55 protein-coding genes (2 of these 55 cut by a window edge) are annotated in these 56397 nt (G+C 71.5%); 21 read left to right on the top strand and 34 right to left on the bottom strand.

The genetic code is table 11. The features are described from left to right. The 8 genes from FXO23_RS08925 to FXO23_RS08895 form a co-directional block, all read right to left on the bottom strand. Positions 1 to 873, bottom strand: the 5' portion of a protein-coding gene (locus tag FXO23_RS08925) for an MAB_1171c family putative transporter (RefSeq protein ID WP_158882774.1). Its footprint begins 252 nt before the window's first position; 873 of the gene's 1125 nt are visible here — the first part of the coding sequence; the start codon lies at positions 871 to 873; its stop codon lies off the left edge, out of view. A gap of 197 nt (positions 874 to 1070) precedes the next feature. Next, positions 1071 to 1418 carry a DUF3817 domain-containing protein gene (locus FXO23_RS08920; protein WP_158882772.1) on the bottom strand — a complete coding sequence of 116 codons (348 nt, stop codon included), beginning with the start codon at positions 1416 to 1418 and terminating at the stop codon, positions 1071 to 1073. A 16-nt stretch (positions 1419 to 1434) separates the two neighbouring features. After that, positions 1435 to 1851 (bottom strand): hypothetical protein, encoded by a 417-nt coding sequence (locus FXO23_RS08915; RefSeq protein WP_425484852.1) that lies wholly within the window; start codon positions 1849 to 1851, stop codon positions 1435 to 1437. Positions 1852 to 1880: 29 nt separating this feature from the next. Continuing rightward, positions 1881 to 2789, bottom strand: a complete 909-nt coding sequence (locus FXO23_RS08910; RefSeq protein ID WP_179956723.1) for a lytic transglycosylase domain-containing protein — start codon at positions 2787 to 2789, stop codon at positions 1881 to 1883. Positions 2790 to 2937: 148 nt separating this feature from the next. Further along, on the bottom strand, positions 2938 to 3420 hold the full coding sequence (locus FXO23_RS08905) for a helix-turn-helix transcriptional regulator (protein WP_158882770.1): 483 nt from the start codon (positions 3418 to 3420) through the stop codon (positions 2938 to 2940). A gap of 323 nt (positions 3421 to 3743) precedes the next feature. Then, the gene (locus FXO23_RS50715) at positions 3744 to 3911 is read right to left on the bottom strand and encodes a hypothetical protein (protein WP_179956722.1); all 168 of its coding nucleotides are present in this window, start codon (positions 3909 to 3911) and stop codon (positions 3744 to 3746) included. A 233-nt stretch (positions 3912 to 4144) separates the two neighbouring features. Then, positions 4145 to 5287 (bottom strand): CaiB/BaiF CoA transferase family protein, encoded by a 1143-nt coding sequence (locus tag FXO23_RS08900; protein ID WP_158882768.1) that lies wholly within the window; start codon positions 5285 to 5287, stop codon positions 4145 to 4147. A 49-nt stretch (positions 5288 to 5336) separates the two neighbouring features. Beyond that, positions 5337 to 6485, bottom strand: coding sequence for an acyl-CoA dehydrogenase family protein (locus FXO23_RS08895; protein WP_158882766.1), 1149 nt, complete (start codon positions 6483 to 6485; stop codon positions 5337 to 5339). 119 nt (positions 6486 to 6604) lie between these two features. Between FXO23_RS08895 and FXO23_RS08890 the strand changes: the two genes are divergently transcribed. Next, positions 6605 to 7234: a TetR/AcrR family transcriptional regulator gene (locus tag FXO23_RS08890; protein ID WP_158882764.1), complete on the top strand. Its 630-nt coding sequence runs from the start codon at positions 6605 to 6607 to the stop codon at positions 7232 to 7234. Between the two features lie 108 nt (positions 7235 to 7342). On the opposite strand, the gene FXO23_RS08885 is transcribed toward FXO23_RS08890, so the two are convergent. Next, the gene (locus FXO23_RS08885; protein WP_158882762.1) at positions 7343 to 7747 is read right to left on the bottom strand and encodes a VOC family protein; all 405 of its coding nucleotides are present in this window, start codon (positions 7745 to 7747) and stop codon (positions 7343 to 7345) included. Between the two features lie 143 nt (positions 7748 to 7890). Here FXO23_RS08885 and FXO23_RS08880 point away from each other — a divergent pair, with 143 nt between their 5' ends. Then, positions 7891 to 9507 (top strand): succinic semialdehyde dehydrogenase, encoded by a 1617-nt coding sequence (locus tag FXO23_RS08880; RefSeq protein WP_158882760.1) that lies wholly within the window; start codon positions 7891 to 7893, stop codon positions 9505 to 9507. A gap of 61 nt (positions 9508 to 9568) precedes the next feature. On the opposite strand, the gene FXO23_RS08875 is transcribed toward FXO23_RS08880, so the two are convergent. The 4 genes from FXO23_RS08875 to FXO23_RS08860 form a co-directional block, all read right to left on the bottom strand. After that, positions 9569 to 12601 carry a helix-turn-helix transcriptional regulator gene (locus FXO23_RS08875; protein WP_158882758.1) on the bottom strand — a complete coding sequence of 1011 codons (3033 nt, stop codon included), beginning with the start codon at positions 12599 to 12601 and terminating at the stop codon, positions 9569 to 9571. A 56-nt stretch (positions 12602 to 12657) separates the two neighbouring features. Then, entirely contained in the window at positions 12658 to 12861 is a 204-nt protein-coding gene (locus FXO23_RS08870) for a hypothetical protein (protein ID WP_158882756.1), read from the bottom strand. A 160-nt stretch (positions 12862 to 13021) separates the two neighbouring features. After that, on the bottom strand, positions 13022 to 13219 hold the full coding sequence (locus FXO23_RS08865; RefSeq protein ID WP_158882754.1) for a DUF397 domain-containing protein: 198 nt from the start codon (positions 13217 to 13219) through the stop codon (positions 13022 to 13024). 16 nt (positions 13220 to 13235) lie between these two features. Continuing rightward, complete coding sequence (locus FXO23_RS08860) at positions 13236 to 14105, bottom strand: helix-turn-helix domain-containing protein (protein WP_158882752.1); 870 nt, start codon at positions 14103 to 14105, stop codon at positions 13236 to 13238. 207 nt (positions 14106 to 14312) lie between these two features. On the opposite strand from FXO23_RS08860, the gene FXO23_RS08855 reads away from it, so the two are divergent. Then, positions 14313 to 14675 (top strand): hypothetical protein, encoded by a 363-nt coding sequence (locus FXO23_RS08855; protein ID WP_158882750.1) that lies wholly within the window; start codon positions 14313 to 14315, stop codon positions 14673 to 14675. Positions 14676 to 14747: 72 nt separating this feature from the next. Here FXO23_RS08855 and dacB read toward each other — a convergent pair whose 3' ends face one another. The 10 genes from dacB to FXO23_RS08805 form a co-directional block, all read right to left on the bottom strand. Beyond that, positions 14748 to 16286: a D-alanyl-D-alanine carboxypeptidase/D-alanyl-D-alanine endopeptidase gene (dacB, locus tag FXO23_RS08850; RefSeq protein WP_158882748.1), complete on the bottom strand. Its 1539-nt coding sequence runs from the start codon at positions 16284 to 16286 to the stop codon at positions 14748 to 14750. Positions 16287 to 16398: 112 nt separating this feature from the next. Beyond that, positions 16399 to 17313, bottom strand: coding sequence for an acyl-CoA thioesterase II (gene tesB / locus FXO23_RS08845; protein WP_158882746.1), 915 nt, complete (start codon positions 17311 to 17313; stop codon positions 16399 to 16401). A gap of 36 nt (positions 17314 to 17349) precedes the next feature. Beyond that, a complete protein-coding gene (pyk, locus tag FXO23_RS08840) occupies positions 17350 to 18774 on the bottom strand; it encodes a pyruvate kinase (RefSeq protein WP_158882745.1) in 1425 nt (474 codons plus the stop codon). 85 nt (positions 18775 to 18859) lie between these two features. Next, the gene (locus tag FXO23_RS08835) at positions 18860 to 19546 is read right to left on the bottom strand and encodes an ABC transporter ATP-binding protein (protein ID WP_158882743.1); all 687 of its coding nucleotides are present in this window, start codon (positions 19544 to 19546) and stop codon (positions 18860 to 18862) included. After that, on the bottom strand, positions 19543 to 20295 hold the full coding sequence (locus tag FXO23_RS08830; protein ID WP_158882741.1) for an ABC transporter ATP-binding protein: 753 nt from the start codon (positions 20293 to 20295) through the stop codon (positions 19543 to 19545). The genes FXO23_RS08835 and FXO23_RS08830 overlap by 4 nt, the downstream gene beginning before the upstream one ends. Continuing rightward, positions 20292 to 22223 (bottom strand): ABC transporter permease, encoded by a 1932-nt coding sequence (locus tag FXO23_RS08825; RefSeq protein ID WP_158882739.1) that lies wholly within the window; start codon positions 22221 to 22223, stop codon positions 20292 to 20294. The genes FXO23_RS08830 and FXO23_RS08825 overlap by 4 nt, the downstream gene beginning before the upstream one ends. Then, positions 22220 to 23419 (bottom strand): ABC transporter substrate-binding protein, encoded by a 1200-nt coding sequence (locus FXO23_RS08820; RefSeq protein ID WP_158882737.1) that lies wholly within the window; start codon positions 23417 to 23419, stop codon positions 22220 to 22222. Before FXO23_RS08820 ends, FXO23_RS08825 begins: the two co-directional genes overlap by 4 nt. A gap of 65 nt (positions 23420 to 23484) precedes the next feature. After that, positions 23485 to 24924, bottom strand: a complete 1440-nt coding sequence (locus FXO23_RS08815; protein WP_158882735.1) for a serine hydrolase domain-containing protein — start codon at positions 24922 to 24924, stop codon at positions 23485 to 23487. Between the two features lie 93 nt (positions 24925 to 25017). Next, complete coding sequence (locus tag FXO23_RS08810; RefSeq protein ID WP_179956721.1) at positions 25018 to 26205, bottom strand: serine hydrolase domain-containing protein; 1188 nt, start codon at positions 26203 to 26205, stop codon at positions 25018 to 25020. 30 nt (positions 26206 to 26235) lie between these two features. Next, the gene (locus FXO23_RS08805) at positions 26236 to 27834 is read right to left on the bottom strand and encodes an AMP-binding protein (protein WP_218951932.1); all 1599 of its coding nucleotides are present in this window, start codon (positions 27832 to 27834) and stop codon (positions 26236 to 26238) included. A 152-nt stretch (positions 27835 to 27986) separates the two neighbouring features. On the opposite strand from FXO23_RS08805, the gene FXO23_RS08800 reads away from it, so the two are divergent. Genes FXO23_RS08800 through FXO23_RS08770 form a run of 7 tightly spaced genes read left to right on the top strand, consistent with a single transcriptional unit; the run spans position 27987 to position 34669 of the window. Next, positions 27987 to 28817, top strand: a complete 831-nt coding sequence (locus FXO23_RS08800) for an SDR family NAD(P)-dependent oxidoreductase (RefSeq protein WP_158882733.1) — start codon at positions 27987 to 27989, stop codon at positions 28815 to 28817. Further along, positions 28814 to 30190, top strand: coding sequence for an OB-fold domain-containing protein (locus FXO23_RS08795; protein ID WP_158882731.1), 1377 nt, complete (start codon positions 28814 to 28816; stop codon positions 30188 to 30190). Before FXO23_RS08800 ends, FXO23_RS08795 begins: the two co-directional genes overlap by 4 nt. Further along, a complete protein-coding gene (locus FXO23_RS08790) occupies positions 30190 to 31377 on the top strand; it encodes an acetyl-CoA acetyltransferase (protein WP_158882729.1) in 1188 nt (395 codons plus the stop codon). The genes FXO23_RS08795 and FXO23_RS08790 overlap by 1 nt, the downstream gene beginning before the upstream one ends. After that, on the top strand, positions 31374 to 32267 hold the full coding sequence (locus FXO23_RS08785) for an SDR family NAD(P)-dependent oxidoreductase (protein WP_158882727.1): 894 nt from the start codon (positions 31374 to 31376) through the stop codon (positions 32265 to 32267). The genes FXO23_RS08790 and FXO23_RS08785 overlap by 4 nt, the downstream gene beginning before the upstream one ends. A 10-nt stretch (positions 32268 to 32277) precedes the next feature. Then, positions 32278 to 33252 carry an amidohydrolase family protein gene (locus FXO23_RS08780; protein ID WP_158882725.1) on the top strand — a complete coding sequence of 325 codons (975 nt, stop codon included), beginning with the start codon at positions 32278 to 32280 and terminating at the stop codon, positions 33250 to 33252. 26 nt (positions 33253 to 33278) lie between these two features. Then, positions 33279 to 33896 carry a TetR/AcrR family transcriptional regulator gene (locus FXO23_RS08775; protein ID WP_158882723.1) on the top strand — a complete coding sequence of 206 codons (618 nt, stop codon included), beginning with the start codon at positions 33279 to 33281 and terminating at the stop codon, positions 33894 to 33896. Next, positions 33893 to 34669, top strand: a complete 777-nt coding sequence (locus tag FXO23_RS08770; RefSeq protein ID WP_218951931.1) for an enoyl-CoA hydratase/isomerase family protein — start codon at positions 33893 to 33895, stop codon at positions 34667 to 34669. Before FXO23_RS08775 ends, FXO23_RS08770 begins: the two co-directional genes overlap by 4 nt. A 223-nt stretch (positions 34670 to 34892) precedes the next feature. Here FXO23_RS08770 and FXO23_RS08765 read toward each other — a convergent pair whose 3' ends face one another. Further along, on the bottom strand, positions 34893 to 35483 hold the full coding sequence (locus FXO23_RS08765) for a MerR family transcriptional regulator (protein ID WP_158882721.1): 591 nt from the start codon (positions 35481 to 35483) through the stop codon (positions 34893 to 34895). A gap of 408 nt (positions 35484 to 35891) precedes the next feature. Here FXO23_RS08765 and FXO23_RS08760 point away from each other — a divergent pair, with 408 nt between their 5' ends. Continuing rightward, on the top strand, positions 35892 to 36230 hold the full coding sequence (locus tag FXO23_RS08760; protein ID WP_158882719.1) for a hypothetical protein: 339 nt from the start codon (positions 35892 to 35894) through the stop codon (positions 36228 to 36230). Positions 36231 to 36291: 61 nt separating this feature from the next. Here FXO23_RS08760 and FXO23_RS08755 read toward each other — a convergent pair whose 3' ends face one another. From FXO23_RS08755 to FXO23_RS08740, 4 genes are read right to left on the bottom strand one after another with little or no spacing between them, the layout of a single operon-like run. After that, positions 36292 to 37503 (bottom strand): ABC transporter permease, encoded by a 1212-nt coding sequence (locus FXO23_RS08755; protein WP_246257051.1) that lies wholly within the window; start codon positions 37501 to 37503, stop codon positions 36292 to 36294. Further along, complete coding sequence (locus tag FXO23_RS08750) at positions 37500 to 38168, bottom strand: ABC transporter ATP-binding protein (RefSeq protein ID WP_158882717.1); 669 nt, start codon at positions 38166 to 38168, stop codon at positions 37500 to 37502. The genes FXO23_RS08755 and FXO23_RS08750 overlap by 4 nt, the downstream gene beginning before the upstream one ends. Beyond that, positions 38165 to 39238: a peptidoglycan-binding domain-containing protein gene (locus FXO23_RS08745; protein ID WP_158882715.1), complete on the bottom strand. Its 1074-nt coding sequence runs from the start codon at positions 39236 to 39238 to the stop codon at positions 38165 to 38167. The genes FXO23_RS08750 and FXO23_RS08745 overlap by 4 nt, the downstream gene beginning before the upstream one ends. Then, a complete protein-coding gene (locus tag FXO23_RS08740; protein WP_158882713.1) occupies positions 39235 to 39756 on the bottom strand; it encodes a hypothetical protein in 522 nt (173 codons plus the stop codon). Before FXO23_RS08740 ends, FXO23_RS08745 begins: the two co-directional genes overlap by 4 nt. A gap of 126 nt (positions 39757 to 39882) precedes the next feature. Between FXO23_RS08740 and FXO23_RS08735 the strand changes: the two genes are divergently transcribed. From FXO23_RS08735 to FXO23_RS08690, 10 genes are all read left to right on the top strand, one after another. Further along, positions 39883 to 40542, top strand: a complete 660-nt coding sequence (locus FXO23_RS08735; RefSeq protein ID WP_158882711.1) for a response regulator transcription factor — start codon at positions 39883 to 39885, stop codon at positions 40540 to 40542. A gap of 59 nt (positions 40543 to 40601) precedes the next feature. Then, positions 40602 to 41708, top strand: a complete 1107-nt coding sequence (locus FXO23_RS08730; protein WP_179956717.1) for a sensor histidine kinase — start codon at positions 40602 to 40604, stop codon at positions 41706 to 41708. Positions 41709 to 41987: 279 nt separating this feature from the next. Continuing rightward, positions 41988 to 42884: a response regulator gene (locus tag FXO23_RS08725; RefSeq protein ID WP_343034462.1), complete on the top strand. Its 897-nt coding sequence runs from the start codon at positions 41988 to 41990 to the stop codon at positions 42882 to 42884. A 122-nt stretch (positions 42885 to 43006) separates the two neighbouring features. Beyond that, positions 43007 to 44311 carry a beta-ketoacyl-[acyl-carrier-protein] synthase family protein gene (locus FXO23_RS08720; protein WP_218951930.1) on the top strand — a complete coding sequence of 435 codons (1305 nt, stop codon included), beginning with the start codon at positions 43007 to 43009 and terminating at the stop codon, positions 44309 to 44311. Further along, a complete protein-coding gene (locus tag FXO23_RS08715) occupies positions 44308 to 45996 on the top strand; it encodes a CoA-transferase (protein WP_218951929.1) in 1689 nt (562 codons plus the stop codon). Before FXO23_RS08720 ends, FXO23_RS08715 begins: the two co-directional genes overlap by 4 nt. A 12-nt stretch (positions 45997 to 46008) precedes the next feature. Next, positions 46009 to 46974, top strand: coding sequence for a ketoacyl-ACP synthase III (locus tag FXO23_RS08710; RefSeq protein ID WP_158882705.1), 966 nt, complete (start codon positions 46009 to 46011; stop codon positions 46972 to 46974). A gap of 11 nt (positions 46975 to 46985) precedes the next feature. Then, positions 46986 to 47969, top strand: a complete 984-nt coding sequence (locus FXO23_RS08705) for a ketoacyl-ACP synthase III (protein ID WP_218951928.1) — start codon at positions 46986 to 46988, stop codon at positions 47967 to 47969. A gap of 9 nt (positions 47970 to 47978) precedes the next feature. Beyond that, positions 47979 to 48755: an SDR family NAD(P)-dependent oxidoreductase gene (locus tag FXO23_RS08700; protein ID WP_158882701.1), complete on the top strand. Its 777-nt coding sequence runs from the start codon at positions 47979 to 47981 to the stop codon at positions 48753 to 48755. Between the two features lie 97 nt (positions 48756 to 48852). Further along, entirely contained in the window at positions 48853 to 49449 is a 597-nt protein-coding gene (locus FXO23_RS08695; protein WP_158882699.1) for a hypothetical protein, read from the top strand. A gap of 56 nt (positions 49450 to 49505) precedes the next feature. Next, positions 49506 to 50213: a fibronectin type III domain-containing protein gene (locus tag FXO23_RS08690; RefSeq protein WP_246257049.1), complete on the top strand. Its 708-nt coding sequence runs from the start codon at positions 49506 to 49508 to the stop codon at positions 50211 to 50213. On the opposite strand, the gene FXO23_RS08685 is transcribed toward FXO23_RS08690, so the two are convergent. The 6 genes in view from FXO23_RS08685 to FXO23_RS08660 are tightly spaced (at most 13 nt apart) and all read right to left on the bottom strand, a layout consistent with a single transcriptional unit that may run on beyond the window. Continuing rightward, positions 50107 to 50763 (bottom strand): sigma-70 family RNA polymerase sigma factor, encoded by a 657-nt coding sequence (locus tag FXO23_RS08685; RefSeq protein WP_158882697.1) that lies wholly within the window; start codon positions 50761 to 50763, stop codon positions 50107 to 50109. The two genes, FXO23_RS08690 and FXO23_RS08685, sit on opposite strands and share 107 nt — an antisense overlap. Next, positions 50756 to 51715 carry an amidohydrolase family protein gene (locus FXO23_RS08680; RefSeq protein WP_158882695.1) on the bottom strand — a complete coding sequence of 320 codons (960 nt, stop codon included), beginning with the start codon at positions 51713 to 51715 and terminating at the stop codon, positions 50756 to 50758. The genes FXO23_RS08685 and FXO23_RS08680 overlap by 8 nt, the downstream gene beginning before the upstream one ends. Positions 51716 to 51728: 13 nt before the next feature. Beyond that, complete coding sequence (locus FXO23_RS08675; RefSeq protein WP_158882693.1) at positions 51729 to 52532, bottom strand: enoyl-CoA hydratase/isomerase family protein; 804 nt, start codon at positions 52530 to 52532, stop codon at positions 51729 to 51731. After that, the gene (locus tag FXO23_RS08670; protein WP_158882691.1) at positions 52529 to 54184 is read right to left on the bottom strand and encodes an AMP-binding protein; all 1656 of its coding nucleotides are present in this window, start codon (positions 54182 to 54184) and stop codon (positions 52529 to 52531) included. The genes FXO23_RS08675 and FXO23_RS08670 overlap by 4 nt, the downstream gene beginning before the upstream one ends. After that, positions 54177 to 54950: an SDR family NAD(P)-dependent oxidoreductase gene (locus FXO23_RS08665; RefSeq protein ID WP_158882689.1), complete on the bottom strand. Its 774-nt coding sequence runs from the start codon at positions 54948 to 54950 to the stop codon at positions 54177 to 54179. The genes FXO23_RS08670 and FXO23_RS08665 overlap by 8 nt, the downstream gene beginning before the upstream one ends. Before the next feature lie 13 nt (positions 54951 to 54963). After that, positions 54964 to 56397, bottom strand: the 3' portion of a protein-coding gene (locus FXO23_RS08660; protein WP_158882687.1) for an SDR family NAD(P)-dependent oxidoreductase. 75 nt of this gene lie beyond the right edge of the window; the window shows 1434 of its 1509 coding nt (coding positions 76-1509); the start codon falls outside the window, past its right edge; the stop codon is at positions 54964 to 54966.

Raw genomic sequence — 56397 nt, 5'->3', positions numbered from 1 at the left:
GTCCCGGATTTCGATGACGATCCGGTACAGCGAGAGTCGCAGCGCCGTCGAGGACAGCAGCAGCGCCCGTCGCCGGGATATGGCCCGGGTCAGCGTGACATGGGGCACCGCTTCGGTGAGCTCGGACCAGATCGGCCACAGGCGCCAGAAGGACCGCAGGTCACGCAGCCGGCTGAGGGCCGCGAACACCAGCGGGATCGAGGTGGCCGCCGCGTACAGCAGGCCGCCGCAGCCGATCACGAGCGGGATGAGCGCGGGAACGAGCGCGAACCGGGCGAACAGGTGAATCGTGTAGCTGATCCAGAACGCTCCGAACAAGGCCGCCCCGATACCGAAGAGGCTGAGCGCGATCCGCAGGGACCGGCTCTCGCCTCGCCTGCTGTAGAGCAGGCACACGGTCATGCAGACCAGGTTCGCGCTGATGTTGGTGACCCCCGCCACCAGCCAGTAGGCGGGAGAAGGCGCCGGATAACCCGACGCGGGAATCTGGTGATGCAGGTGCTCCGGCGCCGTGATGTCGAGGATCGTCATGGTCACCAGAACCGCCGCCACCGTGCCGTACAGCAATCCCGCCCGCCGCCGGAACCCCACCGCGGTCATCGCGAAATCCACTATCGCGGCCGAAGCGACCACGCCGAACAGGTTGCCGGCCAGTGGCACCAGGTGGTTTTGCCCGAACAGGTCGAACAGGGCGGTCACCAGCACCTTGCTGCGGATGGTCATCGCGCTGGCGGCCATCGCGACCGCCACCCAGAGCCCGCGCTGGGCGGGTACCCGGATCGCGGCCGGTGCTCGGATCAGGGTTACGGTCCACATGCAGACGATCGCGACCGTCTGCAGCTCGAGGCCGACATTCGTCAGCTCGTCAAACATGCCGTCCGGCGCATACCGGTGCGCCGGAAAGCGCGCGCTGTCCGAGACCCGTTCAAACGCACGAGCGTCCCCCTCGTAGCAAGCCCCGCTTACCCGAAGAGCCTAAGGCGTCGACCAGCGGCGGCGACAGCGTTGCCGCCTCGGATATCACCAGATTGTTCGTGAACGGGACGGGCGGTTCGCACCGCCCTCACCCGTCAGAGCTTCTGCCCAGCCCGCACTCGCTGGGTGACCCAGCGCTCGACGACGAAGGACACGAACGGCACGCAACCGGCGAGCAGGACCAGCACGGTCTTCTTGATCGCGAAGCGCGCCTTGATCGCCAGGTCGATGGTGACCACGAGGTAGATCATGTAGAGCACGCCGTGGATGGGCGAGTAGATCGCCGACGGCTCCGGATTGTCGAAGCCGTACCGCAGCACCATCACGAAGCACAGCCCGAGCAGGCCGACGCCGGTCACATACGCGGCCACGCGGAAGCGCAGCAGCTGTCCGCTCAGGGCGGCGGCACCGGTCGATGCCGCGTCCTCGGTTCGGGTGCTCATGCTGGTTCGGGCCTTTCTAGCGGTTCTTCTGATCCCGAGCGTGCAGCTCGGCGAGATAGCGGTTGTACGCGGCGAGCTCGGCGTCCTCGTCGTCCAGGCCGTCCGGCTCGCTCGGGCGCACCGGACGGGGCTGATCCGGCCGGGGCGCCGGGACGTCGACGGGCGCGTGGCCCCATTCGGTCCGCGCGCTCGTCGTCTCCGCCTGGTCCTGGGCCTCGGCTTGGCGCCGGAGCCGGCGGATCCGCCAGAACATGAACGCGGGGAACAGCCCGAACAGCGGCCACTGCAGCACGTAACCGAGGTTCTGGAAGGTGCCGCTGGCCGATTCGAACCGTTCCCACTGCCACCAGGCCAGCCCGCAGCAGGCGAGCAGGCTCACCAGGCACACGAGGAAAATCGCGACCCGCTGGGGCATCTCGGACCGAACTGGCACGGTTCGACGCTAGCACTCGCTGGTCGGCCTCAGCCTCGGCCCTTCGCCGTCTGGGCGCCCTTGGCGTAGCCGTCGGCCAGGCCGAAAACCTTCTGCGCGTATTCGACCGAGTTGTTGTAGGACATGATCCCGGCCCACCAGCCCTGGGCGCTGGCCATGTCCCGGCCGCCCACGCACAGGTAACGGGCGGCGGCGACCGCCGCGTCGTCGATCTGCTGCGGGTCGCCGAGCCCGTCACCGTTGCCGTCGGAGTTGTACTTGGCCCAGGTGCTCGGGATGAACTGCATCGGCCCGACCGCCCGGTCATGCGTCGGGTCGCCGTCGAACCGGCCGCCGTCGGTGTCCGCGATCGTCTTCACCCCGGGCGAGCCGTCCAGCGGCACGCCGATGATCGGCTTCGACGGCCGGCCGTCCGCGCCCAGCACGGCGCCGCCGTACTGGCCGTGGTTGGACTCGATCCGGCCGATCCCGGCGAGGGTGGCCCAGGAGATCTTGCACGCGGGTTGGTTCGCCCGCATCGCCAGCTCGGCGTTGCCGTAGGCCACCAGCGCGCGGGCCGGGATGCCGGTCGCCGACGCCACCTTCCCGGCCCAGTCGGCGAGGAGTTCCTGTCCCGAGCGCCCCTTGGTCTGCTGGGGTGCGGTCGGCTGCTGGTTCAGCGTCGGATCACCGGCCAGGGTCGCGTTGACCGGGGCGACCGATCCCGGCTGCACCGGGGCCGCCTGCACCTGGAGGGCGGGGATCTCGGTCGTGGTCGGGCTGGCCTCCGGCGCAGTCGCCCGCGTCACCAGCCAGATCCCGCCACCGGCCACGGCCAGCACCGCGACCACGATGACCAGCCGTCCGAGCACCGCGACACCGGCACGCCTCGAGGACGGCCCGGCGGCCGGTTCGGGCGCACCCGCGATCTCTTCCTCAACCTCACGGGTACCGCGCAAGAACCCTGCCTCCAGCCTGACCAGCTCTGTGTTCACCGCGCCCGCTTGCCCCGGGCACTAGAGAAACAACGACCGCACGCAGGCTAGCGTTACGCCGACCGGCCGGGCGAGCGCGGCACGCCACCCGTCCGGATAGCGGGCAACCGGTTCAGCTGGCGCGCTGCTGGCGGGACAGCCGGGCCACGCACCACGCGGCCGCGCTGCCCCGGCGCAGGTGCTGCAGGACGGTCATCGGCCCGAGCCGACGGCCCAGGTCCGCGGGCGTCAGCCCGGCCGCCCGGTAGTCCAGGGCGCGCTGGTCGAGCGGGCTGATCCCGGCGTCCCACCACTTCTCGGCCTCGGTGACGTCACCGATCATCTGCCACCAGCCGGCGGCGGCGGTCAGCAGGTCGAGCGGCACATCGGGCAGCCGGCGACGCATCGCGTCCAGGTAACCGGGATCGGCCGAATCGACCGACGCCCAACCGGAGGCGCCGGTGCGCGCACGCTGGCCCGGAATTCCCGGTGCCTGCCGCGGGGCATCCGCGAGCCAGGCCGACGCGATCCGGTCGATCTCCTTCTCCTCCGGTGTCTGCTCACGCTCGGCAGCCCATTGGCGGATCAGCGCGTCCACTCCGGGATCTCCGGTCATCCCTGCCTCCTCGTACCCCGATAACGAAGTTTCATGACTGATGAGCCCTAGGTGATCCAGCGATTGACCAGTGCCTCCCGGCCCGCGATGTCAGGACCGGCTGGTCACGCAATGTGAGCACCGTAGGGCGGACCCCCGCCGTTCCGCCAGCCCCTCGGGCGGATGAATTCCACGACCAGCAGGTTAATCAGCGCAATCCACCCGGATGGTGGAGCGACAGTCCCACACCTAGAGATCTGTGACGCTGTGTGACGAAAGGGCGGGTGCGCACGACTCTGCCCGGCACCGCGTCGCGACGGTGCCGGGCGAGCTTCGGCGTGGGGTCAGTTGAACAGGCTGCGAACGAACGTCACGATGGCTTCCGCGCCATCCCGGAGCCACCCCAGGACGTTGTGCACGGCGTCGGCGGACTGCGTCGGCCGGGAGATCAGGAAGAACAGGACGAGTGCGATGACACCGACGATGAGGATCTTCTTGACGTTCGGCGACATAGCTCCATCCGTTCAGCTCTGGCGGACATCCGCATGTACCGCGGATCCGGCGGCAACGCTCACACGAACCATTCCCATCCTGCCTTGGATGACCCGTGTTCCGACAGACAATCACACAATCGGGTTGTCACGATGACTGCCTGTGTTCGGTGAGCGCGCCTCCACTCTAGGAGAAGGAGGCGCTCAACTCACCTGGACACGCGAGGCGGGCGCGAAGTGACTCACCGTGTCTGTCAGGCCACCGCTCCGGCGTCCCGCAACCGGTCGATCTCGGCGGCGTCGAAACCGAACTCGGTGAGCACGGAAACCGTGTCGGCGCCCTTCTCGTGCGGCGGCTCGGGCACCGCGGGCGGGGTGCGGTCGAATCGGGGCGCCGGCGCGGGCTGCACCACCCCGCCGACCTCGACGAACGTCCCGCGGGCCGCGTTGTGCGGATGCTCGGCGGCTTCCCACGGACTGAGCACCGGGGTCAGGCAGGCGTCCGTGCCCTCGGCCCGGGCCACCAGTTCGTCGCGGGTGTGCTTGCCGATGGCTTCGGTGAGGATTTCCCGCAGTTTGGGCCATTCGTCCTTGTTGAGGTGGAACGGCACCTCCTCCGGATCGAGCCCGAGCACCTTGACCAGATCGGTGAAGAACCGCAGCTCGATCGCCCCGACGGCGACGTACTTCCCGTCCGAAGTCTGGTAGGTGTCGTAGAAAGGCGCGCCGCCGTCGAGCATGTTCTCGCCGCGCTCGCCCGCCCACAGCCCGGAGGCCCGCAGGCCGTGCAGGTGGGTGGTCAGCAGGGCCGCGCCGTCGACCATCGAGGCGTCCACCACCTGCCCCTCACCGGACGAGGTGCGCTCGTACAGCGCCGCCAGCACGCCCATGGCCAGCAGCAGCCCGCCGCCGCCGAAATCGCCGATCAGGTTCAGCGGCGGCACCGGCCGCTCCCCCGCGCGGCCGACCGGCTCCAGGGCCCCGGCGATGCCGATGTAGTTGATGTCGTGCCCGGCGGCGGGCGCCAGCGGCCCGTCCTGGCCCCAGCCGGTCATCCGGCCGTACACCAGGCGCGGGTTGCGCGCGTGCACGTCCTCCGGGCCGAGGCCCATCCGCTCGGCCACCCCGGGCCGGAAACCCTCGATCAGGACGTCGGCCTTCTCGGCGAGTTTCAGCACCAGTTCGACGCCCTCGGCGGTCTTGGTGTTCACCCCGATCGTCCGGCGGCCCCGCATGAGCGGGTCCTGGGGAAATCCGAGCACGTCCTCGCCGGGTTTGGCGCGGTCCACCCGGATCACCTCGGCGCCGAGGTCGGCGAGGATCGTGCAGGCGAACGGCGCCGGAGCCAGCCCGGCGAGCTCGATGACCTTCAGCCCGCTCAACGGCCCAGGCTTCATCGGGTCTCCTTATTGTCTGGAAGGTGCGTCTGCGTCGGCGGGTTCGGATTCACAGCGTGCGGGAGATGATCTCCTTCATGATCTCGTTGGTCCCGCCGAAGATCCGCGAGATCCGGATGTCCGCCCACGCCCGCGCGATCGGGTACTCGGTCATGTAGCCGTAGCCGCCGAACAACTGCAGGCACTCGTCGACCACCTTGTTGACCCGGTCGGTGGTCCACCACTTCGCCATCGCCGCGCCCTGCACGTCGAGTTCGCCGCGCAGGTGCCGTTCGATGCACTGGTCCAGGAACGCCCGCGACACCGCGGCCTCGGTGGCCGCCTCGGCGAGCTTGAACTTGGTGTTCTGGAAGTTGAAGATCGGCTTGCCGAACGCGGTGCGGTCCTTGGTGTAGGCGATGGTCTGGTCGATCGCCGCCTCCATCCCGGCGACCGCGGTGACCGCGATGATCAGCCGTTCCTGCGGCAACTGCTGCATGAGCTGGATGAAGCCCTGGCCCTCCTGCTCGCCGAGCAGGTTCGCCGCGGGCACCCGGACGTCGTCGAAGAACAGCTCGGCGGTGTCCTGCCCCTTCAGCCCGACCTTGTCCAGCACGCGGCCGCGGCGGAAACCGGGCGTCGAGGTTTCGACCGCGATCAGCGAAACCCCCTGCGCCCCGGCGTCCGGATCGGTCTTCACCGCGACCACCACCAGGTCCGCGTGCACGCCGTTGGTGATGAACGTCTTCGCGCCGTTGATCACGTACTCGTCGCCCTGCCGGACCGCGCGGGTCTTGATGCTCTGCAGGTCCGAACCGGTGCCCGGCTCGGTCATCGCGACCGCGCCGACGAACTCACCGCTCGCGAACTTCGGCAGCCACTCCTTCTTCTTCTCCTCCGTGGCGTAGTGCAGCAGGTAGTGCGCCACGATCCCGCTGTGCACGGAGACGCCCCAGGCGCCGTCCCCGGAGCGGGCCTGCTCCTCGTACAGCACGGCCTCGTGCGCGAAGGTGCCGCCGCCACCGCCGTACTCCTCGGGAATGGACAGCGCGAGCAGCCCCACCTCGCCGGCCTTGGTCCAGAGCGCGCGGTCCACCTGCTTCTCGTGCGCCCAGCGCTCCTGGTTCGGGGTGAGCTCCTTCTGACAGAACGTCCGGGCGAGCTCGCGGAAGTCGTCCAAATCGGCACTCCACGAGCTCTTCTGGATTTGCAGCGGCACGGTGTGACCTCCCGATCACCAAGAGCGTCTAGAAAACATTCCACGCAGGATGTAAGTTCTGCCGGGAATGTACATCCGGACTGGATTGCACGTAAAGGCCGGAGATCCGGGAGGGCACTGTGACCGAGACGACAGGGGAATCCCGCCCGCAGGCCCATCGCACCCAGGCGCAGCGGCGGGAGCAGACCCGCACCGCGCTGCTGGACGCGACGATCGACTGCCTGGTCGAGATCGGCTACGCCCGCACCTCGGTCCAGGAGATCTGCGCGCGCGCCGGGGTCTCCAAGGGCGCCGTGCAGCACCACTTCTCGGACAAGGCCGAGCTCATGGCCACCGCGGTCGAGCATCTGACCAACAAGCTGAAGGGGCAGCTCGCCGAATCGCTCACCGAACTCCCCCGCGGGGCGAAGGGCGTGCCGGTCGCCATCGATCTGCTGTGGGAGGGCTACTCCGGCACGCTGTCCACCGCGGTCACCGAACTGTGGGTCGCCGCCCGGACCGATCCGGACCTGCGCGCGGCGATCCGCCCGGTCGATCGGGCCCTGGGCCGGTCGATCCTGCAGCACGTCACCACGGTCGCGGGCGAACTGCCCCGCGAGCGGGCGGAAACCCTGTTCTGGCTGACCGTGAACCTCACGCGCGGCCTCGCGCTGGACGCCGAACTCGGCGGGGATCCGGTGCGGCGCAAGCAATTGCTCGAGGAGTGGAAGCGCATCGCGACGGTGCTCTACGCGGAGGAGGCACCGTAGGAGGCGAACGGCGGGCCGGCCCGGCCCTCACACGGGTCGGCCCGCCACTACCCGGAAAGAGGTCGTGGCGGGCGATCCGTGACGTTTACGTACGAAAACATTTCGACTTCACGCGTCATCGGGCAAAAGTTTGGCGAACGACCAGTAGTTGCCGTCCAGATCGCGGGCGCCGAACTCCCGCTGGCCATAAGGCATATCGGTCGGCTCGTACTCGATGACCGCACCGAATGCCTTGGCCCGCTTGAAGACCGCGTCGACGTCGTCGACGTAGACCATCACCAGGGAGTGCAGCGTGCCGACCTCGCGCGCGGGTTCCATCTGCCCGGGATGCGGGCGCGCGAGGTAGACCGGGGAGTCGCCCAGCTCGGCCTGCGCGACGACCGGCTCGCCGTCCGGTCCGCGCGAGACCTCACCGCGGGCCATGCCGAACGCCTCGACCAGGAAGTCCTGGCTGGCGACCACGTCGGCGCAGAACAAGAACGGGGAAACACAGGGTGTCTTCGGTGGACGCATGCGCAAAACGGTACGAGCCGCGCCGTCCCGCCGCTTGGAAAAACCTGACCGGCTAACGTGAATGGATTTCGCTTTAGTTTCCGGATTCCCGTACCGGCGGTATGCTCTACTCGTCGGTAACGAGGCCGTAGGGACGGAGAGCCATGACCAGCACGACCCCTGCCAGCTCCACAGGTCAGCACGTCAGCACGCCGACCACGGTCGGCGGCGTCGTCGGCGCTCCCTCGGCCGCCCGCGCCGCTCAACTCGTCAAGCGGGTGGCGGGTGGCAAGGATTCGGCGCCGGTCGAGATGACCGCGCCCTATACCGGCCTCACCACGGCGACCCTGCCGCAGGCGACCGACGCCGACGCCCGCGCGGTCTTCGCGAAGGCGCGGGAGATCCAGCGGGAATGGGCGGCGCGCCCGGTCGCCGAACGGCAGCGGATCCTGATCCGGCTGCACGACCTCGTGCTGGAACGGCAGGAAGAGGCCCTCGACCTGGTGCAGCTCGAGGCGGGCAAGGCCCGGATCGACGCCTTCGACGAGGTGAGCGCGACCGCCCTGGTCGCCGCGTACTACGGCAAGCACAGCGCGAAGATCCTCGCCCCGAAGCGCACCGCGGGGGTGATCCCGGTGCTCACCAAGGCCGGGGAGATCCGGCATCCCAAGGGTGTGGTGGGGATCATCTCGCCGTGGAACTACCCGCTGGCGCTGACCGCGATGGACGTCCTGCCCGCGCTGGTCGCCGGGAACACGGTGGTCCAGAAGCCGGACAACCAGACCGCGCTGTCCGCGCTGTGGCTGCACGAACTCGCCGAGGAGGCCGGCTTCCCGGCCGGGGTCTGGCAGATCGTGCTCGGGCGCGGCTCGGTGATCGGCAACGCGCTCGTCGAGGAGTCCGACTACCTGTGCTTCACCGGGTCCACGCCGACCGGTAAGGGCCTGGCCGGGCAGGTGGCGCAGCGGCTCACCAGCTACTCGCTCGAGCTGGGCGGCAAGAACCCGATGGTGGTGCTGCCCGACGCGAACGTGGCCAAGACCGCGGCGGGCGCGGTGACCGCGTGCTTCTCCTCCGCGGGCCAGCTGTGCGTGTCGGTGGAACGGATCTACGTGCACGAGAGCATCCGGGAGGAGTTCACCCGCGCGTTCGTCGCGAAGACCGAGGCGCTGCGGCTGGGCGGCACCTTGGACTACGGCGCCGACATGGGCTCGCTGACCTCGACCAGCCAGCTGGAAACCGTGTCCGCGCACGTCGAGGACGCCCGCGCGAAGGGCGCCACCGTGCTGACCGGCGGCCGGGCGCGGCCCGACCTCGGCCCGCTGTTCTACGAGCCGACCGTGCTCACCGATGTTCCCGCCGAGGCGAAGCTGTTCGCCGAGGAGACGTTCGGGCCGGTGGTCGCGATCTACGGCTACACCGACCTCGACGACGCCGTCGAACGGGCCAACGACACGCCGTTCGGGCTGAACGCGAGCGTGTGGTCGCGGGACGGCAAGGCCGGCTGGGAGGTGGCTGCCCGGTTGAAAGCAGGCACGGTCAACGTGAACGAGGGCTACGCCGCGACGTTCGGCAGCGTCGGCGTGCCGATGGGCGGGATGAAGGAATCCGGCGTCGGCCGCCGCAACGGCGCCGAGGGCCTGCTGAAGTACACCGAGGCCCAGTCGATCGCCGTGCAGCGCGGGCTCAAGCTCCGCCCGTTCCGCGGGCTGCCGCCGAAGCTGTGGGCCAAGGCCATGACCGCCAGCATGCGCGTCCTCCGCCGCCTCCCCGGCCGCTGACCCCGGCTCGCCGCTGTCATGAGGGGACCCCTCCGGACAAGAATCGTCAGGAGGGGTCCCCTCATGACACGGTCGGTTTGGTGAGGAGGCCGCGGTCGTAGGCGATGGCGACCGCTTCGGCTCGGCGGGCGGCGCCGAGTTTGGCCATGACGCGGGAAAGGTGCACGCTCACGGTCTTCTCGCTGATGTAGAGCTCGGCGCCGACCTGGCGGTTGGTGCGGCCGAGGGCGACCCGTTCCAGCACGGCGCGTTCCCGGTCGGTCAGCGGATCCGCGGTGTCGCGTTGCGGCGGCGCGGCGGCCGGTTCGAAGCCGGGCAGGTCGACCCGGGCCCGGCGGGCGACCTCGCGCACCGCGTCGCGCAGCGGCACCGCGCCGAGCCGTTCGGTCACCGCGTGCGCCTCCCGCAACCGCTCCGCGGCCAGTTCGGCGTCGCCGGAGTCGGCGAGCAGCGACTTCGCCTGCTGCCAGCGGCAGACGGCCTGCTCGTACACCGCGCCGAAGCCGAACGCGTCGATCGCCTCGCCCCAGCGCGCCGGATCACCGGGACCGCGCAGCCCGGTCGCGGCGGCTTCGGCCCGGGCCAGCCAGGCCCGGCCCTCCGGCCCGAGCGTGCCCGCGCGCGGGTGGCCGTGTTCGACACATTGGCGGACGTGCAGCAGGAGCGCTTCTCCGGCGGCGACCGCGGTGGCCGCGGTTTCCTCGTCGCTCCGGGCTCGCGCGGCCGCCGCCTGTGCCGCGGCCGCCGAGATCCCCAGCGCGCCGAGCCGGATCCCGCCGAGCAGCCAGGGCTCGAACTCCTCCAGCCACCCGACCGCCTCCTGCGCCCGGCGGACCGCGCCCGCGTGGTCGCCCCGCCAGCAGGCCAGCTCGACGCCCGCGGCTCCGGCGGCGAGCGAGATCTGGATATCGGACCGCCACTGCGGGCGCAGCGAATCGATGAGCTTCTCGGCGACGGCGAACTGGCCGCGGGCGACCACGAGCGGCGCCCAGGCGGCGGCCATCCTCGCCGCGACCGCGCTCGACACGCCCCGGCCGGTGCGCCCGGCGCCGGACGTGTCCGGCCAGTCGCCGATGAGGTAGCGCAGGAACAGGTGCCTGGCCCGGACCTCCAGGCCGTATGCGCTCCAGTTCAGCCCGGTTTCCTCGGCCTGTTTGGTGGCGCTCTCGTACAGCGCGATGGCCGGTTCCAGTTCGGCCTGGTCCTCGTAGCTCAGGGCCTGGAAGTACCGCGCCCGCAGTTCCGCGTTGAGCGCTCCGGCGTCCCGGGCCTTCTGTTCCGCCTCACGCAGGCGTTCGCGGGCCTCTTCCTTGTCCCCCGCGGAATCGGCGAGCGTGCCCAGCACGATCAGCGCGGCGGCCTCCCCGCCCTGGGTGCCCACCGCGCGGGCATCGGCCAGCGCGGTCCGCGCGCTCCAGGCCGAATCGTCCAGCCGGTCGATGGCGCGCAGGATCGAGGCCCGGGTCGCGAGCACCCAGGCCCGTGCGCCGCTGGGTTCCGCGTCGGCCACCAGCTCCCATGCGCGGCCGATCGCCTCGACCGCCTCGTCCAGGGTGCCTTCCACGGCGAGCAGGGCCTCGGCGAACCGCCGCCACGTCTTCGCCGCGCGCTCGGCGTCGATCTCGCCGGTCAGCGTCTGCACCGCGGTGCGCGCGTAGGCGATCGCGCGCTCCGGCTCCCCGGAGGTGCCCGCGAAGTACGAGGCCTCGTGCAGCAGCCGGAGTTCGTCGATGCCCTCGGGCCGCCCCTCCGGGGGCACCGCGTCCCAGATCTCCAGCGCCTGTTCGACGTGCCGGAGCGCGGCGCCCGGCGCGCCGAGCTTCTCGGCCTCCTCCATCGCCCGCAGCAGGGCGGGCAGCGCGGTGACCAGGTCGCGGCTCTGCAGGCTGTGGTAGGCGAGTTTCGCGTCATGCCCTCGCCCCTGCGGCCGGGACCGGATCCGGGCCGCGTAGGCGGCGTGCATCCGCGTCCGCTCCCCCGGCAGCAGATCGCCGTACACGGCTTCCTGCAGCAACGCGTGCCGGAACGTGTAGAACCCGCGCTCGATGATCAGCACGTGGTGCTGGACCGCCTCGCGCAGCGCCTCGTCGAGTTCGAACTCGCCCAGGCCGGAGACCTCCACCAGCGCCGCGTGCGCGACGGGCTCGCTCGCCACCGCGATCGCCCGCAGCACCCGGCGGGCGTCCGGGGACAGCGTCTCCAGCCTGGCCAGCAGCACCTCGGCGAGCCCGGCGGGCAGATCGGTGCAGTCCTTGCCCGACGCCATCAGCTCCTCGGCGAAGAACGGGTTGCCCTCGGACCGCTCGACGACGGTGGCCACCACGTCCGGCGGGACCGGTTCGTCGGCCAGCGCCTCGACGAAGGCCCGCGCGTCGGCGGGGCCGAGCGGCCGCAGTTCGAACCTGGTCACCGTGGCCAGCCGGACCAGTTCGGCGAGCAGCGCCCGCAGCGGATGCCGCCGGTGCACGTCCTCTTCGCGGTAGCTGGCCACGATCAGCAGGCGCTGCGCGCGCAGCCGCGAGACCAGGAACGACAGCAGGTTGCGCGTGGACCCGTCGGCCCAGTGCAGATCCTCCAGCAACAGCACCACGGGCCGGTGCTCGGCGATCTCGGTGAGCACCCCGAGCACCGCGTCGAACAGCTGCAGCTGGCCCAGATCGCGCTCGGTGCGGACGCGGCGCAGCGGCTCGGCGTCTGCGGAGGTGACCGGAACGTGCTCGGCGCCCGGCGGCGACGGCACCAGCTCGACCTGCGGGAGCAGGCGACCGAGCGCCGGGCGCGCCCGGACGGCCGCCGCGACCACCTCGTCGGCCGCACCGGCGAGCGGGGCCAGCGCCTCGGCGAACGGCAGGTACGGCAGCCCGCCCTCGCGGACGTCGATGCAGCGGCCGGTCAGGACCACCGCGTCGCGCTCGGTGGCGAACTCCCCCAGTTCGGTGAGCAGCCGGGTCTTGCCGACCCCGGCATCGCCGGCGAGCAGCACCGCACCGGCCTCCCCACGCTCGGCGCGTGCGAAGGCCGTGCGGAGCCGGCGCATCTCCTCGGTGCGGGCGATGAGCGGGATTCCGGAGCCAAGACGGGGCACAAGGTGCATTCTGACCTACCCCACCGACATTCCCGCCACGGATTTCGCTCCGGGCATGACCGCCCCTACCCGGCGGCGGTGCCGACCGTGGCCTGCTCGTGCTCCCCGCGGCGCTGCTCCGGTATCCGTACCTCGGTCGACCTCGACCAGGGCAACTTCCACCGGCGCTTCGGGCTGACCACCCGGCTGCCGCGCCCGGCCTTGCGCAGTTCCTCGGTGCGGTAGGCGACCTCGGCCTGAACCGCGTCGAAGATCCAGTCGTTTCGCATGATCTTTCTCCCTCTTTTCGACTCTTCCGGTGCGACACTCAGAGTCGTCCTGAGGGTGTGCCCCGGGCATCGGGAGATCACCCAAGGCTTGGACGCGATTCGACCCCTTACCCGGCCTGGCCCCTGCTCGGCCGGGTAAGGGGTCGACGGTGGAACTGGTTCAGCCGAGGTCGAGGCTGCCCGCGCCGGCGGCGCCGAGCAGCCCGCGCCAGCCCCGGGAGGAGACCCTCAGCAGGCCGCCCTCGGGGTTCTTCGAGTCGCGGACGGCCATTCCCTCGCTGGTCAGGGCGATCTCGACGCAGTCGTTGCCGCCTCCGCTATGGCTGCTCTTGCGCCACTCGAGCCTGGAACGATCCATGCTCCCCACTCCTTAGTCAGTTCTTGCTCGGTCCCGGTAAGGGCAGCCGCGCGGCGGTTTCGGCGATCAGCCCGAGCGAGTCGTCCGGACGCAGCGCGGCGGCACGCAAATGGTCGTACATCATCGAATACCGCCGGATTTCGGGGGGCATCTCCAAATACAGGCCGCTCGGGGTGTTGTCCACGTAGACGACGTCCGGATCGGCCGGTTCGGGGAAGCTCAGGATGAGGAAGGGGCCTTCCATCCCGGGGTGGGCGCCCGCGCCGAACGGCACCACCTGGATGGTCACATGGGGCAGTTTGGCGATGGCGAGGATCCGGGCGAACTGCTCGGACATCACCTCCGGACCGCCGACCATGCGGTGCAGCACCGCCTCGTCCATCACCGCCCAGTACTGCGGCGGCGACGGGTCGGTGAGCAGTTCCTGACGCGCGAGCCGCGCGTCCACCCGGCGCTGGACCTCGGTGTCGTCGGCGTCCGGCCGCATCGCGCGGAACACCGCGCGCATGTAGCGCTCGGTCTGCAGCAGCCCGGGCACCAGCAGGGCCTGGAACGCCCGCAGCGAGCTGGCGTCCGCCTCCAGCCCGACGAACGCGCCGGTGAACAGATCGTTGTAGGCGTGCCACCAGCCGCGTTTGCGGGCCTCGCGGGCGAGCTGGACCAGGGCCTCCCGCTCTTCGCCGGTGATGCCGTACAGCTCGAGCAGATCCCGGACGTCACGCGGAGTGACACCGACGTGACCGGTTTCGATACGGCTGATTTTGGACGCCGAACATTCCAGTTTCTCGCCGACCTCGTCGATGGTCAGCTCGGCGGCCTCCCGCAACCGGCGCAATTCACCGGAAAGCCTGCGCCGCCGGACGGTAGGCCCCTGACCTCGGGTCATGCTGCACCTCCGCGTCGAGCTTCGCGTCCAAGTTATGTCATATCTAACCAGTCGCTCACACACCCCGTGAGCTCTTAACGGTCGCGACTGTGACAGGCGCCCCGGTTGGTGGACTGCAATTTGCAGAATGCCGTTGTACGCTCGCAGTATGCGCCCGATTCACCGGGCGTTCGCTGGGGAAGGCAGAGGAGCGGAGGGGGACACGACGTGTTCGAGCGCGAATCCATCGTCGGCCCGCTGCAGGCCTCTGTGCATCGCAGACTGGACGATCTCACTCGATCGGTTGACACCGCGGACGAGACGATCGCCGCGAACCTGGGGTTCACCGAGATCCCGATCCTGGTCGAGGCGTTGCGCGCGGTGCTCGCCGAACACGAGCCGGACGCGCGCGGACGCTGCCCGGCCTGCCGGAGCAGGCTCTCCCGGATGCTGTTCCGCAAGCGCAGCCGCACGCCGTGCCGCGCCTACCTGGCCGTCCAGCTCCGCCTCGGCATCGGCGACGAGCCGGTCGTCCCGCCGAGCACCAGCCACCACCGGAAGAGGAAGCAGCACCTGCACTACGCGAGCTGAAGCTTCCTCGCGGAGGGGCCCGGGATTGTCCCCCGACCGATCCCGGCCCCTTCCGTGTGTTCGGCGAACCCCTCAGCAGGCTTTGAGCCAGCTGCATTCCACGTCGTCGCGCCCGGACGGAGCCAGTTTCGCGGTGACGCGCGGTTGCGGTCGGTCCGCGGCGCCCGCGTACTGGGCCAACCGGACGGCGACCGCGTCTTCCAGGGCCTTCGGGGTGCCCAGGGCCTGGTTGGTGACCATGGCGAAGACCAGTTCCTCGCCGTTCGCCGCGGTGACGTAACCGGACAGCGAACTCACCCCGGACAGCGAGCCGGTCTTGGCGTGCACCTTGCCCTCCGCCGGGGTGCCGCGCATCCGGGTGCGCAGCGTGCCGCCGACCATCCGGTCCGCATTCCCGGCCACCGGCAGCGCCGCGTAGAACCGGTCGAACCACGGTTTCGAACGCGCGGCGAGCAGCAGCGAGGCGAGCTGATCGGGTGCCACCTGGTCCATTCTGGACAGACCAGAACCATCCACAACAGACAAACGATTGGGGTCGATTCCCAATCCAGACAAGGCTTTCTCGACCGCCGCCACCCCGTCCTTCCAGTCTCCCTGCCCACCTGATCGCCGACCGGCGGCCTTCACCAGGGCCTCGGCGTGCATGTTGTTGGACAGTTTCAGGAACGGGGTCGCAAGCTCGCCGACGGGCATCGAATCGCGGCGGGCGAGCACCGCGCTTCCCGGCGGTGTCGCACCGGAACCGGTGCCGCCGAGCACCCGCACGCCGTGCCGGGCGAGCGCGTCCCGGAAGATCGCGGTGGCCAGGCCGGAGGGTTCCCAGACCGCCAGGTACTCCCGCACCGGGCTCGCCCCGGCCGGGATCGTGCCGCTCACCGTGAACGTGTTCGTCCCGTGCTCCCGGTCCACCGCGACCGCGGCGGCGCCGCCGGAGGTGGTCTTCGCGGTGTTGACCACGCGGACGTAGTCGTTCGGCGGGTCCAGCTCCACGACCGCCGGACCGCCCGGTGCACCGGGACGCACGCGCACGATGATCGAACCCGCGTCGTAGTCGGTGTCCGGCGCGATGGTCAGCGCGGAGATCTGCGCGTTGTAGTAGAACGGCTCGTCGTCCCACGCCCAGCCGGAGCCCAGGCGGACCTGGTCGAAGAAGGTGTCGTCGGCCCGGAGTTCGCCGCGCACCAGGCGCACTCCGCGCGCCGCCACCTCGGCCGCGAGCTTGTCGTAGTCGGCGGCCAGCACGGTCGGATCGCCGCCGCCACGCAGGTAGAGATCCCCGTCGAGCAGCGGACCGGCCCGGCGCCCGGTGGACTCGACCGTGGTGTGGAAGCGGTAGTCCGGTCCGAGCACGTCGAACGCCGCGGCGCCGCTGAGCAGCTTGGCGTTCGACGCGGGCTGGCGTCGGCGGTCGCTTTGCCGGGTGTAGAGCACCTCGCCGGTGCTCGCCTTGCGGACGACCAGGCCGGGATCCGCACCGGCCAGGGACGGATCGGCGAGGATCGCGTCGAGGTCCTTGCCGAGCGGGTTGCCGGCCTGTGTTGAATCGGCGCGCCCCCCGGGCACGCTGAGCAGTGCGGCGATCAGGAGCAGAACGAGTGCAGCGGCACGCATGACCCGGAATCGTATGGGATCCGGAGTCCCCCAAAGTGGCTTTCGGGGCGCTGGATGTACCCAATGCGGCGTTCGGGGCGTTGAAGGTACCGAACGCCGCATTGGGGGACGTTCACAGGACGCGCAGCAGGCCTTCTTGGACGACGGTGGCGATGAGGGTGCCGTCCTGGGCGAAGAAGCGGCCGGTGGCCAGGCCGCGGGCGCCGGAGGCGGTCGGCGACGCGCTGTCGTAGAGGAACCATTCGTCGGCCCGGAACGGCCGGTGGAACCACAGCGCGTGGTCCAGGCTCGCGCCGAGCACCTTGTCCAGATCCCAGTAGACGCCGTGGCGGGCCAGCACCGAGTCCAGCAGGGTCATATCCGAGGCGTAGGTGAGCACGCACACGTGCAGCAGCTGCAGATCCGGCAGCTTGCCGTCAGCGCGCATCCAGACCCGGTTGTGCGGGCGGCGCTCGCCGGTTTCGCGGGTGACCCAGGGCGGGTCGTTGACGTACCGGATGTCGATCGGCCGCGGGCGGTCGCGGAGCGCGGCGATGGTCTCGCCGAAGTAGCCCTCGACCCGCTCGCGCAGCGTCGGCAGGGACTCCGGCGCCGGCACGTCCGGCATCTCCTCGGACGTGTGCTCGATGCCCGGTTCCTCCTTCTGGAAGGAGGCGGACAGCGAGAAGATCGCCTTGCCGTGCTGGACCGCGACCACCCGGCGGGTGGTGAACGAGCGGCCGTCCCGGATCCGGTCGACCTCGTAGACGATCGGCACGCTCGGGTCGCCGCCGCGGATGAAGTACGCGTGCAGGGAATGGACCTTGCGTTCCGCGGGCACGGTCCGACCGGCCGCGACGAGCGCCTGGCCCGCGACCTGCCCGCCGAACACCCGGACCGGCGAATGCCGCGGGCTGACCCCGCGGAAGATGTTCTCCTCGATCTTCTCCAGGTCGAGCAGCGCGACCAGCCGGTCGAGCGTCTGCTGGCCACCGGCGGAGCTGACGGTGTCCAGCTTGTCGGCGGCGTCCCTGGCCAGTTCAGTCATGACGTGACCTTATGCCGTGAAGTACCGCGAGTACTTCTAGGCGTGGTCGTCTTCACCGAGCCGGTGGACGCGGATCAGGTTGGTGGAGCCGACCGTGCCGGGCGGCGAGCCCGCGACGATGACCACCAGGTCACCCGGCTGGTAGCGGCCCATCTCCAGCATGGCGTGGTCCACCTGCTGGATCATCTGGTCGGTCGAGCCGACCTTGGCCACCAGGCGGGTCGTGGTGCCCCAGGTCATCGCGAGCTGGCTGCGCACGCTCTCCTCCGGCGTGAACGCGAGCAGCGGCAGCCGGGTGTGCAGGCGGGCGAGCCGGCGCACGGTGTCGCCGGACTGCGTGAAGGCGACCAGCGCCTTGGCGTTCAGCCGCTCGCCGATGTCCCGGGCGGCGTAGGAGATCACGCCGCGCTTGGTCCGCGGGACGTGGCTCAGCGGCGGCACGGTCGGCGAATCGGTCTCGACGGCCTCGATGATCCGGCCCATGGTCCGCACGCTGTCGATCGGATACCGGCCGACGCTGGTCTCCCCGGACAACATGAGGGCGTCCGCGCCGTCCAGCACCGCGTTCGCGACGTCGGAGGCCTCGGCTCGGGTCGGCCGCGAGTTGTTGATCATCGAGTCGAGCATCTGGGTCGCCACGATGACCGGCTTCGCGTTCTCCCGGGCGATCTGGATGGCCCGCTTCTGCACCAGCGGGACCTGCTCCAGCGGCAGCTCCACGCCGAGGTCACCGCGGGCGACCATCACGCCGTCGAACGCGAGCACGATGGCCTCGAGGTTGTAGACGGCCTCGGGCTTCTCCAGTTTGGCGACGACCGGGAGCCGGCCCTTGCCCACCCGGTCCATCACCTGGTGCACCAGGTCGATGTCGGCGGGCGAGCGCACGAAGGACAGCGCGATGAAGTCGACTCCCAGCTCCAGCGCGAACTCGAGGTCTTCGATGTCCTTTTCGGACAGTGCGGGCACGGAAACGTCCATGCCTGGCAAAGAGACGCCCTTGTTGTTGCTGACCGGACCGCCCTCGGTGACCTCGCACACCACGTCCGAGCCCTCGACGTCCTTGACCACCAGGCCGACCTTGCCGTCGTCGACCAGCAGCCGGTCGCCGGACTTGGCGTCCTTGGCGAGGCCGGAGTACGTGGTGGACACCCGGTCGTGCGTGCCGGCCACGTCCTCCACGGTGATCCGCACGACGTCGCCGGTGCGCCATTCGACCGGCCCGCCGGCGAAGGTGCCCAGCCGGATCTTGGGGCCTTGCAGGTCGGCGAGGATGCCGACCGCGCGCCCGGACTCCGCGGCAGCGGCCCGGATCAGGTCGAAGACCTGCTTGTGGTCGCTGTGCGTGCCGTGGCTGAAGTTCATTCTCGCGACGTCCATGCCCGCGTTCACGAGTTCGCGGACCTTTTCCTCGGTCGCGGTCGCGGGGCCAAGGGTACAGACGATCTTCGCGCGTCGGCTCACATTCACACAGCTTAGACCCTTGGGCGACGCAAGTCTGTACCGATCCCGGAATCGATCCCGAAAAGTTCACCTCGTGGTTGCCTGGTCACTCTGCGCCGAGATAGCTGTCGGCCAGCAGTTCCGGCCGCTCGGCCAGGTCGGCGGCGGGCCCGCGCAACGCGGTCCCGCCCCGGCGCAGCACCAGCGCCTGGTCGGCGGTCGCCAGCGCCAGCGGCACGTACTGCTCGGTGAGCACGACCGCCGCGCCGGTCTCCCGGGCCACCCGGCGGACCACCGGCAGCAGCCGCCGGACCACCAGCGGCGCCAGGCCGAGGCTGAGTTCGTCGATCAGCAGCAGCCGGGGCCGCATCGCGATCGCCTTGGCCAGCGCCAGCATCTGCTGTTCACCGCCGGAGCACAACCCGCAGCGCCGGTTCAGCAGCCGTTCGAGTTCCGGGAACCACTCGAGCGCGGTGGCCACCCCGCCCCCGCGGACCAGCCGCAGGTTCTCCCGCACGGTGAGCTGGTGGAAGACGCCGCGGTCCTGGGGCACGCAGGCCAGCCCCAGGCGCGCCAGCCGGTCCGGGCGGAGGCCGGTGACCCGGCGCCCCTCGAGCACCACCTCCCCGCCGAGTGCGGGCAGCAGCCCGGCGAGGGTGTGCAGGGTCGTGGTCTTGCCCGCCCCGTTCGGCCCGAGCAGGGCGAGCACTTCGCCGGAAGCCACGGTGAAGGACACCTCGCGGACGACGGCCACTCCCGAGTAGCCCGCGAACAGCGCGTTGACCTCGATCACGGCTCCCCCAGATAGGCGGCGACGACCCGGTCGTCGGCACGGATCGCGTCGGGCGCGCCCGCGGCGATCAGGCAGCCGTAGTCGAGCACGGCGACCTGGTCGCAGACGTCGAGCACCAGCGCCATGTCGTGGTCCACGAGCACCACCGCGACGCCTTCTCCGGCGATGCGCCGCAGCCGTTCGCCGAGCGCGCGGCCGGCCTCGCCGTCGAGCCCGGCGGCGGGTTCGTCGAGCAGCAGCACGCTGGGCGCCGACGCGAGCGTGCGGGCCAGCGCGACCAGTTTCCGCTGCCCGTAGGACAGTTCGGCGGGCCGCCGGTCCGCCAGGTCACCGAGGCCGAGCAGGTCCAGCGCCGCGTCCGGTCCGGCGGCCCGCCCGCGACGCCCCGGCCGGACCAGATCGGCCAGGACCCGCCGGGCCGAGAACCGGAAACCCGCGACCTCCAGGTTCTCGCGCACGGTGAGGTCGCCGAACAGCTCCACGGTCTGCCAGGTGCGCACCAGCCCCCGGTGCGCCCGGACGTGCGGCGGCTCCCGGTGCAGGGGCCGCCCGCGCAGCAGGATCTCGCCCTCGGCCGGGACGAATCCGGTGAGCGCGTCCAGCAGGGTCGTCTTCCCGGCGCCGTTCGGCCCGATCAGGCCGGTGACGGCGCCCGCGGGGACGGTCAGCGAAAGGTCCGACACCGCGACGAGCGCCCCGTAGCGCACGGTCAGCGATCGGCAGGCGAGTGCCGCCTCTTCCCCGCTCATCGGCTCAGCACCCCGCGCAGCCGGGCGTAACTTTCCCGCGCTTTCCCGGCGATTCCGCTCGGGTTCGCGATCGCGGCCACGATCAGCAGGGCGCCGGCGATCAGCGCGTAGTACTTGCCGCCGTTGACATACCGGTCCAGCACCACGTATCCGATGCCCAGCGGCGCGATCAGGCCGGTGACCAGGGCGCCGCTGATGCTGGTGATCCCGCCGAGATAGGCCGCCGCGAGCACGGAAAGCCCGACGAAGACGCCGAACGACTCGGCGGAGAGCTGGCCCCGGCTGTAGCCGATCAGCGCGCCGCTCAGCCCGGCGATGAACGACGCGAACCCGAACGCGAACAGCTTCGCCGTGGCCACGTCGATGCCCACCGACGCCGCGGCGCGCTCGTTGGAGCGCACGGCCAGCAACGCGCGGCCGGTGCCGCTGCGCATCAGGTTCGCCACCAGCAGCCCGGTGACCGCGAGCACGGCCAGCACGAGCAGCGCGAACGGCAGCCGGGCCAGCTCGGTTCCCTTGCGCACGGCCAGATCCAGGCCGAACAGGCGCACCGGCGGGATCGGGTTCCCGGCGAGCGGCACGAGATTCGGGTTGCGCAGCACCACCTGTTCGATCGCCACCGCCGCCGCGAGCGTGACGACCGCGAGTTGCACGCCCCGGGTCCGCAACGCCGGCAGTCCGGCCACCACGCCGACCGCGGTGGCCGTCGCCGCGGCGAGCAGGGTGGAGATCGGGAACGGGATGCCGAGCCCGTCGGCGAGCCGGGACAGGGTGAACCCGGCGACCCCGGCCAGCGCGACCTGGGCGAGCGAGATCTGGCCGACCAGCCCGGTGAGCACCACGAACGACAGGCTGAGCAGGGCCATGATCATCGAGGTGAGCACCCCGAACCGGTTGCCGCCGTGGGTGAACACCAGGCACAGCGCGCCCGCGCCGACGAGCAGGGTCACCGCGACCGGGTGGCAGCGGGGCGGAACCACCTCCGGCAGCGGCCGCGAGACCGCCGCGCCCCGCTGGGGCAGGCGGGCGCCCAGTACGGTCAGCGCGACGACGATCACCAGGACCGGCAGCGCGTTGACCACCCCGGCCGCGAGCCAGTCCGGCCACCACGGCTGCGTGGTGAGCAGCCCGACCTCGGCCTGGGACGCGCCGAGCACCAGCCCCGCGGCGCACGCGATTCCGGGCGAGGTGAGCCGGCCGACCAGCGCGCAGGCCAGCGCGGGCACCACAAGCAAGGTGAACTGACCGGGGTTGAGCCCGGTCAGCGGCGCGGCGAGGACGGCCACCGCCCCGGCGACGGTCGCGGCGAGGACGCTCGTGACGGCGGAAAGCCGGTCCGGCGCGTAGCCCAGCAGCGCCGCGGCCCGCTCGTTCTCCGCGGCGGCCCGGGTCGCCAGGCCGAGCCGGGTGCCCGTCGAATACCAGCGCAGGCCCAAGCCCAGCAGGATCACCACGCCGGTCAGCAGCAGCGCCTCGACCGGCAGCCCGGCGATCCGCCCGGTCGGCAGGACGGGGGCCACCGCGCGGGGCAGGTCGCCGAAGTCGAGCACCACGAGTTCCTGCACGACGAGCAGCAGCCCCACCGAGGCGACGACCGGCGCGAGCACCGGGGCGCCGCGGAGTGGACGGAAGACAAGAAGATGCGCGAGCGCGCCGAGCAGGCTCCCGGACAGCACCGCCACCACGAAGGCCACCGGCGTGCCGACGTGGTCGGCCACGTGGAACCGGCCGATCCAGCCCGGCAGCGGCAGCACGAAGTCCCCGGTCGTGCGCAGTTCGTCGAAGACGTACGCCGGCCACATCGCCATCGCCCCCTGGGCGAAGTTGATGCCGCCGGTGCCGCGGAAGGTGACCACGAGCGCCATCGCCAGCGCCGCGTAGACGGCCCCGGCGGACAGCCCGGTGACGCCGAACAGCAGCTGGTTCATCCGACCAGTCCGGTGACGTCCACGAAGTCCCTGGTCTGCGCCTGCTGACCACCGTCGGGCCGCACGCGGTAGACCAGCAGGGAATGGCCGCAGCTCGACTGTCCTTTGAGGACGGTGTGGTCGCAGGTCAGCAGCGGGCCGAGGAAACCGTCGAGGTTCTTCGTCGACCGCAGCGCGGCGCTCACGCTCACGCCGTCGATCGGGCCGTTGATCGTGGCCAGCACCCGGGACAGGTTGACGGTGTCGGCGAAGGTCCACTGGGCGAGGCCACCCGCGATGGCCTCCTGCCCGGCGGCCTTCATCGCGTCGAGGTAGGTGCCGAGCTCCCGCTGTTTCGCGGGTGGGGCGGCGGGCACGTCGGTGACCTTCCACAGGTCCGAATAGGTCTCCACGCCGTGGGCCCCGGCGCCGAGCGCTTTCGCGAACGCCGAGCAGGAGGCCGCGAGCAGGCGTCCGGGGTAGCCCGCCGAGCGGAACGCGGTGAGCACGCTGACGCAGGTCGCGTCGGTGCCCACGTAGAGCCCGGAAACCTGCGGGTTCTTCGCCATCGCCGCGGCCACCGCCGTGGGCCAGTTGGGCGCCTGGACGTCGTAGTAGATCGGTTCGTAGGCGATGCCGAGTTTGGTCGCGGCCGGTTTCAGCACGGTGTCCGCGTACCGGCGCGCGGCGGGCACGTCCGGGGTGACGAACGCGGCGCTGCGCAGCCCCTGTCCGGCGTAGTACTTCAGGGCGGCGACGCCGTACACCGCGGGCGCGGCGCCGAAGAAGTAGGCGTTCTCCGCGGTTTCCTGCCCCGGACTGGCCGCGATGTGGCCGACCAGCGGGAGCTGGGCGGAAGCAAGGATCGGCAGCACCGCCTCGGCCCCGGTGTCCAGGCCCTCCAGCACCGCGACCACGCCCTCCTCGACGAACCGGTTGGCACAGGCGATGGATTTCTCCGGCGAACCGTCGCTGGCGCAGTAGCTCACCCGCAGCGGCCGCCCCTTGACCCCGCCGAGGGCCCGGTTGACGTAGTCGACGCCCGCCCGGGAGCCCGCGGCGAGTTCGGGGAAGTTGAGCCGGCCGATCTCGTCGTTGAGGAAGCCGAGCAGGATCGGCGCGTTCGGCTCCGAGGAGGTGGGCTCCGGCGCACACGAGAGCGCGGAAACCGCTGCCGCGCAAGCGAAAGCGGCCAGGAAGGATCTTCGGGGTCGCATGGGGGCTCCCGGGATTCGGTGGGGCGCGGGCGTTCGGGACCGCCCGCGCCCCCGGTCGGCGAAGGTCAGATCGAGCGGTAGACGGCCTGGGTGAGCGCGATCGACCGCTGGTCGTCGTAGGTGCGGATCAACTGGGTCGGCAGGTAGGCGAACGCGAGCTGGTTCACCGGATCGGCGAAGGCCATCGATCCCCCGGAGCCCATGTGCCCGAAGCACGCTTCGGCCGGGAACGGGAACAGTTCGGACCGCTTCGCGTAGCCGAGGCCCCAGGCGCTGCCGACCGCCGGGATGACTCCGTCCGGTCCGGACGACCGGTTGATCAGGGCCGCCCGGGCGATCGTCTGCGGGCTGAGCAGCCGGATCCCGTCGACCGCGCCGACCAGGCTCGCGTAGTGCCGGGCCATCGCGCGCGCGGTGCCGATCCCGTTGGCCGAGGTCAGCGGCGCCGCGTGGTACTCGGGCGTGTTGACCACGTCCCAGGTCAGGCCGAGCAGCGGGTTGACCGTCGCGCGGTGCACCAGCGTCGTCGGATCGGCGAGCGCCTTGTCCAGGGCCTGGATCCGCTCGTCCACCGGCCGCTTCGGGTCCGGCGCGATCAGCGGCGCGACCCGGGGTTCCTGGTCGGCGGGCAGGCCGAGCCAGAAGTCCAGCCCGAGCGGTGCCGCGATCTCCTTGGCGAACAGCTTGCCGATGCTCTCCCCGGTGATCCGGCGGACGATCTCGTCCAGCAGGTAACCGAAGTTCTGCACGTGGTAGCCGTGCCGGGAGTTCGGCGTCCACACCGGACGCTGCGCGGCGAGCGCCTCGGCCAGCGGCCGCCAGGCGACGACGTCGGCCAGGGTGAGCGGGCGGTCGATCACCACCACCCCGCTGCGGTGGGCCAGGATCTGGGCCACCGTGATGCCCTGCTTCCCGGCATCGGCGAATTCCGGCCAGTACTCGCGCACCGGGGCGTTCACGTCGAGCAGGCCGCGTTCGCTCAGCAGGTGCACGACCGTGGTGGTGGCTCCCTTGGTGCTGGAGTTCCACAGCGCCGTGGTGTCGGCGGCCCACGGGCGGCCGCTCGGGACGTCGGCCACCCCGCCCCAGAGGTCGACGACCAGGCGGCCGCGGTGGTAGACGGCCAGCGCGGCGCCGACCTCGCCCTGGTCGCGGAAGTTCGCCGCGAACGCGTCGCGGACGACGTCGAAGCGGGGCTCCACGCGTCCCCTCGGCACGACCGATCCCGGTGGCGCTCCGGGCGCCGCTCCGGCGGCGCGGACGAACGCGGCCGTGGCGCCGGCCATACCGGCGGAGACCAGCAGGGTGCGCCGGTCGAAGGCTCCCGTCAGTGCCTTTTTGAGAACGCGCGGACGCGCTCGTGCCGCCGGGGCTTGACCTGGCAGAGCCTCTCCCTTTCCGCTGTTCTGGCGCCCCGCCGTCCCGATCGCGTGGCCTTCGGCCGGGGCGCGTTCCCCGGCTCCATTCAGGCAGTTCAGCCCGGTTTGCAGATGCCCCATCAGCATGGCGGCCTCCCGGTGTCCGGCGGGACGAGGGCGCGGCAGGACGAGCACAGCGACATTGCTGCTCCTAACTGTTGGGTTTTCCTTGCAGGGCGATCACGTGAGCGCGCGGTACACCGCCTCGACGAGCGAACCCGACCGCGGGTCGCCGTAGTCGCGGATCATGTTGTTGGGCAGGTAGGCGAAGGCGAGTTCGCGCCCGGGGTCGGCGAACGCCCGCGATCCCCCGGCGCCGCCGTGCCCGAAGCAGCCCTCGGCCGGGAACGGGTGCAGCTCGCTGTGGACCGCGTAGCCCAGTCCCCAGCCGCTCACCACGGCCGGGATGAGCGCGTCCGGACCGTGCGACCGGGTCCGGGTCGCCTCGGCCACGGTTTCCGGTTTCAGCGACCGGATTCCGTCGACCTCGCCGAGCAGGCTCGCGTAGTGCCGGGCCATCGAGCGCGCGGTGCCGATCGCGTTGGCCGAGGTCAACGGGGCCGCGTGGTACGCGCGGGTGTTGACGCCGTCCCAGGTCGCCGCGGTGACCGGGTTGGCGACCGAACGGAAGAGCAGCGAACCGGGGTCGGCCAGGGCCGCGTCCATCGCGGCCAGCCGCGGGTCCTCGGCGGGCAGGCCGCCCTGCCCGTGCGTGATCATCGGCGCGACCGCGTCCTCCCGGTCCGCGGGCAGGCCGAGCCAGAAGTCGAGGCCGAGCGGTTCGGCGACCTCGGCCGCGAAGAGTTCGCCGACACCGCGCCCGGTGACCCGGCGCAGGATCTCGTCCAGCAGGTAGCCGAAGGTCTGCGCGTGGTACCCGTGCCGGGCGCCGGGTGTCCACACCGGACGTTGCGCGGCGAGCGCCTCGGCCAGGGGCCGCCAGGCCACCACGTCGTCCAGGGTGAGGTAGGGCGGATCGAGCACGGCGACCCCGCTGCGGTGCGCGAGCACCTGGGCCGCGGTGATCCCGTCCTTGCCCTCGGCGCCGAACTCCGGCCAGTACTCGCGCACCGGCGCGTCGAGGTCGAGCAGCCCGCGTTCGGCGATCAGGTGCACGACGGTGGCCGTGGCGCCCTTGGTGCTGGACATCCACAGCGCGGTGGTGTCCCGGTTCCAGGGGCGGCCGGACGCGGGATCGGCGTCGCCGCCCCACAGGTCGACGACCGGGCGGCCGCGGTGGTAGACGGCGACCGCGGCGCCCACTTCGCCGTGGTCGCGGAAGTTCCGGAGGAAGGCTTCGCGCACGGATTCGAATCCGGGCGCGACGAAACCTCCGGCGGTGCGCAAAGCAGGGTCGGACAGCGCCATTGCTGCTCCTTGCGGTTGTTCGGTTTCCCTTCAGCGGCCCAGATGTTCACGCCGCACGTGCATGCCCGCGAGTTCGCGATCCCAGGTGTCGGCGGTGACCCCGGTGCCCCGCAGGACGTGCTTCCGCACCTTGCTGGTCGGCGTCTTCGGCAGCGCGGGCAGGATTCGCACGTACCGCGGAACCATGAAGTGCGCCAACCGATCGCGCAGGAAGGTGATCAGCTCGGCCGGATCGAAATCGGCGTCCTCCACCGGGGCGACCACGGCCAGCACGTCCTCCTCCCCGTGGTCGCTCGGCACGCCCACCACCGCGGCCTCGCGTACCGCGGGGTGCGCGAGGATCTCGGCCTCCACCTCGAACGACGAGATGTTCTCGCCGCGGCGGCGGATCGCGTCCTTCATCCGGTCGACGAAGAAGTAGTCGCCGGTTTCGCCGATCCGGAAGGCGTCCCCGGTGTGGAACCAGCCGTTGCGCCACGCGGCGGCGGTGGCCTCGGGATCGCGCCAGTAGCCGCTGTTGAGCGTGTGCGGCAACTCGGTGCGGATGACCAGTTCGCCGACTTCGCCGGGCGGGACCTCGATGTCGTGCTCGTCCACCAGGCGGACCCGCACGCCGTCGCGCGGGCGCCCGCAACTGCCGACCACCGACGGGTTGGCGTCCGACAGCAGCGGCGAACTGATCTCGGACATGTTGAACACGGTGTAGATGTCGCAGCCGAAGCGCTTCCCGAAGATCGCTCCGTCCTCGGTGAGCGGCACCAGATAAACCGTCCGAAGTGGATTGTCCGCGTCCCGCGGGCTCGCCGGGCGGTTGAGCAGGAAGTTCGCCATCACCCCGAGCAGCACGCACGACGTCGTGCCGGTGCGCCGGATCAGCGCCCAGAACGTGTCGGTGTCGAATCCCCCGGCCAGCACCACCGAACCGCCCTGCACCAGGGTGCCCAGGACGTCGACCGCCCCGCCCGCGTGGAACAGCGGCAGGTTGACCAGGAACCGGTCGTCGGCGGCGAGCGGGAAGCACGACGTCGTCGCCCACGCGTGCAGGTACGAGGAGAGCACGCCCTTCGACGGCCCGGTGGTGCCCGAGGTGTACAGGATCGCGTACGGGTCCCAGGGCTGTGCCGGGCATTCGCGGATCGCGTCCGGGATGCCGGCCGTCTCCAGCACTTCCGCCTGGTGCACCCGGAAGGGCGCGCCGCGGAACCCCCGCGCGGGCGGGCCGGTCACCACGACGTCGGTCAGCGAACCCGGGCCGAGTTCGGCCAGCCGCGGCAGCAGTTCCCCGTGCACCACGGCCACGCGGGCGTCCGCGTTCGCGACCACGTGGCCGAGCAACGCGCCGCGGTAGGCGGTGTTGATCGGGACGTGGACCGCGCCGAGCTGGTTGGCCCCGAACCAGGAGCGCAGCGCGTCCGGCCCGTTCGGCAGCCAGCAGAGCACCCGGTCCCCCGCGCGAACGCCCAGGGCGTGCAGCCCGGCCGCGGCCCGCAGCGTCGCGCGGTGGCATTCGGCGTTGGTCCAGACCCGCTCGTCGTCGAACAGGACCGCCAGGTCGTCCGGCCGCCGCTGCGCCGATCGCGCGATCGCGCAGGGCAGAACGCAGTCCTCGCGGGACGGCAACGCTGCCATGGACATCACCTCGCTAAATGGACGTTCAGACCGTAACACGATTATTCCCAGGGTCAACAACGAGTTAATCCGCTTGTTACACCGGCAACTTGTTGACTTGTGCGTAGTACCAGTCGTACCTTCCTCGCTAAACGAGTGTTTAGGAGGCGGTCGTGGCGGGATCCTTCCAGGGCAGGGTGGCGCTCGTGACGGGCGCGGCCTCCGGTATCGGGGCCGCCACGGCCCGCACGCTGGCGGACGCGGGAGCCGTGGTCGTCCTGGCCGACCGGGACCAGAAGGTCACCGAGGTGGCGGGCAAGCTCGCCGCCGAGGGCCGGGAGGTCGTGGCGCAGCGCTGCGACCAGACCCGCCCGGACGAGGTCACCGCGCTCGTCGACCGGGTCCACGCGGAGTACGAACGCCTCGACGTGTGCGTCGCGAACGCGGGCTACGGCCGGGCCGTCCCGTTCCTGGACACCCCGTTGCCGGTGTGGCAACGGACCTACGACATCAACGTGACCGGGACTTTCCTGGTGTGCCAGGCGGCGGCCCGCCGGATGGTGGCCTGCGGCGACGGCGGCTCGATCGTGGTCACCTCGTCGTCGGGCTCGCAGGTCCCCGCCGCGCTGTTCTCCGCCTACTGCTCGGCGAAGGCGGCGTTGAACATGCTGGTCGCGGTGATCGCCTACGAGCTCGGCGCGTTCGGCATCCGGGTGAACGCGGTCCTGCCGGGGGTCGCCGAAACGGCGATGACCAAATCCCTGCTGGACACCGGCGCCCGGGAGGCGTTGCAGGCGGAGCTGCCGCTCGGCCGCCTCGCGCAGCCGGACGACGTGGCGGCCGCGATCGCGTTCCTCGCCGGACCGGAGAGCCGGTACGTCAGCGGGGCCTCGCTGCTGGTCGACGGCGCGGGCAGCCGGTTCGCGCCGGGCTGGTTCGCCACCGATTTCCGCACCCGGGGCGGCGCCGACTGGCGGCAGCGGCACGAGCGGGCCGGGCGATGAGCGGCATCGTGGCCTACGGCGGTTACGTCCCGGCCCACCGCATCTCCCGGAACCTGTTGCACGGCAACGGAAAACGCGGCGGCAGCCGGTCCGTGGCCGGGTACGACGAGGACACCACCACGATGGGCGTCGAGGCCGCCCGCCGCGCGCTCGCCGGTCTCCAGGCCCGCGAGGCGGCGCTGTACTTCAGCACGGCGGCCCCGGCCTACCTGGACAAGACGAACGCCACCACGCTGCACGCCGCCCTGGACCTCGACGAAACGGCCCCGGCGGCCGATCTCGGCGGCGGCCCGCGCTCGGGGGCGGCCGCGCTGCGGCTCGGTCTCGGCGCCGCGCGGCGCTCCCTGGTCGTGCTGTCCGATATCCGCACCGGGCTGCCCGGCAGCGCGGACGAACGCGACGGCGGCGACGGCGCGGCGGCGTTCCTGGTCGCGGACTCGGGCCCGTTCGTCGCCGAGTACCTGGGCGGGGCGAGCCGCAGCGCCGAGTTCTTCGACCGCTGGCGGCTGCCCGGCGCGCCCGCCGCGCAGCACGCGCACGAGCAGTTCGGCGCCGAGGTGCTGGTGCCGCTCGGCGAGGCGGCGCTGACCGACGCGCTCGCCGAGGCCGGGGTGCCCGCGCACGGGGTCGACCGGCTCGTCGTCGCGGGTTCGAACGCCCGCGCGGTCCGGCAGGTCGCGACCGGCCTCCCCGCGGAGCGCGTCGACCGCCCGGAGGAGAACACCGGCGACGCGGGCACCGCGCAGCCGGGCCTGCTGCTGGCCGCGGTCCTGGACCGCGCCGGACCGGACGAGACGATCGCGCTGCTGGTCCTGGCCGACGGCGCGGAGGCCTTCGTCTTCCGCACCACCACCCGGCTCGCCGCGGCGCGGCGCGCGGAACCACCGGCCCGCACCATCGACGTCGGCTACCCGACCTTCCTCAACTGGCGCGGGCTGCTGGCGACCGACGCCACGCTCCGCCCGCCGCCCGCGGCGGCCACCCCACCGGCGAGCTACCGCGCGAACCGCTGGCGGCTGGCGCTCTACGCCGGGGTGTGCCGCTCGTGCCGGACGCGGCAGTTCCCCCCGCAACGCGTCTGCGCGCGCTGCCGTTCCAGCGAGGAACCGGAGCTGGTGCGGCTCGCGGATTCCGGCGGGGTGATCACCGCGCTCACCATGGACCGCATCGCGTGGACCCCGCAGCCACCCGCCACCTTCGCCGTGGTGGACCTCGACGGCGGCGCCCGGCTGCACTGCGAACTGACCGATGTGGACGGTTCCCCGGGCCGGCCCGGGGACCGGGTCGCGATGACGTTCCGCCGCCGGTACACCACCGACGGGCGGCACACCTACTTCTGGAAGGCACGCCCGGCACACCGAGGGGAGAACTGATGGCCGCCAACGGAATCGCCAGTCGGATCGCGATCATCGGCATGGGCTGCACCCGGTTCGGGCAGCGGCGGGAACGCGATGTCGGCGGGCTGCTGGCGGACGCGGCGCAGGAGGCGGCCGAAAGCGCACGCGTCGACCTGGCCGACGTGGACGCGTTCTGGCTGGGCAGTTTCGGTTCGCTCAAATCCGGGGTCGCCCTGGCCAAGGCGTTGAAGACCGAGTTCAAACCGGTGACCCGCACCGAGAACTTCTGCGCCACCGGTTCCGACGCGTTCCGCAACGCCTGCTACGCCGTGGCCGCGGGCGCGTACGACGTGGCGATGGTGGTCGGCGCGGAGAAGATGACCGACGCGGGCTACCCCGGCCTGCCGTTCGGCATGCCGCCCGGGGACGGAACCGATCTGGACATCACCCCGCCCGGCACGTTCAGCTACCTCGCGCAGGGCTACCAGCGGCGGTACGGCGTCGATCCGGACCTGCTGAAGTCGGCGATGACCCACATCGCGTGGCGCAACCACCGCAACGGCGTGCCGAATCCGCGAGCCCAGTTCCGCACCGAGGTGGCCAAGGAGGTGATCGCCGCCGCACCGCCGATCGCGGGCAACCTGAGCCTGTTCGACTGCGGCGCGATCGGGGACGGCGCCGCGGCGGCGATCATCGTCCGGGCCGAGGACGCCTCGCGTTATCCCGGGAAACCGGTGTACGTGCGGGGCATGTCGTTCGCGGTCGGTCCCGGCACCGGGCTGCTCGACCCGGCCTTCGACTTCAGCTCGTTCCCCGAGGTGATCACCTCGGCGCGGCAGGCGTACCGGCAGGCCGGGATCACCGATCCCCGGGGCCGGCTCGCGCTCGCCGAGGTGCACGACTGCTTCACCGTCACCGAGCTGATCCTGATGGAGGATCTCGGGTTCGCCGAGCCCGGGCACGCGTGGAAGGCCGTGCTGGACGGGGTGTTCGACCGCGAGGGCGAACTGCCGGTCAACACCGACGGCGGGCTGAAGTCGTTCGGCCACCCGCTCGGCGCGTCCGGTATCCGGATGATGTTCGAGTGCTGGCTGCAGTTGCGCGGCGAGGCCGGGGACCGCCAGCTGGACACCCGCGCGGATCTGGCGCTCACCCAGAACCTGGGCGGGAATCCCGGGGAATGCGTCTCGTTCGTCGGCGTTTTCGGCACCGAGCGGTCATGACCGGGGAACTCGACTTCACCGGCCGGGTCGCGGTCGTGACCGGGGGCGGGCGCGGGCTCGGCCGCGAGCACGCGCTGCTCCTGGCCGGGCGCGGCGCCGCCGTGGTGGTCAACGATCTCGGCACGGACGCCGACGCGGTGGTCGACCGGATCCGCCGCGACGGCGGGCGGGCCGAGGCCGTGCACTGCAGCGTCGGCGAGCGGGCCGGGGCGGACCAGGTGGTCACCACCGCGATCACCCGGTTCGGGCGGCTGGACATCGTGCTCAACAACGCCGGGGTCACCCGGGTGCGCTGGGACATCGCGATCCGGGTGAACCTGTCCAGCTGCTTCTGGCTCACCCAGGCGGCCTGGCCGTTCCTGGTCGCGCAGGGCTACGGCCGGATCGTGAACACCACTTCGGCGGCGGGCCTGTTCGGGTTCACCGCGCCGCCCGGTGAAGGGCTGGACTTCTACGGCTACGGCGCCGCGAAGATGGGGGTCGTCGGGCTCACCCTCAACTGCGCGTTCGCCGGGGAGCCGCACGGGATCAAGGTGAACGCCGTCGCGCCGGTCGCGCACACCCGGATGTCAGCCGAGCATCCCGATCCCCGGGTGACGCACTGGCTGGAGGAGCACTTCCCCGCGCACCTGGTGTCCCCGGTCGTCGCTTACCTCGCCCACCGCGACTGCCCGGTGACCGGGCAGGTGATCACCGCGGGCGGCGGGCGGCTCGCCCGCGTGTTCGTCGCGGAAACCCGCGGGAACCAGCGCCCGGCGACGACCGTCGAGGAGGTCCGCGACCAGTTCGCGGCGGCCTGCGCGCTGACCGACCACGTGGTGCCGGTCGGCGCCGCCGAGGAGACCACCCTGTTCGACCGGTACGTGCGGCCCGGTCGGCATCGTGACTGAAGGAGCAGTCGTGGAACCGATCATCGATGTCTGCGGGGCGGTGTACGACGTCGACTGCTGGCGGGTGCACCTGCGCACCTTCGCCGATCTCGCACCCGGCTACCTGCGGTTCTTCGGCCCCGCGTTCACCGCCCACGCCGGGGCCGATCCGGATCGCTACGACCGGGCGCTGCGGACCAGCCCGTACGCCGCGATCGAGCTGCTGATCGAGGCGCGCGGGCTCGGGTTGTCCGAGGCCGAGCACGTGGACATGGTGCGCGCCCAGGGAATCCGCCACCAGGTACTGCACGGCGCCCAGGCCGCGCTGCCCGGCGGGGACACGGTGAACGACCGCGTCGCGCGCCGGGCGGCGGCGCATCCGGAGCTGTTCACCGCGTGGGCCGGGCTGGATCCGGCCCGGCCCGACGAGGCCCTGCGCGAACTCGAGCGCTGCGTCGAACTCGGCATGCGCGGGGCGGCGATCGTGCACTTCGTGAGCGGCGCCGACCCGGACTCCCCCGGCTGCCACCGGATCTACGCCCGGCTCGCCGAGCTCGGCCTGCCGCTGTGGCTGCACACCGGGACGAACCTCGCGGCGAACCGCCCGATCACCAGTTGCACCTGGCAGCACGTCGACCGCATCGCGGGCGCCCACCCCGAGCTCACCGTGCTCGGCGGGCACGGCGGCTGGCCGTGGGTGCTGGAGGGGATCGCGGTCATGCAACGGCATCCGAACGTCTTCCTGGAGTTCTCCGCGCACCGGCCGCGGGTGATGGCGAAACCCGGGTCCGGCTGGGAACCGCTGCTGCTCTTCGGCCGTTCGGTGCTCAGGCACCGGGTGCTGTTCGGCTCCGCCGGGTTCGTGCACCGGCAGAGCCTGCGGGAACTGGCCGACGAGATCGACGAGCTGAACCTGGGCGCCGAGGCCGCCCGGGCGTGGCGGCACGACAACGCCGCCGCGCTGCTCCGCTTGCCCGAACTCGCGGCCACGGGCGGGGTGGCGTGATGGGGCGGGCGATATCATCCCGGCGTATGACCGCGGAAAACGACACCTCCGGGCTCCGGCAGCGGATCCTCGACGCCGCGGCGATGCTGTTCTTCCGGCGGGGTTTCCGCGCCACCTCGGTCAAGCAGATCACCGAGGAGTGCGGGATCACCCCGGGCGCCATGTACACCTACTTCCCGTCCAAAGAGGACGTTCTCTTCACGTTGATCATCAAGGCCACCGAGGACGGCGAGAAACTCCTCGCCGACGCGATGGCGCAGGCGGTCCCGGAACCCGCCGACCAGCTGCACGCGCTGGTCAAGGCGACCGCGCTGTACCACACCCGGCACCGGGCCCTGGGCATGCTCGGCACGCTGCAGTACCACGAACTTCCCGCCGCGCAACGGGAAGCCGTGGTGGAGCGCCGGAAGCACTTCCGGGGGATCGTCGAGCAGGTGCTGCGCGCCGGGGTCCGCGAGGGCGTGTTCACGCTCCCGCCGGTCACCAACCGCAACGCCTACAAGGCCGCGGCCACCGCGGTGATCAACGTGGCGATCCGCGCGACCGACGTCTTCGGGCCGACGACCGAGCACTGGGGTGCCGAGGAGACCGCCTCCTTCTACGCCGATCTGGCCGTGCGCATGGTCAGCGGCGGCCCGCGGTGAGCCCGGTCCGGACCGAGATCGCCGCCCGCGTCGGCACGATCACGCTCAACCGCCCCGAACGGCGCAACGCGCTCGACCGCGAGGCCGCGTTCGCCCTGCTGGCCGCGGTCGAACGGTTCAGCGCGGCCGAGGAGGTGCGGGCGATCGTGCTCACCGGTACGGGCAACGCGTTCTGCGCCGGGGACGACGTCGGCACGATCGCCGGTGACGGCGCGGAGCTGCCGCGGTTCCCGGGATCCGGTGAGATGATCTACCTGCGGATCGCGGAAACCCTGCTGGCGAGCCCGAAACCGGTGATCGCCGCGGTCAACGGCGCCGCGGTGGGCGCGGGCGCCGAACTCGCGTGCGCGGCGGATCTCCGGATCGCCGCCCGCACCGCGCGGATCGGCAGCGGGCTGGTTCACGTCGGCCAGGTCGGCAATCTGGCGTTGCTCGGCCGCGTGGTCGGGTTCGCCCGGGCCACCGAGATCTACCTGACCGGGCGGCTGCTCTCCGCCGAGGAGGCGCACCGCATCGGCCTGGTGGACCGGATCGTGGCGGGCGACGAGTTCGCGAGCGCGACCGCGCAGCTCGCCGCGAGCCTGGCCGCCGGGCCCACCCGGGTCATCGGCCTGTTCAAGGAACTGCGGGAACGATGCCTGGGCCAGCCGGCGGCCGCGGCGATCCGCCTGCAGGACAGCTACCACGAGCGCGCCCTGGCCGAGAGCGCCGACGCGCACGAGGGCTTCCGGGCCTACCTCGACCGGCGGGCACCGAAGTTCACCGGTCGTTGACAACCCCATGCCGGAGCCGAACGAGGTCGTGCCCTTCCGTGTGCACGGAACCCGCCGTGGCGGGGAAGTACCGCCGCGATGCGGCCCCGAAAGTGCGCGCGCTTTCGACGCGACCGAGCGAGGCGACCACCTGAATTTCACCCCGCAACGCGCGCCCCCTCCGCGGGAGCGATGACTAACCGGCCTGAACACTCACGACGCGATCGTGTCCGCGCGTCTTCGATCAAGCACCGTTGACCCGGTTTTCGCGGGCCGCCCGCAGCAAGCCGACTCGGAGCACCTCGATCGCGAGTTCGGTCACGTCGTCCTCGCTCGCCTCGCCCCCGTGCTCGCCGACGACGGCCCGCACGGCCTCCAGCGCCTCGGCGGCGTGCGGCACCACCCGGCCGATCGCCTCGGCGAGCAGGCCCAGCCCCTGTGGCGCCGAGGCGCCGCGCCCGGCGGCGGCCCGGGCGGCGAGCACCGCGCGCACGCCGCGCGCCCGGAGGTCGCCACCGGGCCGCCGGACCAGCACCCCGGCCTCCACCAGCGCGCTCATCAACGCCGGATTCGCCCTGGCCACGCCGTTGATCGCGCGGTCGATCGGCAGGTGCTCGCCGAGCACCAGATCCGGTTCGAGCAGCGCGCGCACCGCCTCCAGCGGCAGGCCCCGCCGCTGCAACCGGATGACCTGGCGCATCCGCGCCAGATGACGGTCCACATAGCACGGTGCCCGGCCGATCCGGATCGGCGGTGGCAGCAGACCACGTGCGTGGTAGGAACGGATCGTCCGTGTGGTGAAGCCGATTTCGGCGGCGAACCGCTCGATCGTCATGAGTCCGGCAGCCGGACGACGCAAATCAGCAACAGCCCTGTTCACCAGGAATCCCCTTCGACTCGCCAGCCCCCGAGTCTCACCGTCCGAAGTCTGTCATCGGCCGGATAAACTCAGGATAAGTCCCACCCAAACGGATCAATAAGAACATTATTCTGCGCCCGATCGGACCAGCACACGGCCTGCGAACGCGCGCGCCTCGAATTTCACGCGCGAGGTGCGCAGCTGGAAGAACCTGTCTCCAGATGTCACGATTTCCCGCCGGAATTCGATATCTCGGACACGTAAATTTCGCCGAGAAGATTGCCATTGTCGCTGGAAGTAACCCGTTCCACTGCTCAGCGAAATCACGTCGGCGGGTCCATTATTTCTCCGTCCCGCCAAACCGCCGATCCGGAAGGAATCAGCATGGCCAAGGCAACGAAGTCCATTCGCAATTCGCTCAAAGTGACGGTGGCCGCACTCGCGCTTTTCGGTGGCACCGCCGCCCTCGCGCAGCCCGCCGCGGCGGCCGCGCCCGCCGAAGAGACGCCCCAGGTCTCGGCGACCTGGTCGTGCAACACCTATTTCTTCTACAGCGGCATCACCCGGACCTGTGACGTGTACCAGCCCTACATCCGCTCGTACCTGAGATGCAGCAACGGTGTCACGTACTTCACCCCGTGGCTGGGCCGCGGCTCCTGGGACATCCGGCAGGCCTGCCCGGCCCCGTACTACCGGGTCGCCTCCGGCATCCAGTCCCTCTGACCGCTGAGGAGGACGAGCCGCCCCCGAGTGCCCGCACGCACTCGGGGGCGGCCCCTTATCTTCATCCCGCCAGCGCCGCCGCCGGGGTCATCCGGGCGGCGCGCATCGCCGGATAGACCCCGGCGAGCACGCCGACGCCGACCGCCGCGCCCGCACCGCCGAGCAGCGCGGACCACGGCAACACCGCGGGCCAGCCCTGCGCCAGCGCGTACCCCGCGGTCACCGCGGTGCCCAGCAGCAGCCCGGCGCCACCGCCGAGCCCGGCCAGCACCACCGATTCGGCCAGGAACTGGCCCCGGATCTGCCGCCTGCTCGCGCCCAGCGCCCGGCGCAGCCCGATCTCGCCTCGCCGCTCGAGCACCGAGATGACCATCGTGTTCGCCACGCCGATCCCGCCCACCAGCAACGCGATCGCGCCGAGCCCGAGGAACAGCGTGGCGAAAGCGCGTTCGGTGAGCTGCTGCGCGGCCAGCGCCTCGGACGGGCGGCTCACCAGCACCTCGCCGGGCCGCCGCGGATTCGCCGTCCGGCCGAGCACCGAGCGGACCGCCGCCACGGATCGCTCCTCGGCGCGGACGTAGACCAGGCCCGGGCGGCCGTCGAAGCCGAGCAAGCGTTGCGCGGCAGGCCAGCCGACCAGGGCCGAGTAGTCGACCTCCGAGGCGAGCGGCAGCGGGGCGAGCACCCCGGCGACACTGAACCAGCGGTCGGCGATCCAGACCGCCGGCGCTTCCCGCCCGGGCACCAGCTCGATCCCGAGAATCGCGGCGGCCCGCGCCCCGAGCACGGTCACCGGGTAGTTCTCGGTCGCGCCGGTGAGGAACGTCCCGGCGCGCAGCCGCGCGCGCAGCACCTCGGGCAGGTCCAGCCGGGCCGCCGCGACCCGGATCCCGCCGGACTCCCCCGCCGGGATCCGGTCGGTGCGGCGGACCGTGGCCGTCGTCGCGCCGGTCGCGGTGACCGCGCGCACCGGTCCGATCCGCCCGATCATCGACACCGCTTCGGCGGGCAGTTCGGCCTGCCGACCGCTGAGCAGATCGTTGCCCGGTGCGACGGTGAGCAGATCCGGGCCCAGCGCGGCGAGCTGCGCGCGCAGGGCGGCCTGGCTCGACGCGGGGACGCCGACCACGGCGACCAGCGCGCCGATGCCGATCGCGATGCCCAGTGCCGCGAGCGCGGTGCGCATCGGCCGGGTGCGCACGCCGTGCAGGCCCAGGCGCAGCAGATCCCGCGGCGCCAGGCGGGTGGGTTCGGGCAACTCCCCGCGACTCACATGCCCTCCCGGATCCGGCCGTCCAGCAGTTCGATCCGCCGGGGCAACGCGCCCGCGATGGTGCCGTCGTGCGTGATCAGCACGACCGTGGTCCCCGCCGCGCCGAGTTCGGCGAGCAGCCCGAGCACCTCCGCCCCGGCGGCGGAATCCAGGTTGCCGGTCGGTTCGTCGGCGAGCACGAGAACCGGCCGGTTCACCACCGCGCGGGCGATCGCCACGCGCTGCCGTTCGCCGCCGGAAAGCTCACCCGGCAGGTGCTCGGCCCGGTGCGCGAGGCCGACCCGCGCGAGCACCCGGTCCGCCGCCGCGCGGCGCTCGCGCACCGGGCCACCCCGGTACACCTGGGCCGCCAGCACGTTCTCCCGCGCGGTCAGTCCCTCGGCGAGGTGGAACCGCTGGAACACGAACCCGATCCAGTGCGCCCGCAGCGCGGACAGCCGCCGATCGGCCAACCGGCCGGCGTCGTGGCCGTTGACCAGCACGCGCCCGGAGGTCGGCCGGTCCAGCGTGCCCATCAACTGCAGCAGGGTCGACTTGCCGGAGCCGGACGGGCCGACGACCGCGAGGAACTCCCCGGCCCGCACCCGCAGCGACACCCCGCGCAACGCGATCACCCCGCCGGGATAGGTCTTGGACACCGCGTCGAGCTCGAGCACCGGAGTCATGCGGCCGTCACCACCCGCAGACCTTCGGCGAGCCCTTGGCCGGACACCTCGACCAGCCCGGCGGCGAACAGCCCCGGTTCGACCGCGATCAGGCGCCGGGTGTCCGCGACCTCGAGCGCGTAACCGCCACCGGCCAGCGCCAGCAACGCCTGCACCGGCACCGCGAGCACCCCCGCCCGCCGCTCGCCGTCGAACGCCACGGTGACCCGCCCGGTCTCCGGCGCGGCCGCCGGATCGGCCAGCGCCAGCGACGCCACGAGTTTGCCGCCGTCCCCCGATTTCCCTTCGGCGGCCTTGGGCGCGACGGACTGGACCGTGCCGGTCGTCGCGCGACCGTCCGGCAACCCGATCTCCGCGCGCGCACCGGGCTTCGCGTACGCCTGCTGGGATTCCTCGAGCTCGGCGGTCACCAGCCGTTCGATCCCGCCCGCGGTGACCAGTTCTCCTTCCGCGGGCGCGCCGAGGCGGGCGGTGACCCGGTCGACCCGTACCGGTCCGGGCGCCACCACCACGTCGCCCAGCGCGAGTTTCCCGGTCGGTTCCACCCCGATCGCCCGCTGCCACCGCTTCAGCGCGCGGGCCGTGGCGTCCCCGAAGATCCCGTCCGCCCGGCCGATTTCGCGGTAGCCGAGCGCGATCAGGTTCTCCTGCACCAGATGCACGTCCGGTCCCGGTGGCACGCCCGGACCGAGTTCGCGGTACATCGGCGTGGCGCCGAACAGCACCCGCACGCCGACCGCGTCGACGGCGTAGAGCGGTTCGCCGCGGCCGATCACCGCGCCCGGCCCCGGCAGCCAGGTCACCGTCCCCGGTTTGTGCCCGGAGATCGGGCTCGCCGGGCCGTGCCCCAGTTCACCGGTGACCTGGATCCGGTCCACCAGGTCGAGCCTGCGCACCGGTGTGGTGACCGGCGGCGCGGCGGCCTGTTCCGCGGCGACCTCGCCGGTCGCGGCGAGCCGGGCGACCACCAGCACGCCCGCGGTGCCGAGGACCGCGAGCACCACGGCGGCCGCGAGCAGCCGCCGGCCGCGGCGCCGCCGGACCAGCCCGGGTCCTCGTGACGTGGTCATCGGCCGCCGGTTTCCTTCGCGCAGTGGTCCAGTTTCTCCCGCACCACCGGGTCCTTGGCGTCCACGCCGTCCGGGAGCTTGGTGACCCCGGCGCCGTACCCGGGCGCGTTCGGATCCGGATCCGGGTAGGCGATCCCGTTGGCCCGCATGCACTTGGCCAGCGCGCGAGCCCGTTCGAGATCGTCGGCGTTCAACGGCTGGGGCGCGCCACCGTCGGGCAGCAGGTGCTTGCACCGGCCGAGGGCTTCGGCCCGCTTCCCGGAATCGCCTCCGGGCGGCCCGCCCTGTTGTTTGGTTTCCCCGTTGTTACTCCCCTTGGCGGAATCCTCGACCTTCGCCGAATCGAGATCGACCCCGTTGGCCTTCATGCATTCGCCGAACTCGTCCGCGCCATTCGGCCGGTCGGGCGCCGTCTGCTCCAGGGAAGCGACCTCGGATTTCGGCTCGCTCACCGCACAGGCCGTGGCGAGGAACACCGAAGCGGCCAATACCACGATTCCGCACGCGCGCACCACCATCTTTCGCCTCCGTTTCGCGAGTCCCCGCTGTGGTTTTCCCTTGCCGTTGTACGGGTTCACGAATCTGTGGGCCGTAAGTGTGATTGCTTACGGCCGATTTATGGCGTGCCGGGGCACACTGAACGGGTGCGAGTTCTGGTTGTCGAGGACGAAGCTTTCCTCGCCGAGGCCATCGTCGACGGTCTGCGCGAACATTCGATGGCGGTCGACATGTGTCTCGACGGCGCCGCGGCGCAGGAACGGCTGGCGGTCAACCGGTACGACGTGGTGATCCTGGACCGGGATCTGCCCGGTGTGCACGGGGACGACGTGTGCCGCTCGATCGTCGCCTCGGGCGGGGAAACCCGGGTGATCATGCTGACCGCGGCGCGCGAGGTCGCCGACCGGGTCTACGGCCTCGGCATCGGCGCCGACGACTACCTGGTCAAACCGTTCGCCTGGGCCGAACTCATCGCGCGCGTCCAGGCACTGGGCCGGCGCGCACGGCCCGCGCTGCCCCCGGTGCTGCGCCACGAGGACATCGAACTGAACATCGCACGGCATCAGGTGTTACGCGGCGACCGGTATATTTCCTTGTCCCGCAAGGAATTCGCCGTGCTCGAGGTGTTGATGCGGGCCGAGGGCGCCGTGGTCAGCGCGGAACAGCTACTGGAGCAGGCATGGGACGAGCACATCGATCCCTTCACCAATTCGGTGCGGGTCACGATCATGACACTGCGCCGGAAACTGGGCCAGCCTCCGGTGATCCACACGGTGCTGGGCGTCGGGTACCAGCTGGGCAAGTAGCCCGTCCGGCCCAGCGCAGGTTCGCCCTCAAGACCAGGCTCGCACTGCTGTTCGGCGCATTGCTGTTGCTCAGCGGCGCGCTGTTGCTCGCCGTCAACTACCTGCTCGTCCGCGCGGCGCTTCCGCCGGCGGGCGCGGAGAACTCGCCCACGACGACTTCGGTCACCGTCGGAGCGCACCAGGAGATCTCCGACACGCCCGACGCGCCGTCGGATTCGGCGCCGCAGGCCCAGGTGCAGCAGCTGAACATCGCCGAGTACCGGTCGAACGTGCTCAACACGCTGCTGCTCCAATCGGGCGTGACCTTGCTCATCACCGCCGCGATCGCGTTGGTACTGGGCCGGATCGCCGCCAACCGGATGCTCCGTCCGGTGCACCGGGTGGCCGCGACCGCACGCCGGCTGAGCGCGGACAACCTCGATCAGCGGATCCGGATGCAGGGCCCGCGCGACGAGCTCACCGAACTCGCGGACACCTTCGACGAGATGCTGGACCGGCTCGCGGATTCCTTCGACAGCCAGCGCCGGTTCGTGGCCAACGCCTCGCACGAGTTGCGCACCCCGCTGGCCACGCAACGCACGATCGCCGAGGTCGCGATGGCCCGGCCGAACGCGGGGGAGGCGGTGCGTGCGGTGTGCGAGCGGCTGCTGGCGATGAACTCGCGCAGCGAGGCGCTGATCGACGGGCTGCTCGTGCTCGCCGGCAGCGACCGCGGCCTGGAGTCCAAAGTAGACGTGCAGCTGGACGAGCTGGCGGAGCGGGTGCTCTCCGCGCATCGCACGTCGGCCCGCCGAATGGGGGTGGAGCTGCGGTTCAGCGCGCGCCCGTGCCCGGTACGCGGCGAACCCGTGCTCCTGGATCGGCTGCTGAACAACCTGATCGACAACGCGGTCAAGTACAACGATCGCGGGACGGTCTGGGTGCGCGTCGGCGGGGAGGCCGCGCTCGAGGTGAGCAACACCGGCCCCGAGGTTCCCGCCGATGCCGTGCCGAGCCTGCTCGAACCGTTCGTCCGCCTGCCGCGGGAACGGGTGGGCGCCGATCAGGGCGCGGGCCTCGGGTTGTCGATCGTGGCGTCGATCGCCCGCGCGCACGGCGGTTCGGTCGTGGTCCGCCCGCGCGCGGGCGGCGGGCTGGTCGTCACGATCACCCTTCCCCCCGGTTAGGCCTTCCCGCTGGGTCGCCTCCTCCGGTCGCCCCGAAAGCGCGCGCGCTTTCGGGGCGCGCAGTGCGGCGGCCGAACACGAGGGGGTCGTGAGTACTTCGGCTGGTCCGCCCGCGGGCGACTCGCCGATGTCCAGCGCGGAAACCATTCGCGCCGTGAGGTTCTGCCACCGGACCGGCCGAGCACCACGCTTCGGTTCACTGGGCAAGAGTATTCCCGAGTAACCAGTGTTGCGTCATCGGGGACACTTCTGGTTCACTCGGTTTGCGCAGCCGGACCAATGCTGTTCGCGGTCCGGTGTATCCGCGCTCCGCACCCCGTGCCGCCTTTTCCCGGGCGGCAACGTCATCGGCGACATCTCGGTGTGCGATATTCCTCCATCGGAAGCGCGGGGGCTTCCTACGCTCACAAGTCCGTCAAATCTCGACCCGGTCGCTCGGCAAAATCTTTCCGCCGAGAGATCTTGGGCCGGCCGAGGGGATGCATGGAACACGTCACCACGCTGGTGGTAGATGATCAGCCACTCATCCGATACGCGGTTCGCGCACTGCTCGAAACGAGTGACGACATTCGAGCGGTGACCGAAGCGGCGACCGAACAGGAGGCGTTACTCGTCTGCGAGAAATTCAACCCGAATATCGTAATCACCGAACTTTCGATTTGCGGATCTTCGGCCGGGACCGCGATCTGCCGGTTCGCCAAGATGAATCTGGACCGCACCGCGGTGATCGTGTTCACCGCGGATTCCTCCCCCGAAGCCGTCGCGTCCGCGTTGAACGCCGGGGCGGACAGCTTCGTGCACAAGTCCGCCAGCGGCGGTCAGCTCGTCGACGCGGTGCGCCGGACCCGGGCCGGGAACCGGGCCTGGCTGCTGGGCGACGCGGGCCGCTCCTCGGTGGCCGGACCGCCCTCCCCCGCGGGAACCAGCATGACCCGCCGCGAGGAGGAAATCCTGGCGCTCGTGCTGTGCCGGTGGTCGAACGAGGAGATCGCCCAGGAACTCTTCCTGGCCCACCAGACCGTGAAGAACTACGTGAGCCGGGTGCTGCAGAAGCTCGGCTTCAACAGCCGCCGCGAGCTGTTCCGGTCGCTTGATCTGAAAAAGGGAGTCGGCCTCGTCCCTCCGCCCCGGGCGGGCCGGCTGGACTGGGATCGGCCGAGGGTAGATGCGCATTAGAATCGACGGTATGGCAACCGAATCCTCGCGGGCTCGCCGGTACTAGCGGTACCGGCGGGCCCGATTCATTCGGTACCGGATGACTCGTGTTCGCCGCGGCTCATTTCATTACCGTCGTAGACGTGACTGGTTTGGCGTTGAAGAGCAATGCGGAAACGGCACCGCCCAGACGGGTTCTCGTCACCGGCATCGGCGCCATCCTGGCGGGCACGAACGGCGTGAAGGATTTCTGGAGACATCTCCGGGATGGGCGGTCCGAAATGGACTTCATCACCTCGTTCGACACCTCGGCGATAACCGCGAAGACGGCCGCCGAAATCGACTCCTTCGATCATTCCGAGTATCTGCCCGATCTCCCCGCCGAGTTCGCCGCGCGCTACACCCGCGACATTCTGGTGGCGATGTCCGCGGTGCAGCAGGCCCGCGACGACGCCGGACTGCCCCGCGGGAGCATCGACCCGGAGCGGATCGGGCTGGTCTCCTCCTCCGCCCGCGGGCCGCTCGGCTGGTGGGCGGATCGGTTGCACCACACGGCAGCCGGGCGGCCGGCGCCCGGAATCGGCGGCGCCACCGACATGTTGCGCGGCCTGCCGGGCAGCCCGGGGAGCCTCGCCGCGATCTACGGCGACATCCGCGGGCTGGTGACCGGGCTGAGCAACGCCTGCGTCGGCGGGAACCACGCGCTGGGCCTGGCCGCCAACACGATCCGGGCCGGGGACGCGGACGCGATGGTCGTCTGCGGCTACGAGTTCCCGGTGCTGCGCGAGATCATCGACATCTACCTGGCGATGGGCGACGGCGTGCTGGGCAAGGAATGCCGGGACCCGCGCCGGACCGTGCGCCCGTACAGCCGGGACCGGGACGGGCTGGCGTTCGGCGAGGGTTCCGTGGTGGTCGTGCTCGAGGAGGCCGGGCACGCCCGGGATCGCGGCGCGCGGGCCTACGCCGAACTGCTCGGCCAGAAGGCGATCAACGAAGCCGCCCACCCGATGACCATGGACCTCACCGGGAAACTCGGGGCCGGGCTGGTCCGCCGCCTGCTCGCCGAGGTCGGCCGCGATCCCGCCGATGTCGATTTCTACTGCGGGCACGGCACCGCCACCCGGTACAACGACCTGGCGGAAAGCCGGATCCTCGCCGAACTGTACGGGGAGCGGAACCGGTCGAAATGGCCGCCGCTGGGATCCAACAAACCGATCTACGGCCACACCCTCGGGGTGTGCGGGATCCTGAACGTGGCCGCGTCCGCGCTGATGATCCACGAGCGGTGCCTGGCCCCGACCGCGAACCTGGCCGAACCGGATCCCGAATGCGACCACGACCACGTGGCCGAGGGACCGCGCCCGGCGAACGTGGCGACCGTGGTCTCCCTGGCGTTCGCCATCGGCAGCCAGACCACGGCCGCGGCACTGGGCGAACCGTGGTGACCCCGGCCTTTTACGACGACGTGGACCACCTGGTCGCCGACGTGGTCCGGCCGGGTTCGCAGGTGCACCTGGCGATCACGCCGTCCCGGCCGAACGCCCTGATCTACGCGCTGTGCCGCCGGTTCGAGGGCGAAGCGAGCCTCACGCTCAGCGTCGGTTCGGTGCATTCGAGCGCGCACGCCATCGCCCTCTCCGGCGCGGCGCGGCGGGTCGTCACCGGGTTCCTCGGCGACACCTATCCCGCGCCGCGGCCGAGCCGCCTGTACCGGGATGTCCTGTCCGGCAAGCCGTTCGAGGTCGAGCCGTGCAGCCTGCTGAGCCTGGTGCAGCGGTTGCGCGCGGCGGCGCTCGGGCTGCCGTGGACGACCACGACCTCCCTGGCGGGCAGCGATCTGGGCCGGGAGGGCGCCGCGGTGCGGGCCACCGGCGATCCGGACGAGCCGTCGAAGTCGTTGCTGCTGCTGCGGCCGTTGCGACCGGAACTGACGCTGGTGCACGGCGTCTGCGCGGACCGCGCGGGCAACGTCGCGCTGACCGCGCCGTACGGCGAGGGCCTGTGGGGCGCCCTGGCCGCGCGGGACGGGGTGGCGGCGACGGTGGAACGCGTGGTCGACGCCGGACAGTTGCGCGGCGGTCCGGGTACCGTGGTGATCCCGGCGACCCGGGTCCGCGCGATCTGCGTCGCCCCGTTCGGCGCCCATCCGCAGTCGTTGCGGGGCAACGGGATCGGGGGCGTCACCGGCTATCTGGACGATTACGGCTTTCTCGCCGACACCGCGTCGGCGATGGGCAGCGAAACCGAGGCCGAACTCTGGTACGAACGCTGGGTCCGGCTCGCCGGCGGGCACGCCGAGTACCTGAAACTGCTCGGCCTCGATCGGTTGCGGCGGCTGGATCTCGACCGGGCGCGCCGCCGCGTCACGGTGTCGGCGCTGGACCCGGTCGGGCTCGACGGACCGGCGACCCGGCCGGAGACGCTGACCGTGCTGGCGGCGCGCGCGATCGTGCGGCTGGTGCGCGAACGCGGGTACACCACACTGCTCGCCGGGATCGGCAACGCGCACCTGGCGTCCTGGCTCGCCGCCGAATGGCTCGCGGCGGCGGGAAACCCGGTGCGCGTCTGCGCCGAGCTGGGTTTCCTCGGCATGCGGCCGAAAGCGGGCGACGTCTACCTGTTCAGCCAGTTGCACGCGGACGACTGCGAGGCGCTCGCCGGGGTCGAGGAAACCCTGGGCGGCATGATCGCCGGGAATCCGCGGGCGCTGGGGGTGCTCGGCATCGGGCAGGTCGACGCGCGCGGCAACGTCAACACCAGCGTCCTACCGGGTGGCCGGTGGATGACCGGTTCTGGGGGCGCCAACGACGTCGCCTCCAGCACCGACTGCCTGCTGGTCGGCACGGCCACCCGGGAACGGTACGTGGCGCAGGTGGGGTTCGTGACCAGTCCGGGCACGCGCGTCCGTGCGGTGGTCAGCCAGTTCGGCCGGTTCGTGCGCGATCGCCAGTCGGGGTTGTTCCGCCTGGCGAGCTGGCTGCGCCCGGAACCCGGGGCGCTGGTGGGGGAAACGATCCGGTCCTGCACGCAGTGGCCGTTCCTGCCGGGCGAGATCGCGCCGGAGGAACCGGTGGGCGAGACCGAGCTGACCGCCCTGCGGCGGCTCGATCCGCAGGGAATCTACCGTTGAGGAAGGGAATTCATGACGGGCATTTGGCGTGGCGCCGGACTGCGGTTCGCCGGGTTCGGCCACTACTACCCGGAGAAGCTGGTGCCCACCCCGGTGGCGGAGGCCACCCCGGGCGGCAATGACGTCGACCAGGCGGTCGTCGGCGACGTCGGCGTCCGGTCGAGGCATGTCGCGCGGGAGGACGAGAGCATCCTCTACATGGCCGAACAGGCCGGGCTGGCCGCGTTGCGCCGCGCCCGCGTCGACGCCGCGGAACTGGACCTGGTCGTGCTGTCGAACTGGACGGATCGGGAGTACGTCCCGGAACTGGGCCCGCAACTCGGGGACCGGCTGGGCGCCCGGCGCGCCCTGGCGTTCGACATCGGCGGCGCGTGCAGCGGTTTCGTGCACGGCACCCAGGTCGCGGCGTCCCTGCTGACCACCACCCCGGGCTGGCACCGGGCGCTCGTGGTGTGCTCGGACCAGTTCGCCCGCCGGGTCTACCCGGGCGGCCGCGCGGAACTGGTGATGGGGGACGCGGCGGGCGCGGCGGTGCTCGAACTCGGCGCCCCGGCCCCGGACGCGGGACTGATCGATTCGGTGCTGTTCAGCGCCGGGGATCTGGCGAACGTGTGCGTCACCAGCAAACCCCAGCTGTGGATCAAAACGGAGAAGCGGATCGTGGAGGTCGCGATCGGCACCACGGTCCGCGCGGCCCGCGCCCTGCTCGAGCGGAACGGCCTGGCCATCGACGACATCGACCGCGTGGTCCCGCATCCGGGTTCGAAACCGATCCTCGGCGCGATCGCCGAGGAACTGCGGATCCGCGACGACCAGCTGGTGACCAACTTCTTCGACCGCGCGAACACCTCGAGCCCGACCATCCCCACCACCGTTTCGGAGTACCTGGACAGCGGGGAGCTGCGCACCGGTCAGCTCGTCCTCGCCCCGGCCGCGGGCGCGGGCTGGTTCTTCGGTGGCCTGCTTTTCCGTCTATGAAAGGAAACCGTGTGACTATTCCCGTTCTCGCCGGTGTGGGCCACTACTTCCCCGGCACCCCGATCCCGAACTCCTTCTTCGAAGCCCTGTCCGAAGTAGACATCGACGACGCCTGGATCCGGCGGCACACCGGTGTCCGCACCCGCCACTGGCCGGACACCCGCTTCGAACGGCACGCCGAGATGGCCCGGGAAGCCGCGCTGATGGCGTGCAAGACCGCCGAAGTGGCCATCGAGGACATCGACCTCATCATCGGGACGACCGCCACCGCCCGGCCCCGGGTGAACCCGACCATGCTGGGCAACAACTACATGGACCTGTCCCTTCCGGTGCAGAGCCTGCTCGGCGCGCGGCAGGCGCTCTGCTTCGACATCACCGCGGTCGCGTGCGCGGGTTTCCTGCACGCCAGCGTCGTCGCGAACTCCCTGATCCGCGGCGGCCGCGCGAGCACCGCGCTGATCCTCTGCGCCGAGAACCCCCAGCCCATCCTGAACTTCGGCTACCGCAATTCGGCGCTGTTCGGCGGCGGCGCCGCGGCCGCCGTCTGGCGGCAGGCCCCGGAGGCCGACGAGCACGCCGGGATCCACGACGTCGTGCTGTACACGGATTCGGAGCACTACCAGGCCTTCGACATCGACGACGAGGACAAGATGCTGATGAAGGGCAAGGTCGTCGGCGATCTGGGCCCCCGGCTCATCACCGACGCGGCCCGGGAACTCCTGGACCGCAACGGCCTCACCTCGTCCGATGTGGACTGGTACGTCCCGCATCAGGGCAACGTCAACATGATCCACCCGGTCGCGCGGGCCCTGGAGCTGCCGGAGACCAAGATCCTGATGAACCTCGCCGACCGCGGCAACACCTCGAGCGTCGGCATCCCCAGCTGCCTGTCCGAGCACGTCCACCGCGGCACGGTCCGCCCCGGCGACACCGTGCTCGCCCTCGGCATCGGCCGCGGTTTCGGCTGGGGCGCCATGTTGTTCCGCTACCAGTAGGGAGTTTCGTTGACCAGCACCGGAGCCGCCCTGGTCACCGGCGGCAGCAGGGGTATCGGTTTCGCCACCGCGCTCGCCCTCGCCGAGCGCGGCTGGCACACCACCATCGCCGGCCGCGACCGGGCCGCCCTCCGCGAAGCCGTCGCGAAGGCCGACGAGCGCGGCCTCAAACTGGTCCCCGAACAGGCGGACGTCACCGACGAACACTCGGTCGCCGAGCTCTTCGACCGCCTGGACGCGGTCGACGCTTGCGTCCACTGCGCGGGTACCAACCACGGCGAACTCCTGGTCGAGGTCGACTGGGACGGCGTCCGCACGCATTCCGCCGACTCCTGGGAGCGGACCCTCCGCCTCGGCCTGACCGGCACGTTCCTGGTCGGCCGAAGCGCCGCCGCCCGGATGGTCCAGGCCAATCGGGGCGGCGTGCTCGTCACCATCTCGTCCGCGGTCCGCCACGGCGCCTTCGGCCAGTCCGCCTACTCCGCCACCAAGGCCGGGGTGGACGCGCTCACCCGCACCTGGGCGCTGGAACTGGCCCGCCACGACATCCGCGTGGTCGGCGTCGCCCCGGGAGTCGTGGACGGGAACGCCCTCCGCGCCCGCCTGGCGAGCGAACCCGCCCACGAACGCCGCATGGCCGCCCTGCTCCGCGGCGTTCCACTGGGCCGCTGGGCCCGGGAACAGGAAGTCGCCGACGCGGTCCTGTTCGCGGTCGGCAACGACTACGTCACCGGCACCGTCCTCGAAGTCGACGGCGGCGGCATCCCGGACCGCCGCCTGAACTAGCGGCTTGCCCCGTGCGTTCCGCCGTCCTAAACTCGCCCACCACAACATCCATCGCACGGCCGCCAGCGTGCAGCTCAACCACTCCGGAGGTTGCGGAATGCCAGCCTGGCGGCGACGATCCCTTGTTTTCCTCACCGCGGTCGCGGCCACCCTCGCGACCGCGACCCCAGCCCGGGCCGAGGTGGAACCCGGCGGCTGGACGCCGTACTCCCCGGCCTTCAGCGTCCAGGAACGCGGCTGCGGCCAGGTCGACGATCTCACCTTCAAGCTCACCTGCTCGACCGCGAGCGGCGACCAGCGGGCCGAACGCCGCTACGCCACCTACTCCGGCGGCACCCGCCAGTTCGAAGGCTATTTCCGCATCACCAGCATGGGCGGCACCCGGATCAGTCTCAAACAGACCTTCAAGACCACGGGCCCGTACTTCATGCTCGCCGTCGAACGCGGCGGCCGCCTCTACGCTGTGCACGGCGGGGACACGATCGCCGGCGGCGCGACGGTCGGCACGAATGTCCGGGTCAACACGGTCCACCAGGTCGGCGGCAGCCACCGCACCTATATCAACGGCTCCCTGAAACACACCGTTTCCAGCCCCGGCGGGGACTTCTACGACAAGTTCGGCGCGTACCGCACCGCCAGCGGAAACGGCCCGGTCACCGTCACCTGGAGCGGCATCAAGTTCTGGCGCAAGTGATTCCCGCACCGCGGCCGTCCCGGCCAGCCCCGGGACGGCCGCCCTACGAGGCCGCCGTGAAACCCACCATCCTCATCACCGCCCTCCTCCTGACCGCCTGCTCTCCTGCCCCGGCCGAACCGGCCCCTCGGCTCACCGCCACCCTAAGCACCCCCACCGACATAATCCTGAGCTGGACGCCACCCCCGCCCGGTACGGCCACCCAGACCGTCGAATTCGCCACCGAGCCCGGGGGCGACTACACGATCCTGCGCTTCCTCCCACCCGCCACAACCACCTACACCCACCCCGATCTCCTGCCGGAAACCCCGTTCTACTACCGGACCCGCCCGGTCTTCGGCCCCGCCTCGCCCCCGGTGGACCGCACCCTGCCACCCGGCGATTTCACCGAAACCGACCAGCGGAACGACCACGAATGGGCCAGCCCCCAGCGGCTGCCCGCCGCTCCCGCGAACCAGGCCTCGGTCCGCACCGGCGATCCCGGCGCGGCCCCGGCCGATTTCCGGGCCACCGTCATGCACGCCAACGGAATCCGGTTCACCTGGACCGACCACGCCACCGACGAGGACGGCTACCTCCTCGAAATCAGGCCGACCGGCTCACCGGACTTCAGCCCGGCCGCGGTCCTGGACCCGGACGTCAATTCCACCGGGCTGATCACCCTGCCGACGGAGAAGTCGGCGTCCTACCGAGTGCGCGCTTTCTACTACGGATCACCGTCGAATACGGCACACCAGACGACCGGTCCAGCGCCAGCCCCCTGAAGCGCCGCCCCACCAGCTCCCGCACGCGGCACAACGCCCGGTGCTGGACCACGCGCACGGTTCCCGCGGTCAACCCGAGCAGTTCCCCGGTCTCCATCGCGGAAAGGCCGCGCACCACCCGGAGCACCAGGATCTGCCGCCGCCGGGTGGACAACGCCCCCAGCACCGACCACAGCATCCGCCCTTCCTCCGCCCGCACCGCCAGCTCCTCCGGGCCCGCGCCGGGATCGGCCCGCTCCGGCACCTGCCCGACCACGACCGCCCGATCCCTGCCCGCCCGCAACAAGAACCCCGTGACCTTCCGTTCGGCGATCCGCTCGGTCACCGTCAGGATCGGTTCTTCGCCGATGCCGCCGTCCCGGACCGCCTGCACCACGCCGAGGCAGATCTCCTGAACCACGTCGTCGACGGTGTGACCGCCGAGCCGCCGCCCGGCCAGCTTCCGCTCACACCAACGGAAAACCCGCTCCCGCACCACGCGCAGCAGGCACTCCCACGCCCAGGGGTCGCCCGCCCTCGCGCGCCGCGCGCAGTCCTCGAGCTCACCCATCGACGCCCAGCAACCGCACCGCGTTCCCGCCGAGCCACGCCTCGGTCGTCTCGCCGTCCAGCCCCAGCCCGACCACCTCCCCCACCAGTTCGGCCAGCGAAACCGAATGCACCCACGGCCCGCCGCTGCCGAACAGCACCTTGTCCCGCACGGTCGTCGTCCCGTACCGCAACAACGGCTCAAACCCCGAACCGGCCCGCGCCATCCGCCGCGGCCGATGCGTGGAAATGTCGATGTACACCCCGGGATGCCGCTGCGCGACCGCCACCATCTCCAGGATCCACGGCCATCCCGAATGTCCCGCGATCAGCACCAGACCCGGGTACCGACCGGCCAGGAGATCCAGGTCCCGCCACGAGCTCAGGTCCATCGGCTGCCCCTGGCAGAAGTTGCCGCCGTTGTGGATCCACACCGGCAACCCCAGGTCCGCCGCGGTGTCGAAAACCGGCCGGCACTCCGGTGCGCTGGGCGAGATCCCGTGCACGAACGGCGAAATCGAGATCCCCTTCATCCCCGCGTCCGCGCACCGCCGGATCTCCGCGACCGCCTCCGGCACGTCCGCCAGGCCGATTCCGGCCCACGCCAGGATCTCCTTGCCACCCCGGTCGGCGAGATCGGCGATCCGGTCGTTGATCGACGTGCCGTCCGGCAACCGCCCCACCATCGAGTGGACGACCTCGTACCCCACCCCGGCCACGGCGAGTTCGGCCCGGTGCCGCAACGGATCCCCGTCTTCCGGCACGCCCGAGACGAGCAGTTCGGTCACGTCCCGGGGCCCGTGCCGGTCCAGGACGAACTGGAACTCCTCCAGCGGCACCCCGAACTTCTCCGCGATGACCCGGGCGAACCGCCGGAAGTACATCGGCGCGATGGCGTCGAGTTCGGTGAAGAAGTACCGCCAGCAATCCCGGTCGTACCACAACCCGCAGATGTCGACCACCCGCGCAGCCATGAAAGCTCCCTTCCTACCGGCCGGTGAACACCGGCGGAGTGCCGTTCAGAAAGGCGCGGATGCCCTCGTCCCCGTCGGCGACCTCGACGTGGTTCCGGTGGTGCGTCCGGTCCTGCAGCCGCAACGCGTACACCGCCGGCTGGTCCCAGGTCCGCTCCCGCAGGTCCTTGAACAACGCGACCGCCGCGGTCGGCAGGCTCGCGAACCGGGCGGCGAGTCCGGCGAACCGGTCGTCGAACGATTCGTGCTCGACCACCTCGTCCACCAGCCCCATCGCGGCCGCCTGCGGGGCGGGGACCGTCCGCCCGGTCAGGAACAGCTCGGTCGCCCGCGCCGGGCCGACCACCCGGCCCAGCATGGCGACGTTCGCCGCATACGCGACCTGCAACGTCATCGCCCCGAGCCCCGCGCGCGCCGACGCGAGGCGGTAGTCGGCCGCGCACGCGATCTCCGTACCGGCCCCGGCGCACAGCCCGTTGATCCCGGCGAGCACCGGTTTCGGCGCGGTCAGCAACGCCTCGCAGATCGGCAGGTACAGGTGCATCTCGGTGACCGTGCACACCGGCGCCTGCCCGAAATCCCCGCGGCGGCAGCCGATCCCGCCCGCGATGTCGTCCCCGGCGCAGAAGGCCCGCCCGGTCCCGGTGAGGGCGATCGCGCGCACCGAACGGTCGCGCGCGGCGGCGAGCACCTCGCCCAGCAGGGCTTCGGCCATCGGCCGGTCGAGGCAGTTGAGCCGGGGCTCCCGGTTGAGCACCAGGATCACCGCGTCCCCCGCCCGCCGGACCAGCACCGGCGCGGTCTGCGTCGCCGTCATGACACCCGGTCCCTTTTCACGGTGATTCCGGCGGCTTCCCGGTCCCAGGCCCCGGGGTCCAGGCCCCGCGCCCGGAGCACGTCCTTGCGCACCTTGTTCGTCGGCGTGCGCGGGAGTTCCCCGACCACGCGGAGGTAGCGCGGGATCATGAAATGCGGCAGCCGCGGCCGCAGGAACTCGATCAGCTCGGCCTCGTCGACGCTCGCCCCGGTCACCGGTTCGACCAGCGCGAGCACCTCCTCCTCGCCGTGCTCGCTCGGCACGCCGACCACCGCGGCCTCGCGGATCGCGCCGTGTTCGCCGAGCGCGCATTCCACTTCGAACGACGAGATGTTCTCGCCGCGCCGCCGGATCGCGTCCTTGCGCCGATCGACGAAGGAGAAATCCCCGGCCTCGTCGACCCGGAAGCAGTCGCCGGTGTGGAACCAGCCGTTCCGCCACGCCGCGGCGGTCGCCTCCGGCATGCCCAGGTAGCCGTGGCTCATCGACCACGGGCGGTTCGTCCGGACGATCAGCTCGCCGACCTCGCCCGGCGCGACCTCGACGTCGTCCGGGTCGACCAGCCGGACCTCGACCCCGGGCCGCGGCCGCCCGCAGAGCCCGGCCCGGTCCGGATTGTCCCGCGAGACCAGCGGGGCCGAGATCTCCGTCATGTTGTAGACGGTGTACACCGTGGGCACGCCGTACCGCTGCTGGAATTCGAACGCCTCGGACTGCAACGGGATCACGCACACCGTGCGCAGCCGGTGCCTTTTGTCCTCAGTGGACGGTGGCCGCCCGGTCAGGAAGTTCACCATGGCCCCGAGCAGCGTGCAGGTCGTCACGTCGAACCTCCGCACGGTGCGGAGGAAGTCGTTCGTGTCGAACCGTCCGGTCACCGCGATCGAGCCGCCCACCAGCAGCATCGCGTAGGAGGCGAGCGTGCCCGCGGCGTGGAACAGCGGGAGGTTGACCAGGTACCGGTCCTCGGCGGACAGGTGTCCCCCGAAACCCGCGCTGATCGTGGTGTACTGCTGGACGTAGGAACAGAGCACCGCCTTCGACGGCCCCGTGGTGCCCGAGGTGAACACCACCGCCTGGGTGTCCCAGGGCCGAACCCGCGGCCACGCCCGGTCGCGCACCTCGCCTGCCAGCAGCCCGCTGTCGTGCACGCGCGGCCCGAGGAGCAGGTGCAGATCGTGCGCCAGCTCGGCGACGGCCGCCGCCCCGGTTCCCTCGTCCAGCACGACGATGTGCTCAAGGCGGCCCAGGCCGTCCCGTTCCAGGCGCGCGGTCAGCGACGCCTCCGCCACCAGGACCCGGGCGCCGGACAGCTCGATCGCGTGGCGCAGCAGGGATCCCCGGTACGCCGTGTTGAGCGGGGTGAACACCGCGCCGAGCAGGTTGCTGCCGAACCAGGTGGCGAGCAGTTCCGGCCCGTTGCCCGCCCACACCAGCACCCGGTCGCCGCGGTCCACCCCGAGCCCGCGCAGTCCGCACGCCGCGCGCTCGGCGGCGTCCCACGCCCGCGCGTAGCTCCACCGCGTTCCGTCCGCGAACACCGCATACGTCCGCTCCGGATGTTCGCGGGCACGCCGCTCGAGCACCGCGCCGAGCACGCACTGCTCCACGCCCGGGATTTCCGGCGACCCGACTTCACCCAGCTCAGGCATGGCTCTGCGCCAACCGGTCGAACCACACCCGCTCGACCGAAGTCCGCGGATCCGAGGGCACCACGGGCACGATCGGCCCCAGCGTCATCCGCGCGGGCCGGGTGACCACCCACCGCACGGCCTCGGCCAGGTCCTCCGGTTCGAGCAGGGCCTCGGCGGGCACCCCGGCGAGTTCGGGGTCCAGCGGCATCTCCGTGCGCACCCAGCCCGGGCACAGGCAGACCGCCCGGACGCCGCGATCCCGGTTCTCCTCGTCCAGCACCGCGGTCATGAAGTGCAACGCGCTCTTGGTCACCGAGTACGGCCCGGTCCGCGGCATCGGCCGGAGCCCGCCCACCGAGCCGATGTTGAGCACCCAGCCGTATCCGCGGGCGCGCATCCCGGGGACCACGAGCTGCGCCAGCCGCAGCGGCGCGGTCAGGTTCACCTGCACCGCCACGTTCCAGTGCCGCGGCCGCAGGTCGGCGAGCGGGCCGGACCGGGCCACCGCCGCGTTGTTCACCAGCACGTCGACCGGTCCGAGTTCGGTCTCGGCCGACGCGACGATCCGCTCGGGCGCCTCCGGATCGCTCAGATCCGCGGGCACGCCGTGCGCCACCCCGCCCGCGTCCCGGATCGACGCCGCGACGGCGGCCAGCCGGTCGGCGCGCCTGCCCACCACGGTGACGCGCGCCCCCTCGTCGGCGAGCGCGGCGGCGACGGCAGCGCCGATTCCCGAGGAAGCTCCGGACACGAGCACATGTTTCCCGGCGAGGTTCTCCGCCATCGATTTCCTTTCCTTACGCGGTCAGTTCGACGCCTTCCGGCGATTTCCGCTTGCCGAGCGCGGGCAGGGTCCGCAGGGTCGCCGAGCCGCCGCACACCCGCAGCTGCGCCCCGGTCAGGTAGGACGCGGCGGGGCTGACCAGGTAACCGATCGCCGCCGCGATGTCCTCCGGTTCGCACAGGCGCAGCGCGGGGATGCGCCGCAGCGAGGCCGAGACGAACGCGGGATCCTGGGCGTCGGTCATCGGTGTGCGGACGATGCCCGGCAGCACCGAGTTGACCCGGATCCGGTACCGGGCCAGGGTCACCGCCAGATGCGAGCCGAGCTGCGCCATCGCGGCCTTGCTGGAGCCGTAGCTGTACACCTGGGGCACCGGGGCGGACTGGGCGCTGACCGAGGAGACCCCGACGATCGACCCGCGGTGCTTCCGCTCCACCCAGCGCGCCGCGAACTCCTCCGCGAGATCCGCGTAGGACAGGGTGTTCACCCGGAAACTGCGCTCGCGGTGCGGGCGGCTGTCCGCCCCCGGTTCGTCGCGGGTGAGGATGCCCGCGGCGTACACCAGGTCGTGCACCATCCCGGCCTCGTCGAACGCCTGCTTCGCCAGCAGCGCCGGGGTTTCCCGGTCGGCGAGGTCCGCGGACAGCGTCCACACCCGGGTGCCCAGGTGTTCGCGCACGGCCCCGGCGATCTGGTCCAGTTCGCGCTGCCGCCGGGCGGTGAGCACGAGATCGGCCCCGCGCCGGGCCAGTTCGATCGCGGTCTCCGCGCCGATTCCGCTGCTCGCCCCGGTGATCATGATCGTGCGCCCGGTCAGCGGCCACGGATTCGCCGGCGGCACGGTCGAGAAGTCCGCGCGGACCGTCCCCGGCGCGGACACCGGGACCAGGACCGAATCGACCCCGCCGTCGAGCGGGAGCACCTCGCCGACCATGCCGTTCATCCCCTTGCTGAACAGCAGGGTGAGCGCGCAGGCGAGGTCGGTCTCGGTGACCGGGCGCCGGATCACCTGGTGTGCGAACAGATCCGCCTCGGACGGCTGCGACAACGCGTGCCCGAGGAAGGGCGAGTAGCCGATCCGGACCGTGTTCATCCGCACGCCGTAGCGCGCCACCCGCGCGGCGAGTTGCTGCCACCAGTGCAGATCGGCGATCTGCCGCGCGGACTGGTCGACGTTGGCCCCCGCGGCGGGCCACGGGTTCGCGTCGGTCACCAGGACGATCCGGCCGCCGCCGCGTTTGGCCATCCGGCTCGCGGCCTCGGCCACCACCGAGCGCCGCAGGCCGCGGCAGCTCCCGCTCGCGCCGAGGGCGGCATTGCCGAGCTGGATCGCGCAGAACGCGCCGTGGTCGAGGCGGGTCCCGTTCCCGGCGGCCGCGGTGGTGAACCCGGCGTCGCGGAGCAGCCCGGTCACCGCCTCGCCCGCGAGCCCGCTCTTGGCCGCGTC

Origin of the sequence: Amycolatopsis anabasis (assembly GCF_009765355.1) — a bacterium.
In the GTDB taxonomy this organism is placed as follows: Bacteria; Actinomycetota; Actinomycetes; order Mycobacteriales; family Pseudonocardiaceae; genus Amycolatopsis; species Amycolatopsis anabasis.
Note: the sequence above shows the minus strand (reverse complement) of the source record. Positions and strands in the feature narration are given on the sequence as shown.

Excerpts from the sequence above, each read along its gene's own strand:
- FXO23_RS08920 (WP_158882772.1), bottom strand. The coding sequence starts at position 1,418 with ATGAGCACCCGAACCGAGGACGCGGCATCGACCGGTGCCGCCGCCCTG.
- FXO23_RS08905 (WP_158882770.1), bottom strand. The coding sequence starts at position 3,420 with ATGACCGGAGATCCCGGAGTGGACGCGCTGATCCGCCAATGGGCTGCC.
- FXO23_RS50715 (WP_179956722.1), bottom strand. The coding sequence starts at position 3,911 with ATGTCGCCGAACGTCAAGAAGATCCTCATCGTCGGTGTCATCGCACTC.
- FXO23_RS08900 (WP_158882768.1), bottom strand. The coding sequence starts at position 5,287 with ATGAAGCCTGGGCCGTTGAGCGGGCTGAAGGTCATCGAGCTCGCCGGG.
- FXO23_RS08885 (WP_158882762.1), bottom strand. The coding sequence starts at position 7,747 with ATGCGTCCACCGAAGACACCCTGTGTTTCCCCGTTCTTGTTCTGCGCC.
- FXO23_RS08880 (WP_158882760.1), top strand. The coding sequence starts at position 7,891 with ATGACCAGCACGACCCCTGCCAGCTCCACAGGTCAGCACGTCAGCACG.
- FXO23_RS08875 (WP_158882758.1), bottom strand. The coding sequence starts at position 12,601 with ATGCACCTTGTGCCCCGTCTTGGCTCCGGAATCCCGCTCATCGCCCGC.
- FXO23_RS08870 (WP_158882756.1), bottom strand. The coding sequence starts at position 12,861 with ATGCGAAACGACTGGATCTTCGACGCGGTTCAGGCCGAGGTCGCCTAC.
- FXO23_RS08865 (WP_158882754.1), bottom strand. The coding sequence starts at position 13,219 with ATGGATCGTTCCAGGCTCGAGTGGCGCAAGAGCAGCCATAGCGGAGGC.
- FXO23_RS08860 (WP_158882752.1), bottom strand. The coding sequence starts at position 14,105 with ATGACCCGAGGTCAGGGGCCTACCGTCCGGCGGCGCAGGCTTTCCGGT.
- dacB (WP_158882748.1), bottom strand. The coding sequence starts at position 16,286 with ATGCGTGCCGCTGCACTCGTTCTGCTCCTGATCGCCGCACTGCTCAGC.
- tesB (WP_158882746.1), bottom strand. The coding sequence starts at position 17,313 with ATGACTGAACTGGCCAGGGACGCCGCCGACAAGCTGGACACCGTCAGC.
- FXO23_RS08830 (WP_158882741.1), bottom strand. The coding sequence starts at position 20,295 with ATGAGCGGGGAAGAGGCGGCACTCGCCTGCCGATCGCTGACCGTGCGC.
- FXO23_RS08825 (WP_158882739.1), bottom strand. The coding sequence starts at position 22,223 with ATGAACCAGCTGCTGTTCGGCGTCACCGGGCTGTCCGCCGGGGCCGTC.
- FXO23_RS08820 (WP_158882737.1), bottom strand. The coding sequence starts at position 23,419 with ATGCGACCCCGAAGATCCTTCCTGGCCGCTTTCGCTTGCGCGGCAGCG.
- FXO23_RS08815 (WP_158882735.1), bottom strand. The coding sequence starts at position 24,924 with ATGCTGATGGGGCATCTGCAAACCGGGCTGAACTGCCTGAATGGAGCC.
- FXO23_RS08810 (WP_179956721.1), bottom strand. The coding sequence starts at position 26,205 with ATGGCGCTGTCCGACCCTGCTTTGCGCACCGCCGGAGGTTTCGTCGCG.
- FXO23_RS08805 (WP_218951932.1), bottom strand. The coding sequence starts at position 27,834 with ATGGCAGCGTTGCCGTCCCGCGAGGACTGCGTTCTGCCCTGCGCGATC.
- FXO23_RS08795 (WP_158882731.1), top strand. The coding sequence starts at position 28,814 with ATGAGCGGCATCGTGGCCTACGGCGGTTACGTCCCGGCCCACCGCATC.
- FXO23_RS08790 (WP_158882729.1), top strand. The coding sequence starts at position 30,190 with ATGGCCGCCAACGGAATCGCCAGTCGGATCGCGATCATCGGCATGGGC.
- FXO23_RS08785 (WP_158882727.1), top strand. The coding sequence starts at position 31,374 with ATGACCGGGGAACTCGACTTCACCGGCCGGGTCGCGGTCGTGACCGGG.
- FXO23_RS08775 (WP_158882723.1), top strand. The coding sequence starts at position 33,279 with ATGACCGCGGAAAACGACACCTCCGGGCTCCGGCAGCGGATCCTCGAC.
- FXO23_RS08765 (WP_158882721.1), bottom strand. The coding sequence starts at position 35,483 with ATGACGATCGAGCGGTTCGCCGCCGAAATCGGCTTCACCACACGGACG.
- FXO23_RS08760 (WP_158882719.1), top strand. The coding sequence starts at position 35,892 with ATGGCCAAGGCAACGAAGTCCATTCGCAATTCGCTCAAAGTGACGGTG.
- FXO23_RS08750 (WP_158882717.1), bottom strand. The coding sequence starts at position 38,168 with ATGACTCCGGTGCTCGAGCTCGACGCGGTGTCCAAGACCTATCCCGGC.
- FXO23_RS08745 (WP_158882715.1), bottom strand. The coding sequence starts at position 39,238 with ATGACCACGTCACGAGGACCCGGGCTGGTCCGGCGGCGCCGCGGCCGG.
- FXO23_RS08740 (WP_158882713.1), bottom strand. The coding sequence starts at position 39,756 with ATGGTGGTGCGCGCGTGCGGAATCGTGGTATTGGCCGCTTCGGTGTTC.
- FXO23_RS08725 (WP_343034462.1), top strand. The coding sequence starts at position 41,988 with ATGCTGTTCGCGGTCCGGTGTATCCGCGCTCCGCACCCCGTGCCGCCT.
- FXO23_RS08710 (WP_158882705.1), top strand. The coding sequence starts at position 46,009 with ATGACGGGCATTTGGCGTGGCGCCGGACTGCGGTTCGCCGGGTTCGGC.
- FXO23_RS08695 (WP_158882699.1), top strand. The coding sequence starts at position 48,853 with ATGCCAGCCTGGCGGCGACGATCCCTTGTTTTCCTCACCGCGGTCGCG.
- FXO23_RS08685 (WP_158882697.1), bottom strand. The coding sequence starts at position 50,763 with ATGGGTGAGCTCGAGGACTGCGCGCGGCGCGCGAGGGCGGGCGACCCC.
- FXO23_RS08680 (WP_158882695.1), bottom strand. The coding sequence starts at position 51,715 with ATGGCTGCGCGGGTGGTCGACATCTGCGGGTTGTGGTACGACCGGGAT.
- FXO23_RS08675 (WP_158882693.1), bottom strand. The coding sequence starts at position 52,532 with ATGACGGCGACGCAGACCGCGCCGGTGCTGGTCCGGCGGGCGGGGGAC.
- FXO23_RS08670 (WP_158882691.1), bottom strand. The coding sequence starts at position 54,184 with ATGCCTGAGCTGGGTGAAGTCGGGTCGCCGGAAATCCCGGGCGTGGAG.
- FXO23_RS08665 (WP_158882689.1), bottom strand. The coding sequence starts at position 54,950 with ATGGCGGAGAACCTCGCCGGGAAACATGTGCTCGTGTCCGGAGCTTCC.